At 60.9% G+C, this 55,620-nt stretch carries 56 protein-coding genes and 1 pseudogene (2 of these 57 cut by a window edge); 33 read left to right on the top strand and 24 right to left on the bottom strand.

All coding sequences use genetic code 11. The features are described 5' to 3' along the window. Positions 1–843, top strand: partial view of a class C beta-lactamase gene (ampC, locus tag DOCECA_RS06400; protein ID WP_434650627.1) — the 3' portion only. 303 nt of this gene lie to the left of the window's left edge; 843 of the gene's 1,146 nt are visible here — the last part of the coding sequence; its start codon lies off the left edge, out of view; its stop codon occupies positions 841–843. Between the two features lie 61 nt (positions 844–904). Here the strand turns inward: ampC and DOCECA_RS06395 are convergent, their stop codons facing one another. From DOCECA_RS06395 to DOCECA_RS06380, 4 genes are all read right to left on the bottom strand, one after another. Then, on the bottom strand, positions 905–1,462 hold the full coding sequence (locus DOCECA_RS06395) for a DUF4174 domain-containing protein (RefSeq protein ID WP_420764833.1): 558 nt from the start codon (positions 1,460–1,462) through the stop codon (positions 905–907). Between the two features lie 136 nt (positions 1,463–1,598). Then, positions 1,599–2,957, bottom strand: coding sequence for an erythromycin esterase family protein (locus DOCECA_RS06390; RefSeq protein ID WP_434610755.1), 1,359 nt, complete (start codon positions 2,955–2,957; stop codon positions 1,599–1,601). Positions 2,958–3,026: 69 nt separating this feature from the next. Further along, on the bottom strand, positions 3,027–3,812 hold the full coding sequence (locus DOCECA_RS06385) for a sulfite exporter TauE/SafE family protein (protein ID WP_434563435.1): 786 nt from the start codon (positions 3,810–3,812) through the stop codon (positions 3,027–3,029). A gap of 103 nt (positions 3,813–3,915) precedes the next feature. Further along, positions 3,916–4,665, bottom strand: coding sequence for a hypothetical protein (locus DOCECA_RS06380; protein WP_434650624.1), 750 nt, complete (start codon positions 4,663–4,665; stop codon positions 3,916–3,918). A 297-nt stretch (positions 4,666–4,962) separates the two neighbouring features. On the opposite strand from DOCECA_RS06380, the gene DOCECA_RS06375 reads away from it, so the two are divergent. Together DOCECA_RS06375 and DOCECA_RS06370 are read left to right on the top strand one after the other, a co-directional pair. Continuing rightward, positions 4,963–6,111, top strand: coding sequence for an aldose epimerase family protein (locus DOCECA_RS06375; protein ID WP_445571617.1), 1,149 nt, complete (start codon positions 4,963–4,965; stop codon positions 6,109–6,111). A gap of 172 nt (positions 6,112–6,283) precedes the next feature. Continuing rightward, on the top strand, positions 6,284–7,105 hold the full coding sequence (locus tag DOCECA_RS06370; RefSeq protein ID WP_445571616.1) for an aldo/keto reductase: 822 nt from the start codon (positions 6,284–6,286) through the stop codon (positions 7,103–7,105). Positions 7,106–7,252: 147 nt separating this feature from the next. On the opposite strand, the gene DOCECA_RS06365 is transcribed toward DOCECA_RS06370, so the two are convergent. Beyond that, on the bottom strand, positions 7,253–9,616 hold the full coding sequence (locus DOCECA_RS06365; protein ID WP_445571615.1) for a DNA polymerase II: 2,364 nt from the start codon (positions 9,614–9,616) through the stop codon (positions 7,253–7,255). Between the two features lie 322 nt (positions 9,617–9,938). Between DOCECA_RS06365 and DOCECA_RS06360 the strand changes: the two genes are divergently transcribed. The 5 genes from DOCECA_RS06360 (at position 9,939) to DOCECA_RS06340 (ending at position 13,891) form a co-directional block, all read left to right on the top strand. Beyond that, positions 9,939–10,379: a CBS domain-containing protein gene (locus DOCECA_RS06360; protein WP_030138503.1), complete on the top strand. Its 441-nt coding sequence runs from the start codon at positions 9,939–9,941 to the stop codon at positions 10,377–10,379. 69 nt (positions 10,380–10,448) lie between these two features. Then, positions 10,449–11,045, top strand: a complete 597-nt coding sequence (locus DOCECA_RS06355; RefSeq protein ID WP_434650619.1) for a paraquat-inducible protein A — start codon at positions 10,449–10,451, stop codon at positions 11,043–11,045. Then, positions 11,042–11,701 (top strand): paraquat-inducible protein A, encoded by a 660-nt coding sequence (locus DOCECA_RS06350; protein WP_445571614.1) that lies wholly within the window; start codon positions 11,042–11,044, stop codon positions 11,699–11,701. The genes DOCECA_RS06355 and DOCECA_RS06350 overlap by 4 nt, the downstream gene beginning before the upstream one ends. Beyond that, positions 11,682–13,337: a PqiB family protein gene (locus DOCECA_RS06345; RefSeq protein WP_445571613.1), complete on the top strand. Its 1,656-nt coding sequence runs from the start codon at positions 11,682–11,684 to the stop codon at positions 13,335–13,337. The genes DOCECA_RS06350 and DOCECA_RS06345 overlap by 20 nt, the downstream gene beginning before the upstream one ends. Before the next feature lie 17 nt (positions 13,338–13,354). After that, positions 13,355–13,891 carry a PqiC family protein gene (locus tag DOCECA_RS06340; protein ID WP_434563419.1) on the top strand — a complete coding sequence of 179 codons (537 nt, stop codon included), beginning with the start codon at positions 13,355–13,357 and terminating at the stop codon, positions 13,889–13,891. 1 nt (position 13,892) lies between these two features. Here the strand turns inward: DOCECA_RS06340 and DOCECA_RS06335 are convergent, their stop codons facing one another. Then, on the bottom strand, positions 13,893–14,522 hold the full coding sequence (locus DOCECA_RS06335; protein ID WP_420764570.1) for a glutathione S-transferase family protein: 630 nt from the start codon (positions 14,520–14,522) through the stop codon (positions 13,893–13,895). A gap of 193 nt (positions 14,523–14,715) precedes the next feature. Between DOCECA_RS06335 and DOCECA_RS06330 the strand changes: the two are divergent. Then, a pseudogene (locus DOCECA_RS06330) lies at positions 14,716–15,066 on the top strand (phage infection protein); the annotation flags it as partial. Positions 15,067–15,224: 158 nt separating this feature from the next. On the opposite strand, the gene DOCECA_RS06325 reads toward DOCECA_RS06330, so the two are convergent. From DOCECA_RS06325 to DOCECA_RS06315, 3 genes are all read right to left on the bottom strand, one after another. After that, positions 15,225–16,319, bottom strand: a complete 1,095-nt coding sequence (locus tag DOCECA_RS06325; protein WP_445571612.1) for a DUF1615 domain-containing protein — start codon at positions 16,317–16,319, stop codon at positions 15,225–15,227. A gap of 283 nt (positions 16,320–16,602) precedes the next feature. Beyond that, on the bottom strand, positions 16,603–17,577 hold the full coding sequence (hemB, locus tag DOCECA_RS06320; RefSeq protein ID WP_434563413.1) for a porphobilinogen synthase: 975 nt from the start codon (positions 17,575–17,577) through the stop codon (positions 16,603–16,605). Between the two features lie 131 nt (positions 17,578–17,708). After that, positions 17,709–18,407: a glutathione binding-like protein gene (locus tag DOCECA_RS06315; protein ID WP_445571611.1), complete on the bottom strand. Its 699-nt coding sequence runs from the start codon at positions 18,405–18,407 to the stop codon at positions 17,709–17,711. 294 nt (positions 18,408–18,701) lie between these two features. On the opposite strand from DOCECA_RS06315, the gene DOCECA_RS06310 reads away from it, so the two are divergent. Beyond that, positions 18,702–19,376 (top strand): histidine phosphatase family protein, encoded by a 675-nt coding sequence (locus tag DOCECA_RS06310; RefSeq protein ID WP_434563409.1) that lies wholly within the window; start codon positions 18,702–18,704, stop codon positions 19,374–19,376. Between the two features lie 154 nt (positions 19,377–19,530). Here DOCECA_RS06310 and mnmH read toward each other — a convergent pair whose 3' ends face one another. Both mnmH and selD read right to left on the bottom strand, forming a co-directional pair. Beyond that, a complete protein-coding gene (gene mnmH / locus DOCECA_RS06305; RefSeq protein WP_445571610.1) occupies positions 19,531–20,634 on the bottom strand; it encodes a tRNA 2-selenouridine(34) synthase MnmH in 1,104 nt (367 codons plus the stop codon). After that, positions 20,634–21,668, bottom strand: coding sequence for a selenide, water dikinase SelD (gene selD, locus DOCECA_RS06300; RefSeq protein WP_420764575.1), 1,035 nt, complete (start codon positions 21,666–21,668; stop codon positions 20,634–20,636). The genes mnmH and selD overlap by 1 nt, the downstream gene beginning before the upstream one ends. A 152-nt stretch (positions 21,669–21,820) precedes the next feature. On the opposite strand from selD, the gene DOCECA_RS06295 reads away from it, so the two are divergent. Beyond that, a complete protein-coding gene (locus DOCECA_RS06295; protein ID WP_420764576.1) occupies positions 21,821–22,099 on the top strand; it encodes a hypothetical protein in 279 nt (92 codons plus the stop codon). A gap of 5 nt (positions 22,100–22,104) precedes the next feature. Here DOCECA_RS06295 and DOCECA_RS06290 read toward each other — a convergent pair whose 3' ends face one another. Beyond that, complete coding sequence (locus tag DOCECA_RS06290) at positions 22,105–22,557, bottom strand: DMT family transporter (RefSeq protein WP_420764577.1); 453 nt, start codon at positions 22,555–22,557, stop codon at positions 22,105–22,107. 1 nt (position 22,558) lies between these two features. Then, positions 22,559–23,056, bottom strand: coding sequence for a DMT family transporter (locus DOCECA_RS06285; protein ID WP_420764578.1), 498 nt, complete (start codon positions 23,054–23,056; stop codon positions 22,559–22,561). A gap of 111 nt (positions 23,057–23,167) precedes the next feature. Here DOCECA_RS06285 and DOCECA_RS06280 point away from each other — a divergent pair, with 111 nt between their 5' ends. Together DOCECA_RS06280 and DOCECA_RS06275 are read left to right on the top strand one after the other, a co-directional pair. Beyond that, entirely contained in the window at positions 23,168–24,103 is a 936-nt protein-coding gene (locus DOCECA_RS06280; protein WP_420764579.1) for a LysR family transcriptional regulator, read from the top strand. A 74-nt stretch (positions 24,104–24,177) separates the two neighbouring features. Continuing rightward, positions 24,178–24,765: a hypothetical protein gene (locus DOCECA_RS06275; RefSeq protein ID WP_445571609.1), complete on the top strand. Its 588-nt coding sequence runs from the start codon at positions 24,178–24,180 to the stop codon at positions 24,763–24,765. Between the two features lie 711 nt (positions 24,766–25,476). Here the strand turns inward: DOCECA_RS06275 and DOCECA_RS06270 are convergent. The 4 genes from DOCECA_RS06270 to DOCECA_RS06255 form a co-directional block, all read right to left on the bottom strand. Further along, positions 25,477–26,193 (bottom strand): alpha/beta hydrolase, encoded by a 717-nt coding sequence (locus DOCECA_RS06270; protein ID WP_420764581.1) that lies wholly within the window; start codon positions 26,191–26,193, stop codon positions 25,477–25,479. 64 nt (positions 26,194–26,257) lie between these two features. Then, complete coding sequence (locus tag DOCECA_RS06265) at positions 26,258–27,370, bottom strand: succinylglutamate desuccinylase/aspartoacylase family protein (RefSeq protein ID WP_420764582.1); 1,113 nt, start codon at positions 27,368–27,370, stop codon at positions 26,258–26,260. Positions 27,371–27,474: 104 nt separating this feature from the next. Then, complete coding sequence (locus tag DOCECA_RS06260) at positions 27,475–28,254, bottom strand: ABC transporter substrate-binding protein (protein WP_420764583.1); 780 nt, start codon at positions 28,252–28,254, stop codon at positions 27,475–27,477. A 290-nt stretch (positions 28,255–28,544) separates the two neighbouring features. Continuing rightward, positions 28,545–28,979 carry a rhodanese-like domain-containing protein gene (locus DOCECA_RS06255; protein WP_420764584.1) on the bottom strand — a complete coding sequence of 145 codons (435 nt, stop codon included), beginning with the start codon at positions 28,977–28,979 and terminating at the stop codon, positions 28,545–28,547. Positions 28,980–29,079: 100 nt separating this feature from the next. Between DOCECA_RS06255 and ftrA the strand changes: the two genes are divergently transcribed. Continuing rightward, positions 29,080–30,039, top strand: a complete 960-nt coding sequence (gene ftrA, locus DOCECA_RS06250) for a transcriptional regulator FtrA (protein WP_434563395.1) — start codon at positions 29,080–29,082, stop codon at positions 30,037–30,039. A gap of 37 nt (positions 30,040–30,076) precedes the next feature. On the opposite strand, the gene cobF is transcribed toward ftrA, so the two are convergent. Both cobF and DOCECA_RS06240 read right to left on the bottom strand, forming a co-directional pair. Beyond that, entirely contained in the window at positions 30,077–30,832 is a 756-nt protein-coding gene (gene cobF, locus DOCECA_RS06245; protein WP_445571608.1) for a precorrin-6A synthase (deacetylating), read from the bottom strand. Beyond that, positions 30,829–31,395, bottom strand: coding sequence for a histidine phosphatase family protein (locus DOCECA_RS06240; RefSeq protein ID WP_445571607.1), 567 nt, complete (start codon positions 31,393–31,395; stop codon positions 30,829–30,831). Before DOCECA_RS06240 ends, cobF begins: the two co-directional genes overlap by 4 nt. Before the next feature lie 297 nt (positions 31,396–31,692). Between DOCECA_RS06240 and DOCECA_RS06235 the strand changes: the two genes are divergently transcribed. The 8 genes from DOCECA_RS06235 to DOCECA_RS06200 all read left to right on the top strand — a co-directional run bounded on the left by DOCECA_RS06235 (position 31,693) and on the right by DOCECA_RS06200 (position 37,741). Further along, positions 31,693–31,905 (top strand): hypothetical protein, encoded by a 213-nt coding sequence (locus tag DOCECA_RS06235; protein WP_434675045.1) that lies wholly within the window; start codon positions 31,693–31,695, stop codon positions 31,903–31,905. Beyond that, the gene (locus tag DOCECA_RS06230; protein ID WP_434610710.1) at positions 31,889–32,641 is read left to right on the top strand and encodes an N-formylglutamate amidohydrolase; all 753 of its coding nucleotides are present in this window, start codon (positions 31,889–31,891) and stop codon (positions 32,639–32,641) included. Before DOCECA_RS06235 ends, DOCECA_RS06230 begins: the two co-directional genes overlap by 17 nt. A 108-nt stretch (positions 32,642–32,749) precedes the next feature. Continuing rightward, on the top strand, positions 32,750–33,766 hold the full coding sequence (locus DOCECA_RS06225) for an arginine N-succinyltransferase (RefSeq protein ID WP_445571606.1): 1,017 nt from the start codon (positions 32,750–32,752) through the stop codon (positions 33,764–33,766). A 58-nt stretch (positions 33,767–33,824) separates the two neighbouring features. Further along, complete coding sequence (gene astA, locus DOCECA_RS06220; RefSeq protein WP_434563385.1) at positions 33,825–34,859, top strand: arginine N-succinyltransferase; 1,035 nt, start codon at positions 33,825–33,827, stop codon at positions 34,857–34,859. 196 nt (positions 34,860–35,055) lie between these two features. After that, entirely contained in the window at positions 35,056–35,829 is a 774-nt protein-coding gene (locus DOCECA_RS06215) for a hypothetical protein (protein WP_445571605.1), read from the top strand. Then, a complete protein-coding gene (locus tag DOCECA_RS06210) occupies positions 35,826–36,485 on the top strand; it encodes a transposase (protein ID WP_445571604.1) in 660 nt (219 codons plus the stop codon). The genes DOCECA_RS06215 and DOCECA_RS06210 overlap by 4 nt, the downstream gene beginning before the upstream one ends. 17 nt (positions 36,486–36,502) lie before the next feature. Further along, on the top strand, positions 36,503–36,688 hold the full coding sequence (locus DOCECA_RS06205; RefSeq protein WP_445571603.1) for a hypothetical protein: 186 nt from the start codon (positions 36,503–36,505) through the stop codon (positions 36,686–36,688). Between the two features lie 183 nt (positions 36,689–36,871). After that, positions 36,872–37,741: an isocitrate lyase/PEP mutase family protein gene (locus tag DOCECA_RS06200; RefSeq protein ID WP_420764595.1), complete on the top strand. Its 870-nt coding sequence runs from the start codon at positions 36,872–36,874 to the stop codon at positions 37,739–37,741. 139 nt (positions 37,742–37,880) lie between these two features. Here DOCECA_RS06200 and DOCECA_RS06195 read toward each other — a convergent pair whose 3' ends face one another. Further along, on the bottom strand, positions 37,881–39,110 hold the full coding sequence (locus DOCECA_RS06195; protein ID WP_420764596.1) for an acyl-CoA dehydrogenase: 1,230 nt from the start codon (positions 39,108–39,110) through the stop codon (positions 37,881–37,883). 177 nt (positions 39,111–39,287) lie between these two features. Here DOCECA_RS06195 and DOCECA_RS06190 point away from each other — a divergent pair, with 177 nt between their 5' ends. The 3 genes from DOCECA_RS06190 (at position 39,288) to DOCECA_RS06180 (ending at position 41,772) form a co-directional block, all read left to right on the top strand. Continuing rightward, positions 39,288–40,217 carry a LysR family transcriptional regulator gene (locus DOCECA_RS06190; RefSeq protein ID WP_420764597.1) on the top strand — a complete coding sequence of 310 codons (930 nt, stop codon included), beginning with the start codon at positions 39,288–39,290 and terminating at the stop codon, positions 40,215–40,217. A gap of 182 nt (positions 40,218–40,399) precedes the next feature. Next, positions 40,400–40,801, top strand: coding sequence for a MerR family transcriptional regulator (locus DOCECA_RS06185; RefSeq protein ID WP_420764598.1), 402 nt, complete (start codon positions 40,400–40,402; stop codon positions 40,799–40,801). Positions 40,802–40,872: 71 nt separating this feature from the next. Beyond that, complete coding sequence (locus tag DOCECA_RS06180) at positions 40,873–41,772, top strand: hydroxymethylglutaryl-CoA lyase (protein WP_434563379.1); 900 nt, start codon at positions 40,873–40,875, stop codon at positions 41,770–41,772. A gap of 590 nt (positions 41,773–42,362) precedes the next feature. Here the strand turns inward: DOCECA_RS06180 and DOCECA_RS06175 are convergent. Further along, positions 42,363–44,060, bottom strand: a complete 1,698-nt coding sequence (locus DOCECA_RS06175) for an AMP-binding protein (protein WP_445571602.1) — start codon at positions 44,058–44,060, stop codon at positions 42,363–42,365. A 187-nt stretch (positions 44,061–44,247) separates the two neighbouring features. Between DOCECA_RS06175 and DOCECA_RS06170 the strand changes: the two genes are divergently transcribed. From DOCECA_RS06170 to DOCECA_RS06155, 4 genes are read left to right on the top strand one after another with little or no spacing between them, the layout of a single operon-like run. Then, positions 44,248–45,411 (top strand): isovaleryl-CoA dehydrogenase, encoded by a 1,164-nt coding sequence (locus DOCECA_RS06170; RefSeq protein ID WP_434650592.1) that lies wholly within the window; start codon positions 44,248–44,250, stop codon positions 45,409–45,411. Between the two features lie 11 nt (positions 45,412–45,422). After that, complete coding sequence (locus DOCECA_RS06165; protein ID WP_434610695.1) at positions 45,423–47,030, top strand: carboxyl transferase domain-containing protein; 1,608 nt, start codon at positions 45,423–45,425, stop codon at positions 47,028–47,030. Positions 47,031–47,044: 14 nt separating this feature from the next. Beyond that, positions 47,045–47,863: a gamma-carboxygeranoyl-CoA hydratase gene (locus DOCECA_RS06160; RefSeq protein ID WP_434610692.1), complete on the top strand. Its 819-nt coding sequence runs from the start codon at positions 47,045–47,047 to the stop codon at positions 47,861–47,863. Beyond that, positions 47,860–49,809: an acetyl/propionyl/methylcrotonyl-CoA carboxylase subunit alpha gene (locus tag DOCECA_RS06155; protein WP_434650590.1), complete on the top strand. Its 1,950-nt coding sequence runs from the start codon at positions 47,860–47,862 to the stop codon at positions 49,807–49,809. Before DOCECA_RS06160 ends, DOCECA_RS06155 begins: the two co-directional genes overlap by 4 nt. A 30-nt stretch (positions 49,810–49,839) precedes the next feature. On the opposite strand, the gene DOCECA_RS06150 is transcribed toward DOCECA_RS06155, so the two are convergent. Next, the gene (locus tag DOCECA_RS06150) at positions 49,840–50,487 is read right to left on the bottom strand and encodes a LexA family protein (RefSeq protein ID WP_434563369.1); all 648 of its coding nucleotides are present in this window, start codon (positions 50,485–50,487) and stop codon (positions 49,840–49,842) included. Between the two features lie 128 nt (positions 50,488–50,615). Here DOCECA_RS06150 and DOCECA_RS06145 point away from each other — a divergent pair, with 128 nt between their 5' ends. Then, positions 50,616–50,957 (top strand): DUF6124 family protein, encoded by a 342-nt coding sequence (locus DOCECA_RS06145; RefSeq protein ID WP_434675050.1) that lies wholly within the window; start codon positions 50,616–50,618, stop codon positions 50,955–50,957. Between the two features lie 487 nt (positions 50,958–51,444). Then, on the top strand, positions 51,445–52,596 hold the full coding sequence (locus DOCECA_RS06140; RefSeq protein ID WP_445571601.1) for a M14 family metallopeptidase: 1,152 nt from the start codon (positions 51,445–51,447) through the stop codon (positions 52,594–52,596). A gap of 61 nt (positions 52,597–52,657) precedes the next feature. Here the strand turns inward: DOCECA_RS06140 and DOCECA_RS06135 are convergent, their stop codons facing one another. Both DOCECA_RS06135 and DOCECA_RS06130 read right to left on the bottom strand, forming a co-directional pair. Beyond that, positions 52,658–53,194 (bottom strand): cytochrome b, encoded by a 537-nt coding sequence (locus DOCECA_RS06135; protein WP_434650586.1) that lies wholly within the window; start codon positions 53,192–53,194, stop codon positions 52,658–52,660. Beyond that, complete coding sequence (locus DOCECA_RS06130; RefSeq protein WP_434650584.1) at positions 53,191–54,270, bottom strand: catalase family peroxidase; 1,080 nt, start codon at positions 54,268–54,270, stop codon at positions 53,191–53,193. The genes DOCECA_RS06135 and DOCECA_RS06130 overlap by 4 nt, the downstream gene beginning before the upstream one ends. Positions 54,271–54,436: 166 nt before the next feature. Between DOCECA_RS06130 and DOCECA_RS06125 the strand changes: the two genes are divergently transcribed. Both DOCECA_RS06125 and DOCECA_RS06120 read left to right on the top strand, forming a co-directional pair. Further along, positions 54,437–54,943, top strand: coding sequence for a sigma-70 family RNA polymerase sigma factor (locus DOCECA_RS06125; RefSeq protein WP_420764610.1), 507 nt, complete (start codon positions 54,437–54,439; stop codon positions 54,941–54,943). Then, on the top strand, positions 54,940–55,620 hold the 5' portion of the coding sequence (locus DOCECA_RS06120) for an anti-sigma factor family protein (RefSeq protein ID WP_420764611.1). It continues 72 nt past the right edge of the window; the window shows 681 of its 753 coding nt (coding positions 1–681); its start codon is at positions 54,940–54,942; the stop codon falls past the right edge of the window. Before DOCECA_RS06125 ends, DOCECA_RS06120 begins: the two co-directional genes overlap by 4 nt.

The following is a 55,620-nucleotide window of genomic DNA, read 5'->3' as shown; positions in this document are numbered from 1 at the left end:
CAATTGTCGGATCCCGCCGGTCGCTATGCCCCGCAGCTGAACGGAGCAGCGCTGGCAAACACCCGCCTGCTCGATCTCGCTACCTACACGGCGGGCGGGCTGCCTTTGCAGTTTCCCGACGATGCAGACCATGCCGACAGGATGTTCAGCTATTACAAGTCCTGGAAACCGCTCTACCCGACCGGCACCCAACGGCTCTACTCGAACCCGAGCATCGGCCTGTTTGGCCATCTGGCGGCCCGCGCCCTGGGTCGGTCATTCGATGACGTGATGGAACAAACGCTGATGCCGGGGCTGGGCCTCAAACACAGTTATGTACGGGTGCCGCAAGACCAATCGGGCCGATACGCCCAGGGCTATGCAAAGGATGGCAAGCCCGTGCGGGTCGGACCTGGCGCCTTGGATTCCGAGGCGTATGGGGTGAAGACCAGCTCAGCGGACCTCATTCGTTTCGTCGAGGCCAACCTGCGACCGCAAAAGCTGGACGAAGCCTTGAAGCAAGCCATCGCCACGACCCACATGGGTTTCTATCGGGTCGGCGGGATGACCCAGGGCTTGGGCTGGGAGTTCTACCCTGCCCCGTTCACCGTGGATGACCTGCTCGCCGGCAATACCCCGCAGATGGCCCTGACCCCACAGAAAGTCGAACCGCTCAACCCGCCCCGCCCGGCGCCGGACGGCAGCTGGATCAATAAGACAGGCTCTACCAACGGCTTTGGCGCATACGCGGCGCTCGTGTCTGGAAAGGATTTGGGGATCGTGATGTTGGCGAACAAGAACTACCCGATCGAAGAACGGATAAAGGCCGCGCACAAAATCCTGGCGGCATTGGAACGACAATGAAGTCTGCTTTTGTGGCGAGGGGGCTTGCTCCCTCGCCACGTAAATTCGGCGTTATAGAGGGTCAATCCTCCAGCGCCTTCGGCGCGGCCGCGGGCTTGGTGGGCTTGGCCGCCTTGCCCGGCTTGGCGCCTTTCGCGTCCTTGGCCGGCGCGGGTTCTGGCTCGGGTAGCGGGGTTGGCGCCACGGCTTCCTTTTCAGCCGCAGGCAATTTGTCGACAGCATCGAACAGCTCGCTCAATGTGATCGCGCCGGAATGCTCAAGCTTCTTTTCCCCATCCTTGCCCACCAGGATGATCTTGGGCAGCGCACCGGCTCCCAGCTTGAGAGAACGGATCAGTGCCATGGTGCTTTGCGGGTCCAAATCCTTGCCATCACGTTTCCCGATGGTGTTGAAAACGGTGTAGAGCATCATGTTTCGTTCGGAGAATCCCTGCTTGCCCTCTGGCTTTTCGAGCTCTGCTTTCAACGTGGACCATGCAGGGTCGACGGAGCTGGGCGCGATAATGATCAAGGGGCGGGTCTTGCCCACCTCCGCCACCAGGGGCGAGTCGCCATCAGCGGCGAACAAGGGGCCAGCAAAGGCCAGCAAGGTAGCGAAGGTCAACGACCGAATAAGCATGCGCCTCTCCTTTTGATATTTACGCTGTACTGATTGCACATGGCGGCGATTGTTCCGCGAGAGTCGCCCGTTACCGCAGCTGCCTGCCTTGAAGCTTAGGCCACCGGCCCCATAGCGCAACCGCGTCACGAGGCGCTCAAAGGCCGAATGGGAAGGTGTCTTCCTCGTGCTCAAGCGTGTGAGGTGTTGGCAATGGCGTGACCGCTTCGGTCTGCTCGAACCAGAGCCAGGCATCGAACTGCTCGGCCAATACGGCTTCGAAGTAATGGCTCTGGCGTTCGGTTTCAGGGCGGTAGATCACGCCGATAGCGCGTTCGAGCAGGGGCTCGGACAATGCGTCCAGCAGTGCCTCGTCAGGATTAGTCCGCCAGTCCGTGAGCGATGCGCGAACACCCGTATTCAGGAATTCCCGCTCCCAACTGCCGGCCAGCGCGGGCAGCACCTGCTTGATTTTCATCGGTGAGTCCCAATCGTCGGCCGCCGCCACGCTGCCACGATTGGTGCCCATGCCCAGCAGCACCGCGTCGCGGCCGTAAGCCATGCGGCATAACTGGCCGATATTGAATTCACCTTCCCAACCCATGCGAGTCGCGGCGGCATTGCCGATGTGGGAGTTGTGCGCCCAGACCACCGCTTTCGCATCGGGGCCACGATGTTCCATCAGGCTCTGCAGGGTGTCGAACATGTGCCGGTCCCGCAGGTTCCAGGACGATTTTCCGCCGCGATACATGGCCCGGTAGTACTGTTCGGCGGCGCGCACGACCCGGGCGTTCTGGATGGCGCTGAAGAAACTCTCGTCATCCTCGATCAGGGGATCGAGGCGCTCGGCGAGCAGCGTATTGAGCTGCTCGACCACCGCGTCCTCGCAGGTCGCCAGGTTGCCGCGTTCGGTGAAATGACCGTAAAGCGCCGGGTCGTCGTGCCAAGGCGTCAGGCAACCATAACGATGCCGGGCGCCGCGGGCCAGGTGGGGGTGTGCCTTATCGAGGTAGTTGAGCACTTCGTCGATCGAGTGCCGCAAGCTGTAGACGTCGAGGCCGCGAAACTCCACGCGCCGATCGCCCGGCTGCTCCAGGTTGTAATCGCGCAACCAGCGGACGAAGGACTGTACGTCGGTGTTGCGCCACATCCAGCTTGGAAACCGGGCGAAAGCCTGCTGTTTCCAGGCCGAGGGTCCGAGGTCACGCACGCAGCGGTCGATTTGCCCGGCGTCGGGCCAGTCGGCTTCGACGGCGACGATCCCGAAGCCGTGATGCTCGATCATGTGCCGGGTGATGGCCGCGCGGGTGCGGTAGAAGTCATGGGTGCCGTGGCTGGCTTCGCCGATCAGCAAGACCTTCGCGTCGGCAAAGCGATCGAACATCTCGCCAAACGCCGGGCTGTCCTCGGCGGGCAGCGGTTCGGCGTGATGACGCAGAATGTCGGCGATGTCGGAGCGAGGTTCGACGCGACGACGGCGCAGGCGTTGCAGCAGATCTCTGGCTGGGCTGTTCATGGATCGTGGCCTCATCAGTACCTGGTTTACAGGTATGACTATGCCTATCGGCCCATGACTCCGAGCAAATCAGAACGCCAGTTTGAAGCCGATCATCGCCAACATCACCGCCAGGCAAGGGCGCAGGAGTTCATCGGAAATACGTCCCGACAAATGGCTGCCCAGGTAAATGCCCGGCAGTGAACCGATCAGCAAGAAGCCGAGGATGTGCCAGTCCATGTTGCCCATGCTTGCGTGGCCCAGGCCGGCCACCAGGGTCAGCGGCACGGCGTGGGCGATCTCGGTCCCCACCAGGCGCCTGGTGACCAGGAACGGATAGAGGATGAACAGCGCGACAGTGCCCAGGGCGCCGGCGCCGATGGAGGTCAACGCGACCATCGTGCCCAGCACCAAGCCGGTAATCACAGTGAGTACGTTGAGCCGTGAGCCGCTGGGGTTGTAGTGGCCGCCGGCGCGATCGTGGGCGAATTGGAGCAGGCGTTTCTTGAACAGGATCGCCAGGGCAGTGGCGAACAACACAAAACCCAGTGCTTGCTTGATGACTGCGTTCATCGCGTCTGGCGAGCTGTTCAGGCTGCTGAGGAACCACAGGGTCAGCCCGACCGCCGGCACGCTGCCCAAGGTCAGCCAACCGGTGATGGACCAGTCGATATTGCGGTTCTTGGCGTGAACCAGCACGCCGCCGGATTTGGTAATGGCCGCGTACAGCAGGTCCGTACCCACCGCCGTCGCGGGGTTGATGCCGAACCACAGCAGAATGGGGGTCATCAGCGATCCGCCACCCACGCCGGTCATCCCGACGATGAAACCGACCACCAGGCCCGCTACGACTAAACCGAAATTACCGAAATCCATCAAACCCGTCTCAGCGCGACCGCGTGAAAAATCTGGCCGCGAGCATAGCGATTTTTCTTATAACCCCCTATATCGATGTGATCTATCTTTATTCCATATTTGATCACTGGACGGGCAGGAAATTCAGGAACAGCAGGCTCTGTGCATAGTTGAGCCCTATCCGCCGGTAGCGCTCGTCGAGCATCTGCGTCAGCAGGTCCAGGCGTGCAACGATTTTCCCGAACTCGACGGCAAAGCTCAGGTTGCTGCCCTCCTCCGAGATTTCGTTGGAAAACAGCATCGGCGAGCCGTCCTTGTTCTGCCGCTGGCCCAGCAACCAGGTTGCCTTTTCGATGTTGCGCGCAGCGTTGCTGACGAAGCGCGGATCGATGGTGTCGGTCATGTAGAACTCCAGGCGATTGCCGTGAGCCGTGACCAGCATGCTGCCAATGGCGTAGATGAACGCACCGACCCTATCACCAAGGAACTCGGGGCTCATGGCATAGCTCAGGGCCGCCAGGTCCTTTTTATTGCCCAAGGTCGGCAGGGGCTGCTGTTGCTCGATGGCTTGGCGCACTTGCTTGACGGCGACGCGGACGTCGAGAAAGCCCGACTTGCGCAATTCTTCCGGGTTGCGCAGGTAAAGTTTGTGCATCAGCAGGTAAAGGCTCTGCAAGTTGTCGTGCATCGAGAGCGTGGCCATCCGGTCCACGCTGGTCTGCAAGAATTCCTGGGGCTTGGCGTTGCTGAACTGCGTAACCATGTCCTGGCCTTGCAGGTGGGTGCAGCCGCCGCTGAGCAACAGCAACAGGCCCACCAACAGCAGGTTGCTGCGACGTGGCGACACCATCACGGAAAGTAAAACACCGGCCATCGAATCTCGTCTGGACATGGGGAAGCGGTGGGGCTCGCCGCTTCCTGGCCATGGATAGAGCGGAAAAAACCCTAAAAGTGCAGTGCCTTACCCGACAGTTGACGTCTGGTCACGATTCGCCTCGATCAATTAGTCTTACTTTTTAATTGATAAATCTCAATTTATAGCTATAAATCCCTTCTCCACCCGCAAATAGAAAGACTACTGAACAGAAAAACCTTCATCGCTGTCCGACCGATTAACGGACTCGACCCGCGTTAAAACAACAAAAAAACAACAGGAAGGAAGGTCACACTCATGCTTGAATCCAGACACCTGCTCTCGGCCCTCGGAGTTTCTCTGATGATTGCCACCTCTTCACAGGCCGCCGGCCTGACCAACGAACGCGTTGCTTTCGGTAAGACCGACGACGGCACGGCGGTTGAAAAATATGTGTTGCGCAACAGCAACGGCATGGAGGCTACCGTCATCACCTATGGCGGGATTCTCCAGTCGCTGATCGTGCCGGACAAAAACGGCATGACCGACGACATCGTGCTCGGCTTCGACGATGTCCAGGGCTACCAGAAGAATGGCAATGTATATTTCGGCGCGACCATCGGCCGCTTCGGCAATCGCCTGGCTGGCGGCGCGTTCGAGTTGGATGGCAAGCGCTACCAGGTGCCGCAGAACGACAAGGACAATTCGCTGCACGGCGGGCCGCAAGGGTTCGACAAGCGTGTCTGGAAAGCCGAGCCGAGCAACGACAAGGACTCGGTCGGCGTGACCCTGACCTACCTGTCGAAGGACGGCGAGATGGGGTTTCCCGGCAATCTGAAGACTGACGTCACCTACAGCCTCAACGACAAGAACGAACTGCGCATCGACTACAAGGCCACCACTGACAAACCGACCGTACTGAACCTGACCAACCACAGTTATTTCAACCTGGCGGGTGCAGGCAATGGCGACATCCTCAAGCAAGTCGCGACCTTGCACGCGTCCCGCTACACACCGGTGACCGCCAAGCTGATTCCCACCGGCGAGCTGGCGCCAGTGGCCGGCACGCCGATGGACTTTACCAAGCCAACCGCCATCGGCGCCCATATCAAAGCCGATCATCCGCAGTTGAAGTTCGCCGAGCCAAAACAGGGTGGGTTTGACTTCAACTGGGTGCTCGACGCCAAGGGTGACGTAAACAAACTCGCCGCCGACGTCCAGGATCCGAAGTCCGGGCGACGGCTGCAGCTCTTTACCACCGAACCCGGTGTGCAGTTCTACACCAGCAACTTCCTCGATGGCACGGTCAAGGGCAAGCAAGGCAAGGTCTATCCGCACTGGGGCGCGTTTACCCTGGAGACCCAGCACTTCCCCGACTCGCCGAACCAGCCGGACTTCCCGACCACGCGGCTGGATCCGGGCCAGACCTACACCCAGGCCATGGTGCTGAAGTTCTCGGCGGAATAACCCTCCTGCCAACCGAGCGTTCCCACGCTGCGCGTGGGGACGCCTCCCGTGGCGCTCTGCGTCATGCTTTTCGGCCCTAGAGCATCCCGCTGCATTGCGGCGCGAATCAAACCTGAACGCCTGGTCTATTCTGCTGCCACAGCTTAATCGACCCGCACGACAGGAGATGTGAATGAGAACTCTGGAGTTGGCCGGCGTGTCCGTGCCGGTAATCGGCCAGGGCACTTGGCGCCTGGGTGAAGAACCGTCCCATCACAAAAAAGAAGTGGCTGCCCTGCGCCTGGGCATTGAAATGGGCATGACCCTGATCGACACCGCCGAAATGTATGCCGAGGGCGGCGCCGAAAAAGTCGTTGGCGAAGCGATCACCGGGCTGCGTGACCAAGTATTCCTGGTGAGCAAGGTCTACCCCCACAACGCCAGCCGCAAAGGCATTCCGCTGGCCTGCGAGCGCAGCCTGCGGCGGCTCGACACCGATTACATCGACCTTTATCTGCTGCACTGGCGTGGCCAATACCCGCTGGAAGAAACCGTCGAAGCGTTTGAACGACTTCGCGAAGAAGGCAAGATCGGGCGCTGGGGCGTGTCGAATTTCGACGTCGACGACATGGAAGAACTGAACGCGCCCGACTGCGCCACCAACCAGGTGCTGTACAACCTGCAGGAGCGCGGCATCGAATACGACCTGCTGCCCTGGAGCCAGCAACGGCGCATGTCGATCATGGCCTACTGCCCGGTCGGCCAGGGTGGGCAGCTGCTCAGGGATCACACCATGCAACAAATCGCCGAACGCCACCGCGCGACACCGGCGCAGATTGCCCTGGCCTGGCTGTTGCGCCAGGACAATGTGATCGCCATTCCCAAGGCCGTGCAGCCTGAACATGTGCGCCTGAATGCCGAAGCGGCGAATCTGCAACTTGAGCCCCAGGATCTGGCGGCGCTGGACCTGGTGTTTCCCAAGCCCCAGGGCAAGCAGCGGTTGGCGATGGTTTAGCTTGGGGAATCGAAGGTTCTGTGGCGAGGGAGCTTGCTCCCGCTGGGGTGCGAAGCGGCCCTCGCTTTAGGCGGCTGCTGCGCAACCGAGCGCGAGCAAGCTCCCTCGCCACAAGAGCATTGCCCTCCAACCCATCACTGCGCGGCATCAGAACAACCCCATCTGCCCCCCGACCAAAGTCGAAAAATCATCCCCCACAAACGGCAGAATCGCGTCCGCCACCGGCTGGAGCTGCTTGGTCACGTAATGGTCGTAATCTATCGGCGCGCTGCGGGTTTCCATAGGCTCGGGGCCGGCGACGGTGATCACGTAGCTGATCCAGCCGCCGTTCTGATACTGCCGAGGCCGACCCTGGCGCTCGTTGAACTCGTCGGCGAGCCGCGCGGCCCGTACGTGGGGCGGCACGTTGCGTTCGTACTCATCCAGGGGGCGGCGCAGGCGCTTGCGGTAGACCAGACGCTCATCGAATGTACCGGCCAGCGTCTGGCGCACGTAATCGCGTACATAATCCTGATAAGGCTGGCGATGGAAGATCCGTCCGTACAGCTCCTGCTGGAACTGCCGGGCCAGGGGCGACCAATCGGTGCGCACGGTTTCCAGGCCCTTGTAGATGATTTCATCGCTGCCGTCGGCGCGGGTCACCAAGCCGGCGTAGCGCTTCTTGCTGCCCTCCTCCGCGCCGCGGATGGTCGGCATGAGGAAACGCTTGAAATGGGTTTCGAATTGCAGCTCCAGCGCGCTCTCCAGGCCGAACTCGTCACGCACGTGCTCGCGCCACCACCCGTTGACGTAAGCCACCAGTTCCCGGCCAATCGCCGCGGCTTCTTCCTGGCCATGGGGCCGGCGCAGCCAGACGAAGGTTGAATCAGTGTCCCCATAGATCACCACATGCCCCCGGGCTTCGATCAACTGCCGGGTGCGTTGCATGATCTGATGACCGCGCAGGGTGATGGACGACGCCAGGCGCGGGTCGAAGAAGCGACAGCCACTGGAGCCGAGCACTCCATAAAACGCGTTCATGATGATTTTCAGCGCCTGGGACAAGGGCGCGTTATGTTCGCGCTTGGCGGTCTCCCTGCCTTCAGCGACCCGCGCCACGATGGACGGCAGGCAGTGTCGGGTACGGGAGAACCGCGCCCCGCGAAAGCCTGGGACAGACTCGTGCTCGCCCGGATGGCGCAGCCCCTCGATCAGGCCCACCGGGTCTATCAGAAAGGTGCGGATGATCGACGGGTACAGGCTCTTGTAGTCGAGCACCAGCACCGATTCGTAGAGCCCCGGCTGGGAATCCATGACGAACCCGCCAGGGCTGGCCTCGGGCGGACGCTGGCCGAGGTTCGGCGCAACGAAGCCCTGGCGGTGCATCAGCGGCATGTAAAGGTGCGTGAACGCCGCCACCGAACCACCGCTGCGATCGGCCGGCAGGCCGGTGACGCTGGCGCGCTCCAGCAGGAACTCGAGCAGATCGGTCTTGGCGAAAATCCGCGTCACCAGCTCGCAGTCCTTGAGGTTGTAGCGGGCCAGGGCCGGCTTGTCCTCGGCGAACATGCGGTTGATCTCGTCCATGCGCTGGTACGGGTTGTCGATGGACTTGCCTTCGCCCAGCAGGGTCTGCGCGACGTTCTCCAGGCTGAACGACGGGAAACTCCAGGTCGCCGAACGCAAGGACTCGATCCCGTCGATGATCAACCGGCCCGCCGCCGAGGCGAAGAAATGATTGTTGCGCGCGCCATGCTCGTGCCACTGCATTTCCTCGCCGCCACGCCCCAGGCGCAGCGGCACGGCCAACCGACGAGCATGCTCATGCAACACGCGCAAATCGAACTGCACCAGGTTCCAGCCGATGATCGCGTCGGGGTCGAAGCGGGCAAACCACTCATTGAGCTTCTTGAGCAGCAGCGTTCGGGATTCGCAATATTCGAGTTGGAAATCAACGTCGCGATCATCGCCGTTCGGTGGACCGAGCATATAGACCTGTCGCTCGCCGCAGCCTTCCAGGGCGATGGAGTACAAATCGCCCTGGGCGGTGGTTTCGATGTCCAGGGACACCAGCCGCAGCGGTGGGCGGTACTCGGGAGCCGGTTTCATCTGGGCGTCAAGCAGCACGCCGTCGGCCGATGGCGTGCCACCGAACCACACCGGGGCGGTGATGAAGCGCTCCATCAGGTAGCGCTCCGGTGGCCGGATATCAGCTTCGAACACGTCCACGCCGGCGCGCCGCAGCGTGGTGTCCAGGCGCATCAGTTGTCCATGCTGTCGACAATACAGGCCCAGCACCGGGCGATGCTCGAAATCCAGCAGGTCCAGGGGACGCAGCTCGATGTCCTTCTCCCCTTGCAACAGCGCTTCGGCCTGGCCGCGCTGCACTTGCGGCACGAACGCCACCGAAGGCTGCACCGGCAGGCGCACGCGCCGGGGGCCGGCATCGGTCGCCAGCCAGAACTCGACTTCGGAGCCCGCCGGGGTATCGCGCCAATGCCGGGTCAGGACGAAGCCCTGCTGTAGATCCACCGCTGAAACCTCAAAACTTGCATGTGCGCTGATTCTACCTGTGGCGAGGGGATTTATCCCCGCTGGGGTGCGCAGCAGCCCCTCAAGCAACTTGCATCAGATGAATGTCGTGTCGACATTTTTGGGACTGCTGCGCAGCCCAGCGGGGCGGCGCGACGCTTCGCTAAATCCCCTCGCCACAACGGCGGATGACTTTAGATAGGAGTGAATTCACCCGCCATGACGCTTTTGGACGACTGACTGCCGCTTTATCGCTTGCCCTTCGCCGTTGGGTCTACGATTCTTTTACCACCCGCAAAAAAACGACACCCGAGGCCTCCCCATGAAAACCGTCGCGCAGTTGCTCCGGATAAAAGACGAGAAGAACCAGCAAGTGCACACCATTTCACCGGACGACATGGTTTTGCAGGCCCTGATGCGCATGGCCGAGAAAAACGTCGGTGCCTTGCTGGTGGTGAAGAACGATGAGGTGCTGGGCATCATCAGTGAGCGTGACTATGCGCGCAAAATGGTCTTGCACGGGCGCTCATCGGTGGGCACGAAAGTCAGCGACATCATGGTTTCGCCCGTGATCACCATCGATCCCCATCAGAACGTCGAGACGTGCCTGAGCATCATGACTGAAAAGCACTTGCGGCATTTGCCCGTCGTGGAGGACGGCAAGCTCGTCGGCCTGTTGTCCATTGGCGACCTGGTGAAAGAGGCCATTGCCGAACAAGCAGACCTGATCCGACAACTGGAGCAATACATTCGCGGCGAATGATCGGCTCGGGCGGGTTGCTCATTTGCGACTCACTTCTATATTGAAGGAGTTGCCCCGCCGAGCATCCCCATGGCCGTTACCGAACGACTGATCATCTGTGAACATTGCGATGCGGTGTACGAGCCGGTTGAGCTCGCCCCGCATCAAAAAGCTGCGTGCGTGCAATGTCACGCCGTGATCCAGCGCTACAACGGCTTGACCATCGAACAGCGCTTGGCCTTGACCATCACTGCGGCGGTGGTTTGGGTCTTCGCCAACGTTTATCCGGTGATGAGCATCCGCCTCCAGGGCTTGAGCAACAGCGCGACGCTGTGGGACTCCGTCGTTGCCCTGAGCCAGGGCCCTATTACCTTCATCGCCCTGGTCGCCGCCGTCGCGATCATCATCGCCCCGGCCTTCCAATTGGCGCTCCTGCTCTGGGTGCTGGGCTACGCCTATTCCAAGCGGCGGGCACCGGCTTTCAGCCTGTGCATGCGCAGCCTGGAAACCCTGCGGCCGTGGAGCATGCTGGAGGTGTGCCTGCTGGGTGCGTTGGTCGCGGTGATCAAGCTTGCCGGCCTGCTGGATGTACTGCCCGGCATCGGCCTGTTCGCCCTGGCGGCCTTGAGCCTCTTGATGATCCGTATTGCCGGCCGCGATGTCCGCGACCTTTGGGACACCCTGTGAACGGGCCATTGCCAGGCAACCCGCCCCGGGCCGGCGACCTGAACCTGTGCCTGTGCCACAGCTGCGGCCTGGCGTGCGACATGAGCAACGAGCCCGAGACGTGTCCGCGCTGCGATGCCGCCCTGCACCGGCGCAAACCCGATACCCTGACCCGCACCTGGGCCTACATGCTGGCGGCGCTGGTGTTCTATATCCCGGCGAACCTGCTGCCGGTCATGAACACCCAAATGCTCGGCGATGGCGCGGACAGCACGATCATCAGCGGCGTTCTCGAGTTCTGGAACAGTGGCGCCTGGGACATCGCCCTGATCATCTTCATCGCCAGCATCGCCGTACCGGGCATCAAGTTCGTCGTGCTGACGCTGCTGCTGATGACCGTGCAGCGGCGCAGCACCTGGGCCCAGGTCCAGCGAGCGAAGCTTTACCGGCTGGTGGAGGTCATCGGCTACTGGTCGATGCTCGATGTGCTGGTCGTAGCGTTGGTGGCGGCGCTGGTGAAATTCCAGGCCCTGAGCGACATCGAACCGCGACCGGGAATACTGTTCTTCGGTCTCGTGGTGCTGTTTACCATGCTGTCGGCCATGAGTTTCGATCCACGGCTGATCTGGGATACCCAACCATCCGAGGAGGTCATGGATGAAGTCGCAAGCCACTGATGGACAGCCCGCACCGGGCCGGGCCCATGTCACCAGCCGTCGCTGGACGGTGTCGCTGGTATGGATCGTGCCCATCATCGCCGTGCTGGTGGGGGTGTCCCTGGTGGTCCATAACTGGCTGCAGGAAGGCCCGACCATCACCATTACCTTCAAGACGGGCGAGGGCCTCACCGCGAACAAGACCCCGGTCAAATACCGCAACGTGGTCATCGGCCAGGTCACCGACGTGCAACTGAGCGCCGACCAGAAGAATGTGACCGCCACCGTCAAGCTCGCCAAGACCGCGGACACGTTCACCCATGAAGACTCGGTGTTCTGGGTGGTCCGGCCGCGTATCGGCGCCGGCGGTATCTCCGGGATCGATACCTTGCTGTCCGGGGATTTCATCGGTGCCGACGCCGGCCACTCCACCGTGCGCGCCAAGTCCTTCACCGGCCTGGAGGCCCCGCCCCCCATCACTTACGGAGAGCCGGGCAAGCGCTTTACCCTGCACTCCCAGGACCTCGGTTCGCTGGACATCGGCTCGCCGGTGTACCTGCGCAAGATCCCGGTGGGCCAAGTGGTGTCCTATGCCCTGGACGCCGAAGGCAAGGGGGTCAATATCGAAGTGTTCATCAATGCGCCTAACGATGCCTACGTCACCGAGAACACCCGCTTCTGGAACGTCAGCGGTGTCGATGTGAACGTCGGCGCCAACGGTTTCGCGGTCAAGACCGAATCCCTCTCCGCCCTGCTGGTCGGCGGCATCGCCTTCAGGGCCCCGGAGTACAGCCCCAACGACACGCCCGCGCCCGAAGACAAGAATTTCGAGCTGTTCGCCGACCAACAGAGCGCCCTCGCCCCGCCCAGTGGCAAGGCGCAATTCCTCGCTTTACGCTTCGACCAGGCCTTGCGCGGCTTGCGCGTTGGGGCCCCGGTGGAGTTTCTAGGCATCGAGATCGGCCGTGTCGTCGCCATGAACCTGGATTTCGACGAAAAGCAGCGCACGTTCCCTATCAATGTCGGCATCGTGATCTACCCCCAGCTGCTGGGAAAGGCCCACGAAAAACTGCTCAAATCGCTGGATTACGATCCGGAAGACGAAGCCGCCGCTGCCCGGCTGGTGGGCAGTTTCGTCGAACGGGGCCTGCGCGCCCAGGCTCGCAGCGGCAACCTGCTGACCGGGCAGTTGTATATCTCCCTGGATTTCTACCCCAAAGCGGAAAAGGTCGCCTTCGACCTCGCCGCCCGCCCCCTGCGGATCCCGACGATCCCGGGCAGCCTGCAGCAATTGCAGGAACAGCTGCAAACGGTGGTGGGGCGCATCAACAAGCTGCCGCTGGAGAGCATCGCCAGCAATCTGGACGGCAATCTGGTGGAGCTGCGCAAAGGACTCTCGCAATTCAACAACAAGACCCTGCCGGGCGTGCAAAGCACCTTGCAGGACGTGAGCAAGACCCTGCAATCGGCGAATTCTACGTTGGCGGAAGACTCGCCACAGCGTGAACAGCTGACCCAGACCCTGGATGACCTGGGCCGCATGTCCCGTTCGCTGCGCGAGCTGTCGGACTACCTGAGCCGACATCCTGAATCGCTGCTTCGCGGCCGTCCGAAGGACGCCCCGGCGCAAAACCTGACTTTTCCGGTGAAAGAATGATGACAGGAGCACGCTCGATGCCGCTGACGCTGAGATGTTCGTTGATTGCCCTGGCGCTGCTCCTCGGCGCCTGCCGCAGCGACCCTATCCACTATCACACCCTGAGCCCGGTCCAACCGGCGGGCCAGGTGCATGCGGGCGTGGATATCCAGATCGAGCAACTCAGCGTTCCACCGCAAGTGGATCGCACCCAGATGGTGATTCGCCAGGGCGACAGCGGGTTGGCCATCCTCGAAACCGAATGGTGGGGCTCAAGCCTGGCGGACGAACTACGCAGCAGCCTTGACGAGCAATTGAGCAACCCCGGTGCGCCAAAGCGGTTGCTGCGGGTCGACGTGCAGCGCTTCGACTCGATTCCCGGTCGGTATGCGCGCATGGACGTGCAATGGCGACTGCGCACGCTGGGCAGCGACGCCCACGCCCTCACCTGTCGCAGCAGCCTGCAAACGCCGGCCACGGGCAATATCGACGACTTGGTGAAGGGGCATCAAAACAACGTCCGGCAGTTGGTCGACCTCGTGGGGCAAGCGGCATCGCGCAACGCCTGCCCCTGATTCAATCGGGCCAATGCAGTGAAAGCACTGGAGCGACTCGCGGGTGGTGGTCGATGCGCGCCAGCAAGGCATGGAACTCAGGGCGGGCATTGAGCATCGCTTCCCGAGTTTCGACCCATTTCGTGATCACCGCCGCCAGGATATCCAGCGCGCCGGGCTCTGCGCCGCCGAGAAAGGGTGACGCTGCAAACTGGTCGGCAAACAGCGCCCAGTTGCGATACAGGCGCTGTTTCGTGCCCGACACCAGACGTTCCTGGGTGACTTCGTCCGCATCAGGCAGCCAGCGCTGGGGGAAATCGATAATGCCAATGGGCGTGTAGCAATTGGCGGCGATATAGACCAGGCCACGTATGACCTGGGCGCGTTGGGCCGGATCCTCCGGCAACAGTTTTGATTCTCGGAAAGACAACCCCAAGTGAATCAGGATCGCCGCCGCCTCGGTCAACACCGAGCCGTCCGGCAGTTGCAGGGTCGGGACCTGCTTCTGAGGATTCAACGCCTCGAGTTCTTTCGCGGCCTCGTTGTCCTCGGTCGAATAGGTATCGACGCGTCGATAAGGCACCCCGCATAGGTTCAAGGCGACCTCGACAGCTGCCGAGCCGGACTGGCTGTGACCGAATAACTGGTACATGCACCTGCCTCCTGCAAAAGGGATTATGCCGGTAGAGCTTCCTGGTTCGTGAGTGTTCCATCAATCTGACTGACACACCTGCAACGAGCTATCACCGCCGTCGATGTTCACCATCACGTCAATGAAGTTCTCATGCTCCCTGCCCGGCGCAACAATAGCCCCACACAAACAACACACCCCGGAGCACACCATCATGAAACGCCAAATCATCCTCAGCTTCGCTTTCTCGGTACTGGCCGCCAACGCATTCGCCGCCACTTCCCAACCCGTCGTTGCCGAAGGTGGCTCCGACCGCCTGATCGAAAGCCGCGTCGCCGAAGGTGGTTCCGACCGCCTGCTGGAACGCCGCGTCGCCGAAGGTGGCTCCGACCGCTTGCTGGAACGCCGCGTCGCCGAAGGTGGCTCCGATCGTCTGCTGGAACGCCGCGTCGCCGAAGGTGGCTCCGATCGTCTGCTGGAACGCCGCGTCGCCGAAGGTGGCTCCGATCGTCTGCTGGAACGTCGCGTCGCCGAAGGTGGCTCCGATCGTCTGGCTCAGAACCGTGCATGAGTGGTTTTCACGCAATGCCTGACCCGGTTCCAAACGACGTTCAATACGAGTCATGGCGAGGACAGCCCCTTGCCATGACGGTCCAACCCGCTTGCAAGTCATCCCCCTGAAAGCCCGGCCTCAACCGCCGGGCTTTTTCATGGCCAGAAGTTTTAGCGCCCCGAAGCCCGAGCCATGCAGCGCTGATAACGTTCGTCCACGCGCTTGGCAAACCATGCGGTGGTCAGTTTGCGTGTGATTTTCGGACTCTTGAGCACAATGCCCGGCAACAGTGCCCGAGGCAGCGGCTTGCCCTCGGCCTTCTCAGCCAGTTCGAACACACGCTTGTAGAGTTTGCTGTCTTCGAAGGCGAGGCTGTCGCCCAGCTCCAACTGATCGCGGATGGTCGGGTTGCGCATCCCCAGGGACTTGCCCAAGGTGCGCACCGCCAATTCCGTGCTGCCCGGCATGATCGAGCCATGCAAGATCAAATCGCCGTCCAGGGCCAAAGAAATACCCGAAGCGCGACTCACCGCATGTTGAAACGCCGCGTTGCGACTGGCATACCACCCGGCATTGAAATCGGCGAACCGGTACAGCGGCTCTGTGTAGCTCACCTGATAGCCCAACAAATGGGCGATGCCGAAATACATGCCGCCACGACGACTGAACACTTCCCGCCGAATGGAGCCATCCACCGTGTACGGATAATCCCGGGCATTGGCCTGGGCAAATGCGATGCTGACCTGCATCGGGCCACCCGTGTGCACGGGATTGAAGCCGTCGAACAACGTCTTGCCCAACGGCACCATGCTGATGAAGTCATCGAAAATCGCGCTGAGTTCTTTCTCGCTTCGCGCCGCGTCCAGACGGTCGCTGTAGCTTTTACCGTTCGGCGAACGCACCTGGAGCGCGCCGCTGACCAGGAACCCCGGAATGTGCACCTTGGCCGCGCGACGGTCGATCTCCTGCCGGGCGATCTTGCCCAGCCCGGGCACGGCCGGATCGGCCTGGAACGTGGATTCCTGTTCGGTCACCGCCAGCACCGAACAGATGTTCTGCGTCGTGGGCGGGATCTGCTGCGCCGAAAAGGCTACGTAGATATCCGTTGCCCAGCCTGCCCGATCAGCGGTCTTGGCCGGCAACAAACGAACGATCTGCGCCTTGACTTCGGCAGGCTGGCGTTCAGGCTCCTGGGCCTGGCGAGTGCCGCAACCGGCCAGGGCCAGCGAAGCGGCGAGGCTGATCGTCAATCGAGTGAAATGCATGGTGCTCCATCAGATCCATTGTTCGGGAACAACCATACGACCAAAAGCCGGTAGAAATCCAATAGAGAGCAAGCTTGCTCCTACAAGGCAACGCCGTTCACTCAAGGCCACCTGCAAACCCCTGGCGAGGGAGCTTGCTCCCGCTGGGCCGTGAAGCGGCCCCAAAACCCGCCCAATGCGCAGCAACAGAAACACCGAGTCCGACGGTTTACGACTGCTTCGCAGCCGAGCGGGAGCAAAGTCCCTCGACACAGGTCCATCATCTTTCTAGTACGGTGCTGGGTTAGATTCCGCTCAAGGCCAGGTCCAGGGCGAAGTAGGTGAAGATCAGGTCTGCCCCGGCCCGCTTGATCGCGCCCAGGCTTTCACGTACCACGCGGGCCTCGTCGATGGCACCGGCCTGGGCGGCAAACTTGATCATCGCGTATTCACCGCTGACCTGGTAAGCCGACAAGGGCAAGTTCGACGCCTGGCGAATGTCGCGGATGATATCGAGGTAGGCCCCTGCCGGCTTGACCATCAACGCATCGGCGCCCTCCTGCTCGTCCAGCAACGACTCGCGCAAGGCTTCGCGACGGTTCATCGGGTTCATCTGATAGCTCTTGCGGTCGCCCTTCAAGGCACTGCCGCCAGCCTCGCGAAACGGCCCGTAGAGCGCCGAGGCGAACTTGGTGGAGTAGGCCATGATGGCGGTCTGGCTGAAGCCCGCGTTGTCCAAAGCCTTGCGAATAGCCTGGACTTGCCCGTCCATGGCCGCCGACGGCGCAATGACATCGGCACCGGCGCGCGCCGCCGCCACGGCTTGCTTGCCCAGGTTGACCAAGGTGCGGTCGTTATCCACTTCATCGCCATGCAGCACGCCGCAATGGCCATGATCGGTGTATTCACAGAAACAAGTGTCGGACATCACCACCATTTCCGGCACGGCGTCCTTGCAGATCCCGGCCATGCGCGATACCAGGCCACGCTCGCTCCACGTGTCGCTGCCATCGTTGTCCAGGTGATGAGACACGCCAAAGGTCATCACCGACTTGATACCCGCGCGGGCATAGCGCTCGATTTCGCCGGCCAGTTTCGATTCGGGGATACGCCTCACACCCGGCATGCTCTTGATCGGCACAAAATCGTCGATCTCTTCCTCGACGAAGATTGGCAGCACCAGATCGTTCAATGTGAACTCGGTTTCCTGGAACAGGCTGCGCAAGCTCGCGTTGCGGCGCAGACGGCGTGGACGTGCTTCGGGGAACTGGCTGGACATGGGACTCCGGGGTCAGGTTTGAATCACGAGGCAAAGCTTATGCCCTGGCCAGCCAGGGCACAAACGGCGCTCGGAAAACAGAGTGTTACCGACCGGGCAATAATCCCTCAGTCAACGAGCCCTGGTGCCAATCATTCCGGGATCTTCAACCCGCGAGTCACCGCCGGCCGCGCCAGGAAACGCTCCAACACCCGAGTCACGTTGGGGAAGTTCTGGATGCCCACCAGGTCACCCGCCTCGTAGAATCCCAGCAGATTGCGCACCCACGGAAACGTCGCGATGTCGGCAATGGTGTAGCGCTCGCCCATGATCCAGTCCCGCCCCTGCAAACGGCCATCGAGCACCTTGAGCAGGCGCCTGCTCTCCTCGACATAACGGTCGCGCGGTCGCTTGTCCTCGTAGTCCTTGCCGGCGAACTTGTTGAAGAATCCCAGTTGCCCGAACATCGGCCCGATCCCGCCCATCTGGAACATCAGCCACTGGATCGTCTCGTAGCGCGCCGCCGATTCCTGTGCGAGCAATTGGCCGCTCTTGTCCGCCAGGTAGATCAGGATCGCCCCCGATTCGAACAACGCCAGCGGTTGGTCCCCGGGCCCGTGGGGATCGAGAATGGCTGGAATCTTGTTGTTGGGGTTCAGCGACAGAAACTCGGGCGACAATTGGTCATTACTGCCGAAATCGACTTTATGGGGCTCGTACGGCAGGCTAATCTCTTCGAGCATGATCGAGACTTTTACGCCGTTGGGGGTCGGCAGGGAGTAGAGCTGGATCCACTCCGGGTACTGGGCGGGCCATTTTTGGGTGATGGGAAAAGGGGTCAGGTTGGGCATGAAATGGGTTCCAGAGTCAGCCAGAAAGCTGAAGCATAAATCAGCTGATCCAGCTTTGGGCCGTCGCCCATTCTTAAATCCGCAACATCCTGTCGCTAACATTCGCTTCATCTCCTGACGGCATGCCGCTAAAAACAGCGCATCGGCCAGGATCGAACCAAAGGGCGAGAAGGGACTCAGAGAGAGGCCCCGAGAAATCGAAGCGGCTTTACGACAAGGAAAACACCCGGGCCCAGGGCCTCGCGGTGCCGGGGTTTGTCAGCCTGAATCGAGAGCATCGAAGACGTCTATCCCATGATGAACCCACAGAGATTCACCCGTTACCTCAAACGCCGTTCGTGGCTGGTGCTGCCGACGCTGCTTGTGGCCTGTGGACTGGTGCTGTCGCTGGAATCCAGCGTCAGCCGCGCGCAGCCAGCCGACGGTGTCCAGACCCTGGTGTTCTTGCGCCACGCCGAGAAACCCGCCGGAGGCCTCGGCCAGCTCAACTGCCAAGGCCTCAACCGCGCCATCGACCTGGCTACCCTGCTGCCGGAAAAATTCGGCAAAGCTGACTATGTATTCGCCGCCAACCCTACCCGAAACGTCGAAGAGGGTGAGTTGGACAATTCCTATAGTTACATCCGCCCATTGATGACCATCAGCCCCAGTGCCATCAAGCTGGGCTTGCCGGTCAATATCGAATACTCAGCCAACGACACCAGCGACCTGGCAAACGAACTGCTGGACGACAAATACCACAACTCCACCATCTACACCGCCTGGTCCCATGGTTACCTGCCGGAGCTGATCAATAAGGTCGCTGGTGAAGCGGTGGGCAAACGGCAAGAGATTACCGACGATTGGGCGTCGAGCGATTTCGATTCGCTGTATGTACTGACCCTGACCTGGCACAACGGCAAGGCCAGCCTCACCAGCCAGAATTACAAGCAAGGGCTGGATAACGGGCAGGAGACGTGCCCGACGTAAACGGCAGGCCACTTCTATTGACTGGACATCCGATGTGGGAGCGAGCCTGCTCGCGAAAGCGGTTTCTCAGTCACTGATGTGGTGCATTAAACGGCCTCTTCGCGAGCAGGCTCGCTCCCACAGGGGCACGGTGTGTTGAATGCCAGATGGCGCCCTACCCGCCCCGAGCCGCGCGCTCACGCAGGTATTGCAATACCGCCGCCTGCTCCCCGGCGAACTCGATGCGCCCGCCCTTCTTTTCTCGCTGGAATACGTACATCGGGTCGTAATATTCGCGCAGCAATCCTTCGATCCAGCCGCGATGCAAATCGACGGCTCCCGTACTGGCCTGCTCGGCCAGGGCCGCCTCCATGATGTCCATCAACCGGCGATGACGGTCGCCCCCCAGCCGCCTATGGATGTTGTCGAGGCTCGCCAATAGCCGTTCGGAAAACAGCGAGAAGCCTTCGTCGCCATGCACGTCGATGAATTCGGCGCAGAGGTTGATCACATAATCACTCAGGATGCGCTCGACCCGTCGCTCCAGGCTGTCTTCTAGCCAGACCATCGGCACCTGCTGCATACGCTGGTACAACGGCAGCGGCACGGCGCAGCTGCCCACCATGCGACTTTCGTCTTCCACCACGAATTGCTCGAGCCCGGCGGCGCGCTTCTTCAGCACATCCACCGCCAGCAGGTTTTCGAAATCGATGTTGGACGGCTGCCCGGTGGCGCGCTTGCCAAAGCTGGAACCGCGATGATTCGCGTAGCCTTCCAGGTCCAGTGCGTTGGGCAGTTGCGTCAGCACTTCGGTCTTGCCCGTGCCGGTCATGCCGCCCAACAAGACCAGGTCGCACTGGGCAGCCGCTTGATCGACGGTTTCGAGCAGAAAGGTACGCATGGCCTTGTAGCCACCGCCGACACGGGGGTAGTCGATGCCGGCTTCTTCCTTGAGCCACTGCTGGACAATCTGCGAGCGCAAGCCACCACGAAAGCAATAAAGCACTCCTTCGGGATGGAAACGGGCGAAGTCGGACCAGGCCTGGATGCGCTGGGCCTTGGTGTCACCGCTAACCAATTGATGCCCGAGGACGATGGCAGCTTGCTGGCCCTGTTGTTTATAGCAAGTGCCAACGCGTTGCCGTTCGATGTCGGTCATCAGGGGCAGGTTGACCACGCCGGGAAACGCGCCCTTGAGAAATTCGACGGGCGCTCGGGTGTCCATCATCGGACGGTCGTTGAGGAAGATATCGCGGTAATCGGTGATGTCGCGGGGCATCAGAACACCTCGACCGCATGGCTCTGTCGCTCGACCAATTCACCGATCGGCTCCAGCGAAAGGCCCAGCTCGACGGCAACCTGCAGGAATTCGCTTTCGCCTTCGGGCGTGACGGCAACCAGCAAGCCGCCGCTGGTCTGCGGGTCGCACAGCACGCGCTTGTGCAACTCCTGGACCCGACCGACCCTGCTGGCGTAGCTGTCATAGTTGCGCAGTGTGCCGCCCGGCACGCAGCCCAGGTCCAGGTAGTACTCGACGCCCGGCAAGCGCGGCACGGCGTCGTAGCGGATGCGTGCGGTGAGCTGGCTGCCATCGGCCATCTCCACCAAGTGTCCGAGCAAGCCGAAACCGGTGACATCGGTCATTGCGGCCACGCCGTCGAGCTTGCCGAAACGGCTGCCGGGCTTGTTGAGGGTGCACATCCAATCCCGGGCCAGGCCCACGTCGGCGGCGCGCAGCTTGCCTTTCTTTTCCGCGGTCGTGAGGATGCCGATCCCCAGGGGTTTGGTCAGGTACAAGCGGCAACCCGCGACGGCGGTGTCGTTGCGCTTCATGTGGCGCTTGTGCAGGAGCCCCGTCACCGCGAGGCCAAACATTGGCTCCGGCGCATCGATCGAATGGCCGCCCGCCAAGGGAATGCCCGCCTCGTCGCACACCGAGCGGCCACCACGAATGACCTCCCGGGCAATCTCCGGGGCCAGTACGTTGACGGGCCAGCCGAGGATTGCAATCGCCATCAGCGGATCGCCGCCCATGGCGTAGATATCACTGATGGCATTGGTCGCGGCGATGCGTCCGAAATCGAAAGGATCGTCGACGATCGGCATGAAGAAATCGGTGGTCGAGACCACCCCGCGCTCCTCGTCGATGGCATACACCGCTGCATCGTCCCGGGAGGCATTGCCGACCCAAAGCTTGGGGTCAAGGTTCTGCGCACCGCTGCCGGCCAGGATCACTTCCAGCACCTGGGGCGAAATCTTGCAGCCGCAACCGGCACCGTGGCTGTACTGGGTCAGGCGAATCGGCTCGCTCATGGGCATACCTCTCGTAAGTCAAGGTCGGCAATTCTACCAGCAACGTCCGCCGCCCACCGCCCGTCGCGATCAATCGCCGCGTATCCGACGGAATTTTTCCGGCGTCGCGGGACTCACTTGAACAATAGCCGAGCCTTCCAAGGAGATAGCCGATGGACCCAACCCCACCCGCGACGACTCATCTTGATTACGGTCTCGACACGCTGTTCGGCCGCGAGACCAAAAGCGTCGACTGCCAGTTCGACGTCAAGCGTCTGGACGACGGCGAGCCGCCGTGGTTTGCCTTGCATGTACGTCCGCCGCTGCCCGAAGATCTGGCAAAGGCCCAGATCGTGGTGTTCAGCGCCGAAGGCCGACGCATCAGCGGTATCGTCCGGCGTTCCGAGCGCCTGGCCGACGACAGCTTGCAGCTGGACGTCGAACCGGACTGAAGCGCTCAGGCGCGCGGTGTACTGCTGCGGTACATGAACACCAGCGCCAAAGCCAGGCAGGCCATGGCCAGCAAGCGGCTGCTGGACAGTTCGATCGCCGGATTGCCCAGCCAGCCGAAGTTATCGATCAGCATGCCCATGCCCAGTTGCCCGACAATGACCGCCACGGTGGCAACGGCCGTGCCAACTCGTGGCACCGCGCCGACCATCACTATCATGTACACCACGCCAAACAACGCACCGCTGAGCTGCCACTTGGGCACCTCCAACAGGCTCATGGCGTGGGCCGGCTCGAAAAACACGATCAACAGCCCCGTGACCACCGTGCCCACCACAAAGGTCAGCAGGCTGCTGCGCAGCACGCCAACCGTCTCGCCCAGGCGTCCGTTGATCGCGGCCTGAACGCTCAGTACCGCGCCGGCGGCAACGACCACCAGCAATAACACAATGATGCTCATATCAACCTCGGGCTATCAGGACAAGGGCCACCACAATCAACGCCAACGCCAGCCAACGCTCGCGATTGACCCGCTTGCGACTCGCGCCGAACCAACCGAAATGGTCGATCAGCACGCTTTTGCCCACTTGGCCGGAGAGGATCGCGATCATGGTCATCGCAATACCGATGTGAGGGGTGGCGAGGGTCAGGACCACCACATAGATGGGTCCCAGAAAGCCGCCGATCAATTGCCAGCGCGGCAGCGTGTCCAGTGATGGGCCTCGCTGGGGGCCGCTGAGCAACAGCAGCAGGAACAACAGCGCGGCGCCCACGCCAAAGATGCTCAATGTCGCCCATAGATGGCCGACCTGGATGCCCAACGGTCCCAGCAGACCGGCCTCCACCGACAATCCCATGCCCGCCAGGATGACCAGGGGCAACAATAGCCAGCGCAAAAATGGCCGGGGTGGCGCCGCCGCCGCTATCGGCGCGGCCGCGTCTTGTGATGTCGGTTGCATCGAATGTACCTGTCTTGGAAAGAAACGACGGGCATTATCAACTGGCGCTCCTATGCGATAAATGTGAGCATTCCAACAACACTTTTGCGCAGTACGCACAGCGGATTTCCCATGCAAGGTCTCGATGAACTGGGTTTCAAGGCACTCCGACTGTTTGTCGCGGTGCTCGATCACGGCAGCTTTTCGGAAGTGGCGCGGCGTGAGGGGTTGGCGCCCTCTTCGATTTCCCGCCAGATCCAATTGATGGAGCAAGCGCTGAACCAGCAACTGCTCTATCGCCACACGCGCGCCGTTTCGCCCACCGAAGCCGGCCGCCTGCTCGGTCACCACGCACGGCTGTTGCTGGTGCAACTGGAGGAAGCCGAACAAGCCTTGCAGGAGCAGTACAGCGAGCCGGCCGGGCTGATACGGATCAACGCTCCCGTGGTGTTCGGCCAGCGACACCTGACGCCGTGGCTGGGCCAGTTGTGCGAGCGCTACCCCAAGCTGCAGCTGGACATCCAGCAGACCGACAATTATGTGGACCCGCTGCAGCAAGGTGCCGACCTGCTCTTTCGCATCGGGCCGCTGCACGATTCCAGCATGCAGGCGCGGATCGTCGCGCCGCACCGCTTCCAGATTGCCGCAAGCCCCGACTACCTCGCCCGTCATGGCACGCCACGCAAGCCCCAGGACCTGGCTGCCCATGAGTGCCTGGCCTATAAAGGCGTGGCGGGCCAGCAGCGCTGGTTCTTCCGACGTCCCGGTCAAACCTGGACGCCATACAGTGTCAGGGGCCCGATCACCGGCAACCACGCCGACACCCTGACCCAGGCCGCCGTGCAAGGGCTGGGCCTGGTGATGTTCCCGTCGTGGCTCATCGGCGAAGCCGTGCGCAGCGGAACGCTGGTGCCGGTGCTGAGCGACTACGAAGCGTCCAACAGCCTCGAACCCCAGCAAATCGCTATCCTCTGGCCCGGCAGCCGACGCCTGTCGGTGAAGGTGCGTACGGTGATCGACTTTTTCCTTGAATGTTTCGGCGAGGTGCCCTACTGGGATCGTCCTTGACGGTCGGGCGCTGGAGTCAAGGCCAGGCCCATGGGATGATCCAGCTTTAGATCGAGCCTGCGTGGAGCGTTTTAATGTCATTGCTGAGTAAACGAGCCGCCGCCGTGCTGCTGACGGCGGTCGCCAGCCTGGCCGCATGGCCTGCCATGGCGGCCCAGCCCAAGACCGTGGCCCAGGCGCCGGTCCAGAAGATTTCGATGCTGGGCGGCAAGTTCAGCTTCACCCTGCCCAAGGGCTACACGGCAATGCCGTTATCCGCGGGCGAAGTGGCCCAGGGGACAGCCGGGGCGACCGGTATGATGTACAGCAATGCCACGAGCAAGACAGTGGTGATCACGGCTGAAAACACCTTGGTCGGCGGGGCGAATGTAAAGGACAACGACGCGGCCTTCCTGGACAGCACCTTTGCCGATTTTGCCGTCCAGAAAACCAAGGCTCTGCCGGATGCCAAAATTCTTGGCGAACAAAGCCTGGTCCAGAAAACCACCGGTCTGGGCCTGCGTCAGCTCGACACCAAGGCCACGCAGGGTGGCGGGCCGACGTTGGACACCACGCTGATCGGCGCCTCCGGCACCCGTATGGCCGTGGTGCAGATCATTTCCAGGGCCAGCGACCAGGCCGGCCATGAGGCCCTGGTCAAGCAGATCGCCAGCGGGAAGTGAGAACACTGGCGCAGCATGCCTGACCCGTGGGAGCGAGCCTGCTCGCGATGACGGCGGTACATTCAGCATCCCCATCAACTGAAACACCGCCATCGCGAGCAGGCTCGCTCCCACACTGGATTTGTGGAGGACTCAAAACCCAAGCGCAGCCCCCCCCCTGTGGGAGCGAGCTTGCTCGCGATGACGGCGGTACATTCAGCATCCCATCAACTGAGACACCGCCATCGCGAGCAGGCTCGCTCCCACACTGGATTTGTGGAGGACTCAAAACCCAAGCGCAGCCCCCCCCCTGTGGGAGCGAGCTTGCTCGCGATGACGGCGGTACATTCAGCATCCCATCAACTGAGACACCGCCATCGCGAGCAGGCTCGCTCCCACACTGGATTTGTGGATGACTCAAAACCCAAGCGCAGCACACCCCCTGTGGGAGCGAGCTTGCTCGCGATGACGGCGGTACATTCAGCATCCCCATCAACTGAAACACCGCCATCGCGAGCAAGCTCGCTCCCACATTGGATTTGTGGATGACTCAAAACCCAAGCGCAGCACACCCCCCTGTGGGAGCGAGCCTGCTCGCGATGACGGCGGTACATTCAGCATCCCCATCAACTGAAACACCGCCATCGCGAGCAGGCTCGCTCCCACACTGGATTTGTGGATGACTCAAAACCCAAGCGCAGCACAATCTCCTTTTGAGGGCTGATGTGCCTATCAGGGATTGAGTCGCTCAAGCCAGGCCCGCAGATCCTTCACTTCCTGCGCATTGATCTCATGGCCAAGGCCCGGATAGGCATGGAATTCCGGCTCCAGGGCCAGGGTCTTTAGGAAGGTGTCGGCGTCGGTGCCGTCATGGAAGGGAATGATCGGATCCGCGGTGCCGTGGCCGATGAACACGGCTAGCGCCCTTCGTGCCTCGTCGGGCGTCAGTTCGGCCCGCAGCACCGGCAGGATTCGCCCACCCATCGCAGCGATGCCCCCGACGGCTTCCGGGTGTCGCAAGGCGATTTCGTAGCTCATCATCGCGCCCTGGCTGAAGCCCACCAGGTAGACGTTGCCCGCATCGGTCGGGTACTTGGCCCGCGCCTTTTCGATGAATTCCATAAGCATCTGGCCACTGGCCTTCAAGTCTGAAGTGTCACCGTCATACGCGCCCTCGCCCTTTTTGGCGAACCATTGGTAGTGGCCCGGTTCCATGGACTTGGGCGCGCGCACCGAGAGGTAGTTGTAGTGCCTGGGCAGTTCATCGGCGAGCCTGAGCAGATCCTTTTCGTTGCTGCCCGAACCGTGCAGGAAAATCACGAGCGGCCGGTTTCGGGCCTGCTCGTCGGCGCGGGCCAGGTAATTGAGGGGCAAATCCGTTTGCAGCGACGGTTGGGCCTGCACGCCGGCCGATACCAGCAGCAGAAACAGGGCGAACGCTTTGAGCATCAGTCTTCCTCCATCATTGGATAGCCGCACGACAACGACCGTGCGGTGAGGTAGACAGCACTTATCAGTCGTTGATCAATTTCCCCGCCCGAATAGGCTCGCGCCCGGCGACTTTCGCCTGCCAGATACCTGGCTGGGTGTAGCGCCCACGATCCAGGGCGAACAGTACGCCGCTGGTGCCCGCTGGCACAACGCTGACCCGGTCATTCAACGGATCGACCACCTCGAACAGCGGATCGCCGCGCTCCACCCACTCCCCGGCCTCCCGCAAGAAACTCACCACGCCATGGTGCGGCGCGAACAGGTATTGCGTGCCTTCGAACGGCAAGCCCTCGCAGCATTCTTGCGGCGCGGCCGGCCAGTCACCGGCGATGAGGCCCTGTTCCGCGAGAAATCCCAGGATGGCTTCGCAATTGGCCTGGGCCTGCTCCACCCGGGTGTCGCCCATGCTGCCCAGTTCGAGCGTCGTCGCCAGGTTGGCCGGCGGAATCGCCGCTTGCGGAAAAATCCTAGCCAGGCGCAACCAGGGTGTCGAACAGGACTCATCGAACGAACTGCCGCCCGAATCTTCACACAGCAACGCCACCCCGGCCTTCAACCGCGCGGCCAATGAGCGCCACTGCGGCCATTGCTGGGGCAAGGCATACAAGTGGATCGCGGCCTCGAAATCACAGTGCAGATCCAGAGTGACATCGGCGTCGCAGGCGTGGCGAAGCAATAGCCGGTGCAGGGCTTCAAGCTGGGAAGGTGGCGGCGGCAGATCTTCCAGCACCTCGACCATTGTCTGGCGAATCAGGGTGATGTTGGCGGCCGGGTCATCCCCGAGACGGTCACCGATGCGTTGCGCCACCGGGGCGCTGAGTTCGACGAAGGAACGGTTGAAATTCTTGCCGCTGCCCAGCTCGAAACGCCCCATATGGGCGCTTTGCAGATGCTGATCCAGGCCGATGGGATTGGCCACCGGCACGAGCTCGATCACGCCTTTGAGCAGACCACGGGCTTCAAGATCGTTCAGTCGCTGTTTCAGCTCCCATGCCGTGCGCATGCCCGGCAACTCGTCGGCATGCAGGCTCGCCTGGATGTACGCCTTGCGCGGCCCGTGGCCGTAACGAAACACGCTGAGCGAACGCTCCGTGCCCAGGTGACTCCATGGCAGGATATGGTCGATGCGTTGCATAGGCACTCCAGATATCAGTTTCTCGACAGGCTCAGGGTAAAACAATCGCCCATGAAAAAGGTGGCCGGCCGGGTCAGCGGCGGGCCACCTGTGGGCTTCAGCTATTAATGCCCGTAGACGTCAAAGGCGAAGTATTTGTCCTGCACTTTCTTGTAGGTGCCATTGGCGCGGATTTCAGCGATGGCAGCGTTGAATTTCTCGGCAAGCTCTTTGTCACCCTTGCGCACCGCAATGCCGGCGCCGCCGCCGAAGTACTTGGCGTCTTCATAGGTAGGCCCGACGAAGGCAAAACCTTTGCCGGCGTCGGTTTTCAGGAAACCTTCGTCGAGGTTGACCGAGTCAGCCAGCATCGCGTCGAGGCGACCGGCAACCATGTCCAGGTTGGCCTCCTGCTGAGAGGTGTAGCGCACCAGGTTGATCCCCGCCGGCACCAGCACTTCGGTCGCGAAGCGGTCATGGGTACTGGCGCGCAGTACACCGACTTTCTTGCCCTTGAGCTCGGTCAGCGGGTCCTTGACGTCGGTGCCTTGCTTCATCACGAAACGCGCCGGGGTGTGGTAGTACTTGATGGTGAAGTCGACGTTTTTCTTGCGGTCGTCCGTGATCGTCATGGACGACAGGACCGCGTCGATTTTCTTGACCTTCAGCGCCGGGATCAGGCCGTCGAACTCCTGCTCGACCCAGACACACTTGACCTTCATCTGCTCGCACAGCGCGTCGCCGATATCCACATCGAAGCCGGCCAGCTTGCCGTCAGGGGTTTTCATCGAAAAGGGTGGATACCCGGCCTCGATCCCGAGACGGATCGGCTTGGCGTCTTCGGCCACGGCTGAGAAGGATAATACGGACAGTGCCAGGGCACCGAACATGACAAGCTTCTTCATTTTTGCTCCTGAGTGCGCAGGTTTTTTTGATCGTTATTGGCAGATTCGGAAACAGCGTTCGGTCTGGGAAACCGAAGTGGGCGGGAGTCTAGAGGGGCACTCGGGAGGGGAATTACGTAGAGGCGACAAATAGTTATAGAAATACCCAGGCTTGGCTGAGGATCATGAATTTACGAAAAGCCTGACAGAGGCAAACGCTGGTGGCGAGGTTCTGCACCGCTCAGGACTGCTACGCAGCCCAGCGGGAGCAAGCTGCCTCGCCACAACGTGAACAAGCCGCCGGAAAAATTTCAGCAATCGCAGCTGACGATCTTCTCCGCCACGCGCTCTACGGAACCGGTCAGGCGAAAGCCCTCGTCGAGCCAGCCCATGACGCCGCCAATCATTTCCTTGACCGGATACCCGAGGGTCGCCAGGCGGACCGCAGCCTTGTTGGCGCCGTTGCAGTGTGGCCCGGCGCAATAGACCACGAACAGAGTCGTCTCGGGATAGGCCGCCAGTGCGTGCGCCGTGAGCGTGCGGGTTGGAAGATTGATCGCCCCCGGCACATGCCCGCGCTCGTAGGCCAGCGGACCGCGTACATCCACCAGTACAAAATCGACATCGCCCGTTTCCTGGCTGGCATGGACATCGGAACAGTCGGTTTCGAACATCAGGCGCCGGCTGAAGTGTTGCAAGGCCAGGTCGGATGAGGCGGCAGGCACTTCGCTAACGGGGCTGGTCATGATTTTTACTCCTGGAACAAAAGGGCTCGAAGAGACTTTATCGACCTGGCGCTTACCGCTACAGTGGCGGATACGACACTCTGTGGGAATTTTCCGCCAAATGCATCCTACACCCGGCCTCGTCGCGATCCTTGCCTACGACGGCCTGTGCACGTTCGAGTTCGGCGTCGCCGTCGAGATATTCGGACTGGCACGGCCCGAGTTCGATTTCCCGTGGTATGAGCACCGCATCGTCGCCGTCGACGAAGGCCCGATGCGCGCCATGGGCGGCTTCCAGGTGCTGGCCGATGGCGGCATGGAACTGCTCGACAGCGCTCGTACGATTGTCGTGCCGGGCTGGCGCATTCGCAGCGGTCCGCCCTCCGATGCCCTGCTCCAGGCCCTGCGGCGAGCCCATGAACGCGGCGCCCGTTTGTTGTCGATCTGTTCAGGAGCGTTCGTGCTTGCCGCCACGGGATTGCTCGACGGCCTGGGCGCCACGACTCATTGGCGCTACACCGACGAGCTCGCCGAGCGCTACCCCGCCATCGATGTGGATCCCGACGTGCTTTATGTCGATTCAGGCCAAGTGATCACGTCGGCTGGCAGCGCGGCAGGCATCGATGCGTGCCTGCACCTGGTTGCGCGGGATTTCGGAGCCCAGGTCGCCAACACCGTGGCACGCCGGCTGGTCATGCCGACGCAACGCACCGGCGGCCAGGCGCAATTCATTCCGTCGCCGGTCAGTCGCACACCGCGCAGCGACTTGTCCGGCGTCATGCAATGGGCCCGGGAACGTCTCCACGAGCCGCTGGGTGTGCGCGAGCTGGCAAGCCACGCCGCCATGAGCGAACGAACCTTCCTGCGCCGCTTCACCCAGGCCTCTGGCCTTTCACCCAAGGCCTGGCTGCAACATGAACGCCTGGCTCGGGCGCGGGAACTGCTGGAGAGCACGAGCGACAACACCGACATCATTGCCCAACTCTGCGGCTACCGCTCGGTGGAAAGTTTCCGCGTGGCATTTCGTAGCGTGGTGGGGGTTGCGCCGTCGGTCTACCGAGAGCGGTTTGGGCGGGGATGAACCCAGCATGAGCTTCGCCCAGGTTTGCTCGCGACGCTCAGCGTCTGCGCAACAAGTACGTGTCCATGATCCAGCCATTGGCCTGCCGCGCCGCCTGGCGAGTGCGTTCGATGTCATCGGCCACGTCCCCCAGCCGGCCGGCGACCAGGATTTCGTCCGCCGTCCCTACATAGGCGCCCCAGTAGATGTGCAGGTCCGGATCGCGTACCTGACGATACGCGTCCTGCGCATCGAGCATCACCACCACGCTCTCCGCGTCGCCGACCTGCCCCGCCGCCAACCGCCGGCCAGTGGTGATCTCCAGCGAACCGCCAATGGTATTCAATGACACTTTATGTCGCGCCGCGAGGGCCTGGACGCTGGTGATGCCAGGGATCACTTCGAACTCGAAAGCGCAGCGTCCTGAATCAAGGATCGCCTGGAGGATACGCAAGGTGCTGTCGTACAACGACGGGTCGCCCCACACCAGGAAACCGCCGCATTGTCCGTCTGATAACTGCTCTTCGATCAGCCCTTCGAAAATGGCCTGCTTCGCCCGATTCAGCTCCGTGACAGTGCCCGCGTAGTCCGAATCGCCGCGCTCACGCTCAGGACTGCTGGCTTCGACGAAACGGTAGGAATGGTCGGCGATATAGCGTCGACAGATCTCGCGGCGCAAGTCCAGCAACCCGTCCTTGGCAGGCCCCTTGTCCATCAGGAAAAACACATCCACTTGGTTCAAGGCCTTCACCGCCTGCATCGTCAACTGGTCCGGATCACCTGCACCGATGCCGATCACCAAGAGTTTTTTCATGGTCGTGACTCCAAGGCTCGCAAGCGCCAAACCCCGTTGAATCGCAGGTCAACGACGCCAAGGGGTTCGATATCGATCCGGTTGAACATGGCCGGTTGGCAGCCCAGCACGTTCATCATGGCGGCGCGGATCACGAACGGATGGGTAACGGCCAACCAACGACCCGGGGTCTTTTCCAGGGACGCCAGCCAGTCACCGACGCGCCGACACAATTGACTGACGGATTCACCGCCGTGGGGCGCGGCGTCCGGATCATCGCGCCACGCCTGGAGGTGCTGCGGTTCGGTCGCGAGCAACTCGTCGATCGACGCCCCCCGCCACCGTCCGAAATCACAATCGGCCAATGCCGGGGTCACCACGGGTGAGTCACCCAACAAGGCCGCCGTCTGGCGCGTCCTCAGTTCCGGCCCGCAGAGCAGATGCCGGGCATGGTGGTATTGGCGACCGATCTCGGGGCGCTTCGCCAGCCAACCGGCATCCAGCGGTTCGTCCAGGCCCAAGCGAGCGCTTTTCTGAGCGGCGGTGCGGGCGTGGCACATCAAGGTCAGGCGGGTCGCTTGCACGGGGAATTCTCGGGCGGTTGGAGGGGATCAGTGACAGGGCAATGGCGCACTTTGTTGTACAGCACCTTATATGAACTCCAATAACGTTGGACAAAAAGGCGTTATGTCCGACACCGGCAGAAGCATTACCTGACATACAAAGGCACCTCAACCAAAGCCTTGCCCTACAAGGCTTACACATAAGTTCAGACTTTTTAAACGGAACGTAAAAACCTCTGGACACGTAGCACCCGCTACCCAAATACTATTTTCGAAATGATGAAAAAAACCCAACACCCATCCAGGCAAGGAGCACGGATGCCTCTCTCCAGAGACCAGACCAGCGATCCATGCCTGGTTTTGCCGCCATCGGAAAGCCAGGCCATAGATGCCCTGCGCAGTCGGGCATTGTTCGAAGCGGCGTCCAGCCCGCTGGTTGAAGCCTGTCCAGCCTTGAAGGCCCGGGAGCCGGCCTTGACCCAGGCGTCGCCATCTGCCGAGCCTTGTGAGCACTATGCGCGAACCCATTGAATGCGCCGAATCAGGTCTGTACACCAAGCCTGCTTTCAGATTGCTGCGGGAAGAGTCGGACCATCCGCTGCTGCTGGTCTGTGAACACGCCAGCCGATTCATCCCAGGCGCGCTCAATGACCTGGGTCTGGATGAGACGGCGGCCCAGGAACATATCGCCTGGGACATCGGTGCCCTGGCCTTGGCCGAGCGGCTGTCCGAAACCCTTGGCGCGACCCTGCTGTCGGCCAACTACTCGCGACTGTTGATCGACCTGAACCGCCCATTGCACGTCCCCGACAGCATCCCGGCGCAAAGCGAGATCTACCAGATCCCCGGCAACCACTCGCTGGACGACGCCACGCGCGAATACCGCCAGCAGTGCCTGTTCCACCCTTTTCATGACCAACTGCGAACCCTGATCGACCGCCGCCTGGCTGACAACCGGGTCGTGCGGGTAGTGGGCATCCATAGTTTCACCCCGGTGTTCTACGGCCAGCCGCGCGCACTCGAGGCCGGCGTCCTGTTTGGCGAAGCCAGGGAATATGCCCAGCACATCGTCGAAGGGCTGGCCCGGCACTCGCTGCGGGTCGCCGGCAACCAGCCCTACAAGGTCAGCCCCTTGAGCGACATGACGGTTCCGGTACATGGCGACGGCCGCGGCCTGGATTCGGTGCTGATCGAAGTGCGCAACGACCAACTGCGCAGCCTCGAGTCGTTAAGGACCTGGAGCGCATACCTCGCTCCCCTGCTATAAACACGACGGTGTAGAGTTTTCAGCTGCAAAGCAACAACGCGTGGACAACGACAGTGATCGTCAAGCCCGGTGCCTATCAGCGGGTTCTTTGGAACAGGAGTGCAATCCATGCTGGCTTTACGTCCAGTTCAATTGACCGATTTGCCGCAACTGCAACAGCTGGCCCGCGATAGCCTGGTAGGCGTCACTTCGCTTCCCGACGACGTCGATCACCTGCGGGAAAAAATTCTCGCCTCGTGCGCCTCCTTCGAGGCCGAAGTGCACGCCCCGGGCGGGGAGAATTATTTTTTTGTTTTGCAGGAGCTGGAATCAGGTCGCCTCGTGGGCTGTTCGGAAATTGTCGCCACCACGGGTTGCGGCGAACCATTCTACAGCCTGCGCAACCGGCCGTTTTCCAGCGAATCCCGCGAGCTGAACATCCAGCACGGCGTACCCGCGCTGTCGCTCTGCCAGGACCTCAACGGTCAGACGCTGCTGCGCGGTTTCCACATCGACGCTGCACGGGTACGCACGCCGGAGTCGGAGTTGCTTTCCCGGGCGCGGCTGATGTTCATCGGCGCCCACCCGCGGCGCTTTGCCGACTCGGTGATCACTGAGATCGTCGGTTTCAGCAGCGAGGATGGCCAGTCGCCCTTCTGGGACGCCGTCGGACAGCATTTTTTCGACCTGCCCTACACCGAGGCCGAACGTCTGTGCGGCTTGCGCAGCCGAACCTTCCTCGCAGAGCTGATGCCTCAATACCCGATCTATGTCCCGATGTTGCCCCCGGCGGCCCAGGCCTGCATTGGCCGGGTCCACCCGGACGGCCAGGAAGCCTTCGACATCCTCGAGCGCGAGGGTTTCGAAACCAACAACTACGTGGATATCTTCGACGGTGGCCCCACGCTGCACGCCCGGGTCGCGAACATCCGCTCGATCACCCAGAGTCACTTGGCTATCGCGCGCCAGAGCCGACACATCGATGCCACGGGTCGCTACCTGGTCAGCAACGATCGCCTGGGCCATTACCGAGCCATTGTCGCCGACCTGGAAGTCAACGGCGAAAGCCCTGTCCCATTGCAGCCCGATATGTTGCATGCGTTGGGCATTGCAGAGGGTGACCGGATCCGGGTGGTCCGCCTATGAGACGCCTTCGAGCCCGTCTATGGCAGCATCGCGCCCGGCATGATCAAGGAGCGACACCATGATTGTCCGCCCGGTCGCCCTGACCGACCTGCCTGCGTTGATGGACCTGGCGCGCTGCGCCGGCCCGGGGTTTACCAGCCTGCCGGCCAATGAAGAACGCCTGGCGCACCGAGTGCGCTGGGCCCAACGGACCTTCGCCGGGCAGGTGGAACGTGCCGATGCCGACTACCTGTTCGTGCTGGAGGACGACGACCGGCACGTGGTGGGTATCAGCGCGCTGACCGGTGCGGTGGGGGTGCGCGAGCCCTGGTACAACTACCGCGTGGGTGTGACCGTCAGCTCGGCGCCTGAATTGGGCATCCAGCGACAGATCCCGACGCTGTTCCTCAACAACGAAATGACCGGTCAATCGGAAATCTGCTCGCTGTTCCTTCATCCCCATCAGCGCCGTGGCCATAACGGGCGTTTGCTGTCCCTGGCGCGCCTGCTGTTCGTGGCCGAGTTTTCCCAGCTGTTTGGCGAAAAGCTGATTGCAGAATTGCGCGGTCGCGCGGACGACCAGGGCTGCTCGCCTTTCTGGGATAGCCTGGGACGACACTTCTTCAACAAGGACTTCAGCTACGCCGACCAGTTGGCTGGCATGGGCAACAAGGCCTTCATCGCCGAGCTGATGCCACGCCAACCGTTGTACACCTGCCTACTCACCGAGCAGGCCCAGGCAGCGATAGGCAAAGCGCATCCGGACACCGAACCCGCCTTGAAAATCCTCGGTGCCGAAGGCTTCGCCCACAAGGGATACGTGGACATCTTTGACGGCGGGCCGGTCATCGAGGCACCTGTCTCGAAGATCCGCAGCGTACGCGACAGCCAGCCACTGACCTTGACGATCGGCACGCCGGACGGGCAGGCGCCGGTGTGGCTGATCCACAACCGGCGCCTGGAAAGCTGCCGCGTCACCAGCGCCCGGGCCCACCTGCATGGTCAAAGCCTGCTCGTTGACCGCGCCACAGCCCAACGTCTGCAAGTGCAACCGGGCGACACGGTACGCGCCGTGACGTTGCTCAGGCCGCGGGAACAGGCCGAGGCGGCATAAATCCGCCGCCCTGTCCCGGCACTTTCCATTTACTCCTCGCGCAACGTGAGGATGTAACACTAAACAATAACAACCCTCTTTAACCAGAAAGCAACTCGATATTTCCCCGGCAATACTTGTCGACAATTAGCAAGTTGCCTCCCACCCTGTCCAACTCCATACTTTCCAACACCGACCCACTGCAACGAAAACGATCATGATCAAAAATCTAATTACCGAGATAGTTTCGCCAACGGACATTGCGGAAACAATTAAATCATTGGACATGACCTCAGAAACAAGACAACTGGTTTCTCAACTTACCGCCGCACCCGACTTTGCCAGGGAGCAATTCCGGCGGGCAACAATCATGAACGCCACCAACCCGCATACGGGAACCGTGATACTGCACCAGACGAATATAGGCAATATAAGTGTTAAATCACCTACATTCGACTCAACTTCATCGCCACTGTACTCAGTGCCCGGCCACAGCATTCTGTTCGCGCTTGACCGACCCTTCCAGGTCCAGCGATACACTTTGATGGAACAGCGTATCGAAAAGGCCGATAGAGTAGTTATTGACGAAAGAAACCCGCTGATCATCGACGGCCGTCATACATTATTCGACTACATCCAAACCGATCCCAAGCCAGCCAGACTTACAGGGCGAATCAATCTGCCAAACAGAGCGGCCGATATCAGCGTATTCGATCGTGTCACATTGAAAAAGATAGCGTGGTTGCCCCACGATGAAAGTGCCTCTCGTTATCTGGTCAGCCTGGAGCTGCTCGACACAATCCAAGACCTCGATGGCGTCAAGGTCGCGGAGGAGTTGGTCTACCACTATCATCCCGCTGTGGTTTGGAAAGCCTTCCAGATACTCTACCGAGCGGACCGGCCCAAGGCGCTGGCATACGCTCCATTGCTGAAAAAACACAAAAGTGCGCGCCTGGACAGCTTGCTTCGTCCACTGGAGAAGGCCGCATGAAACTCGACACTTTCCTGGAGCGCATAAACACTTACGATCTGCAGCGTGACAAAGCCGATGTCATTGAAGACATGCGCCAGCTGGCGACGAATCGTTCTTTATTGAGTCACCATCTGCATGACGTAATACAGAAAGATGGTTTCGCCATCCGCAACAATATCTACAATGCCTATGCCTTTGTACTGCACAGCAACGATGAGTTTACCCTGCGCCTGGGATTCTGGGCACCCGTGGAAACACATGACGAGAGCAAGACTTTCATCTACAACCTGAACCATAATCATGACTTCGACATGTATGCGGTGGGCTATAGCGGAGATGGTTATACAACGGTTGTCCGCGAAATACTTGATGAACTTCCCTTACAAATGGGCAAGGTGCCCAGATTAGGTAAGGAACGAAGCGTAAAACTGGCGCCAGGCGAAGTTTTATACATGCCTGCATTTCGAGAGATCCACAAACAGATCGCGCCTCGGTCAATGTCTGCATCGTTGAGTCTGCTCATTCATCCTGAACTCTCGATCAGACCGGACGAAGCCTGGTGTTTCGATGAAAACTATAAGCCGTTTTACCCCGGCGTAGCTGCGCAAGAGACAGCGTTATTCAAAGACACGCTGTCGTTGCTCAACCCCGGGCAGTCATTGGCTGCCCTATAACCAAAAGAGGAAAAAACATGGATAAGCTGATGAACAACTGGGACCAAGCGCCTTTGCTGCGAGCCGGTACGGATGCGGTGGATACCGCTGTCCAATTGACGAACGAGAACGAAGTCTTCTGCACTATTCCCTTCTCGACCCGCTTCAACGTTGGAAACATTCACGAGATCAAGAAGATGTGGGGGGAAACGACCCTGTCCTGACATCGTTTAAGCTGTAGGCACTCGCCAGGCTACAGGCCTTCCGGTCTGTGGCCTTTTTTGGTGCACTGCAAAGCATGGCCCATGCACATTCGTCATCATCTTTGTGCCTGCCGCATGATAGCCTTTGGTTTTTCGGCGTTGACACTTTTGCTCAAGCCCTTCCATTCCATTGGTGGAACTTATATGTCCAGGCTTTCCCATCAAGATTTGCGTCGCAACTTCCGCCAATTGCTGGCTTCCGACACGTGCTACCACACTGCGTCCGTGTTCGACCCGATGTCAGCGCGCATAGCCGCAGACCTGGGATTCGAAGTGGGGATCCTCGGCGGCTCGGTCGCTTCATTGCAAGTGTTGGCCGCGCCGGATTTTGCCTTGATAACCCTCAGTGAATTTGCCGAACAGGCTACCCGCATCGGTCGCGTGGCCCAGCTGCCGGTGATCGCCGACGCTGACCACGGCTACGGCAACGCGCTGAACGTGATGCGCACGATCATCGAGCTCGAACGCGCCGGCATTGCCGCGCTGACGATCGAAGACACCCTGCTGCCTGCCCAGTTCGGCCGCAAGTCCACGGACCTCATCAGCGTGGCCGAAGGCGTCGGCAAGATCCGCGCCGCCCTGGAGGCCCGCGTCGATTCGGAGATGGCCATCATCGCCCGGACCAACGCGGGAATACTGCCTGTTCAGGAAATCATCAGCCGCACCCAACAATACGAACGTGCCGGCGCCGATGGGATCTGCATGGTCGGGGTACAGGACTTCGAGCATCTGGAAAAGATCAGCGAGAACCTGAACGTGCCGCTGATGCTGGTCACTTACGGCAACCCGCTGCTGCGTGACGACAAACGCCTGGCCGAGCTGGGTGTACGGATCACCATTGATGGCCACGGCGCCTATTTCGCCGCGATCAAGGCCACTTATGACAGCCTGCGGGAACAGCGCCAGATCTTTACCCAGGCCTCGGACCTGAGCGCCACCGAACTGACCCACACCTACACCCAGCCCGAGGAGTACATCCGTTGGGCCGAGGAATACATGAGCGTCAAGGAATAAGCTCATTCACCGTCCAGGAGACGGCCGTCGCGAGCAAGCTCGCTTCCAAGGTGCTTGCGGTGAACGCCAATGCTGCGTTCATCCAACAAACTCAGTGGGAGCGAGCCTGTTCGCGATTACGTGTCAGTGTGAAGAAGCTTCAATGCCCGCTGCGCAACATCTCCTTGGGCACATACTTGCCGATCTCGAACTTGCCGATGGCGGCGCGGTGGACTTCATCCGGGCCGTCGGCCAGGCGCAACGTTCGCTGCATGGCATACATGTAGGCCAGCGGAAAGTCGTTGGAGACCCCAGCCCCGCCATGAATCTGGATCGCCCGGTCGATGACCTTCAGCGCCACGTTCGGCGCAACGACCTTGATCTGGGCGATTTCGCTCTTGGCCACTTTGTTGCCGACCGTGTCCATCATATAGGCCGCCTTCAACGTCAGCAGGCGAGCCATGTCGATCTCCATCCGCGAATCGGCGATCTTGTCGATGTTGCCACCCAGGCGCGCCAGTGGCTTGCCGAAGGCGGTGCGACTGATGGCCCGCTGACACATCAATTCCAATGCGCGCTCCGCCATGCCGATGGAGCGCATGCAGTGATGAATCCGGCCCGGGCCGAGGCGGCCCTGGGCAATTTCGAAACCGCGGCCCTCGCCTAGCAGGACGTTTTCGTATGGTACCCGCACGTTGTCGAACAGCACTTCGGCGTGGCCATGGGGCGCGTCGTCGTAACCGAACACCGGTAGTGGCCGGACGATCTTGACCCCGGGCGTGTCCACCGGCACCAGGATCATCGAATGCTGGGCGTGACGAGGTGCATCGGGATTGCTCAGGCCCATGAAGATCAGGATCTTGCAGCGCGGGTCGCAGGCGCCAGAGGTCCACCACTTTTTACCGTTGATGACCCACTGGTCTCCATCGCGCTCGGCACGGGCGGCCATGTTGGTGGCATCCGACGAAGCGACGTCCGGTTCAGTCATGGCGAAGGCCGAGCGAATCTCTCCCCGCAGCAACGGTTCCAGCCAGCGCTGCTTTTGTTCTTCATTGGCGTAACGCACCAGCACTTCCATGTTGCCGGTGTCCGGCGCCGAGCAGTTGAACGGCTCCGGCCCCAGCAGCGAGCGCCCCATGATCTCCGCCAGCGGCGCATATTCAAGGTTGGTCAAGCCTGCGCCCAGTTCGGATTCCGGCAGGAACAGATTCCACAGCCCTTCGGCCCGGGCCTTGGCCTTCAGCTCCTCCATGATCGCGGTGGGTTGCCAACGGTCACCTTCGGCCACTTGTCGTTCGAATACCGCTTCGGCCGGGTAGACATGCGCATCCATGAACGCCGTAACGCGTTCACGCAGCTCCTGAACCTTGGGGGAATAGGCAAAATCCATGGGCAGCACCTTCTTGGCAGAGGTTGTTTTTAGGTCATGGAATCGATGCTAGTTGAGCTACGAAAATTTACCTAACCTATTCTCGGCGTGTATTAACATTCATCACCGATATATGGTTCACTGATTTGCATTGCCACCCGGCACCTCATACAAGCCCAAGAATAAGAGTGCAGCGCCATGAATCTGAGCAAGGTCGACCTCAACCTTTTCATTGTCTTCGATGCGATCTACACCGAAGCCAACCTGACCCGTGCCGGGCAGATCGTCGGCATCACTCAGCCGGCCGTGTCCAATGCCCTGGCGCGTTTGCGCGAGACCTTCAATGATCCGCTGTTCGTGCGCACCGCCCAGGGCATGGTGCCTACACCGATGGCCCAGAATATTATCGGGCCGGTGCGCAACGCCCTGTCGCTGCTGCGGGTATCGGTACAGGAAAGTCGGATCTTCAACCCACTGCAAGCCGTCAAGACCTACCGCATCAGCATGACCGACCTCACCGAGGGCGTGATCCTGCCGCCACTGTTCCAGCGCCTGCGTCGCCTGGCGCCGACCGTGGCTATCGAGAGTTTCCTGTCCAAGCGCCGGGAAACCACCAAGGAGCTGGCCGCCGGACGCCTGGACTTCGCGGTGGACGCCCCGCTCAACACCGACCCACAAGTACGCCACGTCAAGCTGATGGAGGACCGTTACGTCTGCGCCATGCGCAAGGGCCATCCGCTGGCGAACAAGGAAAAACTCAGCCTCGACGATTACCTGGCCCAGACCCACGTGCATATTTCCAGTCGCCGCAACGGCCTGGGTTACGTGGACCTGGCCCTCGGCAAAATGGGCATACAGCGCAAGATTGCCCTGCGTTCGCAGCATTATCTGATGGCGTCCCAGGTGCTCCAGCAGACCGATATGGTCATGACTGTTCCGGAGCGCTTCACACGCCGCCATGACCTGCATGCGGTCCACGTGCCCGTCAACGATGTGCCGCCAGTGGAAACCCATCTCTACTGGCACGAAAGCACCGACCAGGACCCGGCCAATCGTTGGATGCGCGAGCAGATCATCGAACTGTGCCAACAGGTGACGGCCCATGAGAAGAAGCTCGATAAGGTTTAGCCTGTCCAATGTGGGAGCGAGCCTGCTCGCGATAGCGTCGGATCAGTCACTATTCATATTGGCTGGACTACCGCTTTCGCGAGCAGGCTCGCTCCCACAGGTTTCGTCGACAGCTCATTGCTTGACGTGAACGTCAACCTGGAATTAGCTTAGCGCCAACTCCTATCATTTCGAGCGCTTCCATGAGCAGCCTGACCTACAGCATCTCCGATCTCGCCCGCGAGTTGGATATCACCACTCGAGCCATCCGCTTCTATGAAGAACAGGGTCTTTTGCGTCCGGAGCGCCGAGGCCAGGAACGTGTTTACTCGCCACGGGACAAAGTCAGCCTGAAACTGATCCTGCGGGGCAAACGCATTGGGTTTTCCCTCGCTGAATGCCGTGAGCTGATCGAGCTGTACGACCCCACCAGCGGCAATCAGAAACAGTTGCACAGCATGCTGGCGAAAATTGCCGAGCGTCGTGAGCAACTCGAACAGCAGCTGTTGGACATCGAACAGATGAAACTGGAACTCGACACCGCCGAGGAACGTTGCATCCAGGCGCTGGAACAGACGCTCAAGGGCGAGGAAACCGTCCAGTAACACAACAGTTATCCAGTGGGAGCGAGCAAGCTCGCTTCCACACCGAGCCCATTCACCACAGGTCAATCCCCATGTCCCTGCCCTCTTTTGTACGCCTGATCGAAGTCGGCCCCCGCGACGGGCTGCAGAATGAATCGCAACCCATCAGCGTCACCGACAAGGTGCGCCTGGTGGATGCCTTGAGCGCCGCGGGCCTCGGTTACATCGAGGTTGGCAGTTTTGTCTCGCCCAAATGGGTGCCGCAAATGGCCGGCTCGGCCGAGGTGTTCGCGCAGATTCAGCGCAAGCCCGGTGTGACCTACGGCGCGTTGGCGCCGAACCTGCGGGGGTTCGAGGACGCGCTGGCGGCAGGCGTCAAGGAGGTTGCGGTGTTCGCGGCGGCATCCGAAGCATTTTCCCAACGCAACATCAATTGCTCCATCAAGGAAAGCCTGGAACGTTTCGCCCCGATCATGGAGGCAGCACAGCGCAACGGTGTCAACGTACGCGGGTACGTGTCGTGTGTGCTGGGCTGTCCTTATGAAGGCGCGGTCGAACCCGAGCAAGTGGCCTGGGTCGCCCGGGAGCTGTACGACATGGGCTGCTACGAGGTTTCCCTCGGCGACACCATCGGGACGGGCACCGCCGGCGCCACACGCAGGATGTTTGAAGTGGTTTCGGGTGACGTTCCCCGGGAAAAACTCGCGGGACACTTCCATGACACCTATGGCCAGGCAATGGCCAACGTCTACGCCAGCCTTCTGGAAGGTATCGCCGTGTTCGACAGTTCCATTTCCGGCTTGGGCGGCTGTCCCTATGCCAAGGGCGCCAGCGGTAACGTCGCCACCGAGGACGTGCTTTACCTGCTCAAGGGGCTGGGTATCGAAACCGGTATCGACCTGGACGCACTGATTGCCGCGGGCCAGCAGATTTGTGACGTGCTGGGCCGCCCCACCGGTTCGCGTGTTGCAAAGGCGCGGCTGGCGCAGTGAGGTGTTACCGCCCTCGTCTGTAACGGGGGTGAAACGAGTAACACGGAAACAATTTGTCTGGGATTGGCCGTCCTGATTTTTTCGAGAAAATCACAAGTCATTGTTCTATATAGATTTTTAAAAGTTGGCACGCCACCTGCTATATCTCCTGCACAACAAGAATAAAAAAAAGCGACAAACCCAATAAAAACAAGACGAAACGACTCTGGCATAACAAAAACAACACGGCAGAGACGCAGCTAACAGATTTTTTTGGAGAAGATGTGCTTTTCAGGGTGCTTTCAGGAGCAACCCGCAACCGGGCAGAGAACAATAAAACTACCTTCAGGTAGCGCCCGAATCGGTTGGATCGCCAGGCGAAAAAGCAGATCAGCGCTCAAAAAAATACGTTTGCTCTTGATCCCGGATGGGGATCGCCAAAAACAGCGGTAAAGGGTCACGGCTGCCAAAAACAACAACAGGCCGCCCCTCAATAATAAAAGAAGAGCACGCGACGACAAAATTAAAGGGGAGCTTCGGCTCCCCTTTGTGCTGTCTGGCGTTTGGGTTTTCCTGCGGGAGCGAGCAAGCTCGCCCCACAGGGAAGTTACTCAGCCATTGCTATCGCTCAGTTCTTCGATGCTGATTTCCCGCATGCGAAATTTCTGGATCTTGCCCGTGACCGTCATGGGGAATTCTTCGACGAACTTGAAATGCCGCGGCGTCTTGAAGTGAGCAATTCGCTCCTTGCACCACGCTTGCAGCTCTTGCTCGGAGGCGCTGTGCCCGGGGTGGAACTTGATCCAGGCTACGATCTCTTCGCCATAACGCGAGCAAGGTATGCCAATCACTTGTACGTCGGCCACTGCGGGATGAGTGAAAAAGAATTCTTCCAACTCCCGAGGATAAACATTCTCTCCACCACGGATGATCATGTCCTTGTTGCGCCCGACGATACGCACGTAACCCTGCCCATCCATGATCGCCAGGTCGCCGGTGTGCATCCAGCCTTGCGAGTCGATGGCTTCGGCACTGCCCTTGGGATTATTCCAATAGCCGAGCATCACGCTGTAGCCTCGCGTACACAACTCACCGATGGTGCCGCGAGGGACGATTTCCCCCGCCTGGTCGATGATTTTGCTTTCCAGTTGCGGCTGAGTGCGGCCGACGGTAGTGACGCGTAATTCCAATTCATCTGTAGGACCAGTCTGCAACGACACCGGACTGGTTTCCGTCATGCCGTAGGCAATTTGCACCTCAGCCATGTGCATCTCGTTGATGACTCGCCGCATCACCTCGATGGGGCACGTAGCGCCGGCCATGATCCCGGTACGCAGGCTGGACAGGTCGAAATCCCCCCGTTGCGGCTGGTCCAGCATGGCAATGAACATGGTGGGCACACCATACAACGCGGTGGCTTTTTCCTCGGCCACGGTGCGCAGGGTCAGCAACGGATCGAACGCGTCGTTGGGGTAGATCATGGTGCTGGCGTGCGTCACGCAACCCAGGTTGCCCATGACCATGCCAAAACAGTGATACAGCGGCACTGGGATCACCAAGCGATCGCCAGCGCTCAGGCCGAGGCTTTCACCCACCATGTAGCCGTTGTTGAGAATATTGCGATGACTAAGGGTCGCCCCCTTGGGAAACCCGGTGGTCCCGGAGGTGTACTGGATATTCACGGGCTGATCGAAACGCAGGCTGGCCTGGCGCTCGGCCAGTTGCCCTGGCGACACCGAGGCACCCAGGGCCGTCAACTGCGACCAAGGCAGGAAGCCTGAGGGTGGCTGCGGATCGAGGCTGATCACACCGCGCAGATCCGCAAGGCGCTCGCTGTGCAAATGCCCGATAGGTTGCTCTGCCAGTTCCGGCGCCAATGCTTGCAACATGGCATGGTAATCCGAGGTCTTGAATGACCCCGCGCACACCAGCCACTGGCAGCCGGACTGCTTGAGTACGTACTCCAGTTCGGAGGCACGATACGCCGGGTTGATATTGACGAGAATCACGCCGATCTTCGCACTGGCGAACTGACTCACGCACCACTGCGCACAGTTGGGCGCCCATATGCCCAGGCGATCGCCTGTCTTCAACCCCAACGCCAAAAAAGCCCGTGCGTGTAAGTCGACCACTTCGGCCAGTTCGTGCCACTTGTACCGCAGCGACTGGTGACGAACCACCAGTGCTTCGCCATCAGGGCATCGAGCCACGGTCTGGTCGAATGCTTGGCCAATGGTCTGCTCCAACAAGGACTTGGCTTGGCTCCCTCGGGTGTAGCTCGATTGCGCTTGCGAACCGGGTTGATCCATGACGACCCCTCTTGTCTTTATTCGGTGGGTGTATCGGCAATTTCCGTAGGAAAGCGGCCTTACTCTCGCCCAAGTTGACGTTAACGTAAAGAGCGATTGACAGCCATCCGTCACAAGCTTACGTTAACGTAAAGGTGAGAGCAGTCCTGCTACTTTCCGCACCCGACAAAAAAACAAAAGGTGTCCCATGAGCTACCCATCCCTGAATTTTGCCCTTGGCGAAACCATCGATATGTTGCGCGACCAGGTCCAGTCCTTCGTCAAGGCCGAGCTGGCGCCTAGGGCAGCCCAGATCGACATCGACAATCTGTTCCCTGCCGACATGTGGCGCAAATTCGGCGACATGGGCCTGCTGGGCATCACTGTGCCGGAAGAATACGGCGGTGCCGGCCTGGGCTATCTGGCCCACGTGGTCGCCATGGAGGAAATCAGCCGCGGCTCGGCCTCGGTCGCCCTTTCCTACGGCGCCCACTCCAACCTGTGCGTCAATCAAATCAACCGCAACGGCACCCATGAGCAAAAGAGCAAGTACCTGCCCAAGCTCATCAGTGGCGAACATGTCGGCGCCCTCGCCATGAGCGAACCGAATGCCGGCTCCGACGTGGTTTCCATGAAACTGCGCGCCGAAAAACGTGGCGACCGCTTTGTGCTCAACGGCAGCAAGACCTGGATCACCAACGGGCCCGATGCCAACACCTACGTCATTTACGCCAAGACTGACCTGGAAAAAGGCCCTCATGGCATCACTGCGCTCATCGTCGAACGCGATTGGAAAGGCTTCAGCCGCAGCAACAAATTCGACAAACTCGGCATGCGCGGCTCCAACACATGCGAGTTGTTTTTCGATGACGTCGAAGTGCCCGAGGAAAATATCCTCGGCGTGCTCAATGGTGGCGTGAAAGTTTTGATGAGCGGCCTCGACTATGAGCGCGTGGTCTTGTCCGGTGGCCCGACCGGCATCATGCAGGCGTGCATGGACCTGATCGTTCCGTACATCCACGACCGCAAGCAGTTCGGCCAGAGCATCGGCGAATTTCAGTTGATCCAAGGCAAGGTCGCCGACATGTACACCCAGCTCAACGCCAGCCGCGCCTATCTGTACGCAGTGGCCCAGGCGTGCGAGCGCGGCGAAACCACCCGCAAGGACGCCGCCGGGGTGATCCTCTACAGCGCCGAGCGCGCCACGCAGATGGCCCTCGATGCCATCCAGATATTGGGCGGCAACGGCTACATCAATGAATTCCCGGCTGGTCGTCTTCTGCGTGACGCCAAGCTGTACGAAATCGGCGCGGGCACCAGTGAGATTCGTCGGATGTTGATTGGCCGCGAACTGTTCAACGAAACCCGCTAACGGAGCTGACCATGGCCACGCTGCACACCCAGCTCCACACCCGCTCGCCCGAGTTCATCGCCAACCGCGACGCGATGCTTGGACAGGTCGAGGCTTTGCGCACCTTGCTCACACACATCCAGCAAGGCGGCGGGCCCAAGGCCCAGGAGCGGCACACGTCCCGGGGCAAATTGCTCCCGCGTGAACGCATCAATCGCTTGCTGGATCCAGGCTCGCCCTTTTTGGAAATCAGCCCGCTGGCGGCTTACGAAGTCTACGGGGAAGACGTGCCGGCGGCCGGCGTGATCGCCGGCATCGGTCGCGTGGAAGGCGTCGAGTGCATGATTGTCGCTAACGACGCGACGGTCAAAGGCGGTTCGTATTATCCGCTGACGGTGAAAAAACACCTGCGGGCCCAGACCATCGCCCAACAGAACCGCCTGCCCTGCATTTACCTGGTGGATTCCGGCGGCGCGAACCTGCCACGCCAGGATGAAGTGTTCCCCGACCGCGAGCATTTCGGCCGCATTTTCTTCAACCAGGCCAACATGAGTGCCCAGGGCATCCCGCAGATTGCCGTGGTCATGGGCTCCTGCACCGCCGGCGGCGCCTATGTGCCGGCGATGGCGGACGAGGCGATCATGGTCCGCCAGCAGGCGACGATCTTCCTCGCCGGCCCGCCCCTGGTAAAAGCCGCTACCGGCGAAGTGGTCAGCGCCGAAGACCTGGGTGGTGCCGATGTGCACTGCAAGATTTCCGGGGTGGCCGACCATTACGCCGACAGCGACGAGCACGCCCTCGCATTGGCACGTCGCAGCGTGGCCAACCTCAATTGGCGCAAGCTTGGCGATGTGCAGCAACGCGCACCCATCGCCCCGCTGTATTCGAGTGACGAGCTTTATGGTGTGGTCTCGGCCGATGCCAAGCAGCCGTTCGATGTGCGGGAGGTCATTGCGCGGCTTGTCGATGGTTCGGTGTTCGACGAATTCAAGGCGCTGTTCGGAACGACCCTGGTGTGCGGCTTCGCGCATTTGCACGGTTATCCAATCGCCATCCTCGCCAATAACGGCATCCTGTTCGCCGAGGCCGCGCAGAAAGGCGCGCATTTCATCGAACTGGCCTGCCAGCGCGGGATTCCCCTGTTGTTCCTGCAAAACATCACGGGCTTTATGGTCGGCCAGAAATACGAAGCCGGCGGCATCGCCAAGCACGGCGCGAAACTGGTGACCGCCGTGGCCTGCGCCCGGGTACCGAAGTTCACCGTAATCATCGGTGGCAGTTTCGGCGCGGGGAACTATGGCATGTGCGGCCGCGCCTATGACCCGCGGTTCCTGTGGATGTGGCCCAATGCCCGGATCGGCGTGATGGGTGCCGAGCAAGCCGCCGGCGTGCTCGTGCAAGTCAAGCGCGAACAGGCCGAACGCAGCGGCCAGCCCTTCAGCGCCAGCCAGGAAGCCGAGATCAAGCAACCGATTCTCGATCAATACGAAGAACAGGGGCACCCCTATTATTCCAGCGCGCGGCTGTGGGACGACGGCGTCATCGACCCGGCGCAGACCCGCGATGTGCTGGGGCTGGCCCTGTCCGCGTCGCTGAACGCGCCCATCGAACCGAGCCGCTTCGGCGTGTTCAGGATGTAACCGGGAAAACGCCCATGACTCAGTACAGCACGCTCGAATTGCAAACCGACCCGCGCGGCTTCGCCATCCTGTGGCTCAGCCGCGAATCAAAAAACAACGCGTTCAACGCCGAGATGATCCGAGAGCTGATTCTCGCTCTGGACCAGGTCGGCAGCGACCCGAACCTGCGCTTCCTGTTGCTCCGTGGCCGGGGCAAACACTTCAGCGCCGGCGCCGACCTGGCCTGGATGCAACAGTCCGCCGAACTCGATTACCACACCAACCTGGACGACGCCCGGGAACTGGCGGAGCTGATGTACAACCTCGCCAAGTTGAAGATTCCAACGTTGGCGGTGGTTCAGGGAGCCGCGTTTGGCGGCGCGCTGGGGCTGATCAGCGCCTGCGACATGGCCATCGGCGCCGACGAAGCGCAATTTTGTCTGTCAGAGGTGCGCATCGGCCTGGCACCGGCAGTGATCAGTCCATTCGTGGTGCAAGCCATCGGCGAACGGGCGGCGCGGCGTTACGCCCTGACCGCCGAACGCTTCGGCGGACAACGTGCGAAAGAGATCGGCTTGCTGTCGGAAAGTTACCCCGCCGAGACGTTGGACGATCAGCTCGGGCAATGGATCAACAACCTGTTGCTCAACAGTCCAGCGGCCATGCGCGCCAGCAAGGAACTGCTGCGTGAAGTCGGCAACGGTGCGCTCACGCCGGCGCTGCGCCGCTACACCGAAAACGCCATCGCCCGGATACGTGTCAGCCCTGAAGGTCAGGAGGGCTTGCGAGCTTTCCTGCAAAAACGCCCGCCCAGTTGGCAAGCCGAGTCGAACAACAAGGAGCCGCGTCAATGAGCGCCCCTATCCTCAATACGCTACTGGTCGCCAATCGAGGTGAAATCGCCTGCCGGGTCATGCGCACAGCCAAGGCCATGGGCCTGGCTACCGTCGCGGTGCACAGCGCCACCGACCGTGACGCGCGCCATTGCCGTGAAGCCGATATCCGCGTCGACCTGGGCGGTAGCAAGGCCGCCGACAGCTACCTGCAAATCGACAAACTGATCGCCGCAGCCCTTGCCAGCGGCGCCCAGGCCATCCATCCCGGCTACGGTTTTCTTTCTGAGAATGCCGGCTTCGCCAGGGCCATTGAAAAAGCCGGGCTGATCTTCCTGGGCCCACCCGCCTCGGCCATCGACGCCATGGGCAGCAAGTCCGCCGCCAAGGCCTTGATGGAAACCGCCGGCGTGCCGCTGGTGCCTGGCTATCACGGTGAAGCCCAGGATCTGGAAACCTTCCGCGCCGCCGCCGAGCGAATCGGCTACCCGGTTCTGCTCAAAGCAACGGCGGGTGGCGGCGGTAAGGGCATGAAGGTCGTGGAAGACGTCAGCCAACTGGCCGAAGCACTGGCATCGGCGCAGCGCGAGGCGCAATCATCGTTCGGCGACGCGCGCATGCTGGTGGAAAAATACCTGCTCAAGCCGCGCCACGTGGAAATTCAGGTATTCGCCGACCAACACGGTCACTGCCTGTACCTCAACGAGCGCGATTGCTCGATCCAGCGCCGGCACCAAAAAGTTGTCGAAGAGGCTCCCGCTCCGGGTCTGAGCCCGGAGCTGCGCCGGGCAATGGGCGAGGCCGCGGTGCGCGCCGCCCAGGCCATCGGTTATGTCGGCGCGGGCACGGTGGAGTTCCTGCTGGATTCGCGGGGCGAGTTCTTCTTCATGGAGATGAACACCCGGCTGCAGGTCGAGCATCCGGTCACCGAAGCGATTACCGGCCTCGATCTGGTGGCCTGGCAGATCCGCGTGGCCCAAGGCGAACCGCTGCCGATTACCCAGGAACAAGTTCCGTTGCGGGGCCATGCCATCGAAGTACGGCTTTATGCCGAAGACCCCGCCAATGATTTCCTCCCCGCCACCGGACGCCTGGCGTTATACCGTGAATCCGCGGGGGGCGAAGGTCGACGGGTCGACAGCGGCGTAGAAGAAGGTGACGAGATTTCTTCGTTCTACGACCCGATGCTCGGCAAGCTGATCGCCTGGGGCGAAAACCGTGAGCAGGCCCGTCTACGGTTGCTCGCGATGCTGGATGAGTTCGCCATCGGTGGCCTGAGAACCAACATCGGTTTTCTGCGGCGCATCGTCGGCCACCCGGCCTTTGCAGCGGCGCAACTCGATACCGGATTTATCCCACGCTACCAAGCGCAACTACTGCCCGAACCTGGCGAATTGGACGACGAGTTCTGGTACGCGGCGGCCCTTGCCTTTGCCTTGGGCATGACGCCTCGCGTCCGCGTGGATGACCTCAATTCCCCCTGGGCCGAGAGCACTGGGTTGCGCCTGGGGCTGCCAGGGGAAACCACCCTGCATCTGGTCTGTGGTGGCCAGGATCGGGCGATAACGGTGGACGTTACCGCCCGCAGCGCCGAGCTCAAGGGGGAGCACCTGGTCATCGAGCGTAACGGCCTGCGTCGCAGCCATCGGGCTGTTCGCCAGGGCGACAGCCTTTATCTGCAATGGGCGGGCGATTTGCATCGCGTCGATGTCTACGACCCGTTAGCCGCCGCCGAGGCCAGCCACGGCCATCAGGGCGGCTTGGTCGCACCTATGAATGGCAGCATCGTGCGGGTGCTGGTGAGTGTCGGGCAACCAGTGGAAGCCGGCGCGCAGTTGGTGGTGCTGGAAGCCATGAAGATGGAGCACAGCATCCGTGCACCCAAGGCGGGCGTGATCAAGGCGTTGTATTGCCAGGAAGGTGAGATGGTCAGCGAGGGCAGCGCGCTGGTGGCATTGGAAGAATAGGTATCGGCCCGTTTGCCGGGCCGATCCAGTTCAGAACCTGATGGTTGCCTGTACGACCACGCCGATGATGCGGCAATGCTCTGTGTATAGATTTTTCGGGTAAGTGGGATTGAGCGGGACCAGGTAACGCTGGCCGCTCTCTTCGATCAGTTTGCGGAAGGTCGCATCGCTGCTGCCGGGCAGTTTCGCCACCACCAGTTTGCCGGGCACGGCCTCGATCGCCGGATCAACCAGGATCGACATGCCCTCAGGGATGCTCAGCCCGCTTGGCGCAGTCATCGCGTCGCCTACCACCACCAACCAGAAAGCGTCTCCCTGGGCATGGTAATCCGTCAGCTCGTAGCGCGGCTGCCCGTACCCGACCAGATCACCCTCGTGAACCGCGCCGATGTCGTGCCAGTCATTGACCGGGTAGCGGAAGTACGGGTTGTACTTCTGCGCCAGCGCCATGCCCTCGTCAGTGGAGGTGTCCGGTTCGCGGATCACCATTGCCACTTCCAGGAACTCGAGTCCGAGCTCCTGAAGCACCCGGTTCATGTCTTCAAGACTGGGCTGCCGGCGCTTGGTCAGCCAATGGCCGACACCACCCTGGGACATCCCCAAACGCTCTGCGAGCACCACTTGCGTGATGTGCAGCTCCTTCATCTTGGCCTTGACCAACTCTATCCATTTATCCATGAACGGCACGATACGTGGATGACCACGCCCATCAAAACACAAATTGTAGTATTTAAATCGTCGTCACAATTACGAAGCGTACTAAGCTGGATTCAGGATTTCACACCAACACGGAGAAACTCGACACCATGGACAAGCCCAACAAAGACGAGCCCGCAACCCTTTCAGAAAGCCCATTTCCCTCGCTTCAGGATTGCCCTGCGGCGAAGCGCGCCTTGGACTATTACTTGAAACCAGGTATTGCGCACGCCCAAGCAGAACATCGCTTCTTCGACGTGAACCGCAACATCAGCGGTGAGGAAGCCCTGGTTCACGCCTGCGAACTGCTGCGCTGCGCGGCCGCTACCGCCCAGGAGTCTGCCACTCGACTCAGCGGCCCGAGCCGCGACCTGGCATTTTCGGTGGTGCATATGATCGACTTGGTCAAGGTCATGATCGACCGGTCGCTGGACGGTTACCCTACTCGCTAGGCGTAACGCTGGAAAAGGCGGCTGCAGAACCACATGGGAAATAATTTCCAATGGGCGCAATAAAAACATTTGACTTGCAAATGATAATGATTATTATTGCATCAGCTGGTCGCGAGATCAGTCGATAGGCCAGAAGACCTTAGGTCGGACTTCTGGATTATCTCCTCATCAGGCTAATCACGGTTTTTGACCCGGCTTTTTGCCGGGTCTTTTTTTTGCCGATTTTCGGCTTATGGCTTCAGGCTAATGAAGTCTTTGGGTGTCGCTAATTCGGTGCTGGGGATGATAGCAAATGCACATTCGTTTACAAAAGCCCCTGCGTTGCACCGGTTCGAATGATCGACAGGCAGCACTTGAGAATCGATCAGGGACTCTCTAATCTGCAAATGCGTCCAGGGAGGACGCCCCCTTCCCCAACAACAATTCGTCCCGGCTTTCTCCTTCTTTGCGTGTAAAGTAACGGCCATGAAAATCCTGGGCAGGAATCGTGACCGTGGCTAAATCGTCCTTTGATATCAACGCCAATTTCGACAGCGGCAACATCGAAGTGGTGGACATCGGCAACCCGTTGCAATCATTGCTGAAAATCAGACCTGATACCCGTAGCGGCCATTTCCAGTGGTTTCACTTCAAGGCCAGCGGGTTGCACGTCGGCCAGGAATATTCCTTCCGCCTGCTCAATGCCAGCCAATCCTCCTACAACAAAGCGTGGACCGGTTATCAAGCCGTTGCTTCCAATGACCACGTCAACTGGTTCCGTATTCCTACGCAATTTGAAGGCGATGCGCTGCGCTTCCACCTGGAGGCCGAGCAACCTCACGCCTGGTTCGCCTATTTCGAACCTTACAGCCGCGGCCGCCACGATTGGCTGATCGAACAAGCGCAGCACAAGGCTGGCACCGAACTGCTGGCGACCGGCAAGAGCGTCGAGGGTCGCGATATTCAATTGCTGCGCAAGGGCAGCGGTGCCGAAGGACGGCGCAAAATCTGGATCATTGCGCAGCAACATCCCGGTGAGCACATGGCCGAGTGGTTCATGGAAGGCATCATCGAACGCCTCCAGCACCATGACGATGCCCAACTGAACCCGCTGCTTGCCAAGGCCGACCTGTACCTGGTGCCCAACATGAACCCCGATGGCGCGTTTCATGGCCATCTGCGCACCAACGCGATGGGCCAGGACTTGAATCGGGCTTGGCAGAACGCCAGCCCGGAAATCAGCCCCGAGGTATTTTTCGTACAACAGCAAATGGAAAAGTATGGCGTTGATCTGTTTCTGGACGCCCATGGCGACGAAGAAATCCCTCACGTCTTCACCGCTGGCTGCGAAGGTAACCCCGGCTACACACCGCGCATCGCCGGGCTCGAAGAACGTTTCCGCAGCCATCTCAAACGCCAGACCAAGGATTTCCAAACCGCCCACGGTTACACCCGCGACGAACCCGGCCAGGCCAACATGACGCTGGCTTGCAACGCGGTCGGCCAGAAATACGACTGCCTGTCGCTGACCCTGGAGATGCCTTTCAAGGACCACGACGACCATCCGAACCCGCACACCGGCTGGTCCGGCAAACGCTCCATGCAACTGGGCAAGGACGTGCTAAGCACCCTCGAGTCCATGGTCGACGAGCTGCGCTGAGGTCCCTTTAGCGCCGTTCCCCTGTGGCGAGGGAGCAAGCCCCTCGCCACGAGCCTCCCGGTCAGTCCCGGCCGCGCAACATGCTGTGCAACACCTCGTCCCGGCGCACCCACCCGTGAAACAACGCCGCCGCCAGATGCACCAGCACCGTCAGGAATAACAAATAGGCCAGGTAACCATGAGCCTTGCGCAGCCATGCGAAGGTCTGGGCATCCGCGGGTAGGATGGAAGGCAACCGAAGCGACTCGCTGAGCATCACCGGGTCCCCCGCCGCCGATATCATCCCCCAGCCCAACAGTGGCAACGCCAGCATCAAGGCATACAACAAGACATGCGAAGCCTTGGCCGACAAGGCCTGCCAGCTCGGCAGGTCGGCCGGCAACGGCGGTATCTGCGTGGTGAAGCGCACCACCAGGCGGACAATCACCAACAATAAAATAGCGATGCCCAGGGGTTTGTGCAGTTGAAGCAGCCACTCATGGCGCTCGGACACGGAGGCGACCATGCCCGCGCCGATAAACAACATGGCGATGACCATCAAGGCCATCATCCAGTGCAGCAGCCGAGCCAGCGGCGCGAAATGTCGGGGGGCGTTCATGGACGAGACTCCTGGGTGGCGGGCAACTGGCTGACTTCGCTGGTACGGCGCAGGTACGAACTGGCATAAGCCGCCGAACGAGCGGCCAACAGCGGATCATCAGAACCTTCGATCCCACTGGGCAGGATCAGCGGGTCATAGTTGATATCGCGGCAATCTCCGTTGTCCTGCGCCTGGGCGCGCTCCAGCACCAGGGTGCCGGCGTTGAGCACCTTGCGATCGGCGGGCCAGGCCTTGCTGGCGTCGTTGACCGGATCGCCCGGGTTGGCCAAGGTGATGTTCAACTGCCAGCGCAGTGGTCCGCCAGCCAGGCGTTTGGTCAGGTCCTGTTCCAGGAAGTCGGCGCCTTGGGGTGGGCTCGCATCCACCGCGTCCTTGCTTATCGGCACCACCCCCCAACGCACGGCCTGGCGTTGTCCGGCAGGGCCCACCAGGTAGAACGCATTGATGCCGTTGTAGGTTTCAGTGGCATAGCTGGCCGATGGCTTGGCCGTCTTGATCCATTGCAAGAACGGCACTGCCTCGGGATGCGCTGCAAAAAACGCCGGCACGGCGCCAGGGTTTGGTTTGCCCGTGGCCGGGTCCGGCGACTGGGCCTGTTGCAGTTCAAAGAAAGCCTGCGGTGTACCCACCGGGAACACCGGCATACTGTTCATACCGGTGCGCCATTGCTGGCCGTCGGCCTGGGTAAAACGCAGCGCCAGGCTTCGGATCGGCACACTGCCATCCGGTGCGTAGGGGTTGCCGCTGGGCAGCGCAAAACGACCGACCACGGGCGTGCGTGGCTCATTGAATACCTGGGCGCTGGAGTAGGCGCGGGCTTCGCCACTGCTTTCAAAATAACCGGCAACGCAGACACCCTTGGAGTGATTGCGCCGGAAACCCGCATGGACCCCGTTGTTCGTTTCCAGCACATTGACCAAGGCCTTGGGCGTCAGGCGTTGTGGGTCGAGTGTGCCATTGACGTAGGCAAACGCCCCGGCCAGCGCAGCAACGACCACGGCAATGGCCGTCAGGCGCAATGTCAGGCTGGCGGCGCTCAACGGCGCCCGACGTTCAGAAGAAGGGTCAACCATTTGGAGACTCCAAGGCACAAGGCCGTTAGTGGAAAGGACCCGTCAGACGAAAGCCCAACGTGTTTATTCCCACGCTTCATATTTATTTTTCGTTCACTGGAATAATCTTGTGCCTGGATCGTCTTTCCTTCCAACGCAGTGATTGCCCACGAAGCCACGCATCCTCATGAACGAACTCGACGACCAGTTGCGCCTGCTCATTCCACGGCTGAGACGTTTTGCCGTGTCGCTGACACGCAACCCCAGCAACGCCGACGACCTGGTCCAGGCGTGCCTGGAAAGGGCCCTGTCGAAATGGAACGACAAGCGCCCGGACGGTGATTTGCGGGCCTGGCTGTTCTCCATCCTTTACCGGCAGTTCCTCGATGCCCATCGTCGTTCCCGACGGTACGCACGCATGCTGGAATTCTTCACCGGGCGCGACGATGCACACCCGTCCGCCGAGCGCAGCGTCATCGCCCAATCGTCGCTCCAGGCTTTTGACCAGTTGCCCACCGAACAGCGCGCGTTATTGTTGTGGGTGTCAGTAGAAGGCTTGAGCTACCAGCAAGTCGCCGACATCCTGGGCGTGCCGACCGGCACCGTGATGTCGCGCCTGTCACGGGCCCGCCAGGCCTTGCGCCAACTCAGCGACGGCGAAATCGCCCGCCCTGCCCTGCGAATACTCAAATGATCACCCTGCCCCCCAGCGACAAAGACCTGCACGCCTACGTCGATCATCAACTGAGCGAAGCCGACCGACGACAGGTTGAAACCTACCTGGCCAGCCACCCCGCCGTTGCCAAACGCGTACGGGCCTGGCAACAGGACGCGCAGCATCTGCGCGCAACCCTGAGCGCAACCTTGCAACTCCCACCCAATCCCAGCCTCGACCCGACTGTCATCCGTCAACGCATGAAACACCGTACGCGCCGCCTTCTCGCCAGCGCAGCGGTCTTGACGCTGGCCGTCGGTATCGGTGGGGTGGGCGGCTGGCAGGCCCGACAGATAACCCTGCTCAGCGCAGCAGCGCCCATGGCTGACGCATTGCAGGCGTACCGGTTGATTGCCCAGCAGGGCGTGCTCCCGGCCGATTACCAGACTGGCGACGAGCACAGCATGCAAGGCTGGCTCGACCGTTACTTCAGCCAAGCCGACCGCTTACCGGATCTCTCGGCGGCGGGCTTCACGCCGGTCAGCGGGCGATTGCTCAGCACTGACCAAGGCGCGGCGGCGATGGTGGTTTACCAGGATTCGAGCGGCCTGAAGATCAGCTTCTATATCCGCCCACCAGGTCCGAAAAATTTCCTGCTGCCCCGTGGCAGCCGGCGCGATGGGGAACTGCAGGCCGAGTATTGGTCCGGGCCTGGG

The organism is Pseudomonas sp. E102, assembly GCF_052660185.1.
This window is presented reverse-complemented; position numbering and strand designations above follow the sequence as displayed.

Coding starts and splice junctions, on each gene's coding strand:
- DOCECA_RS06395 (WP_420764833.1), bottom strand. CDS start 1,462: ATGCTTATTCGGTCGTTGACCTTCGCTACCTTGCTGGCCTTTGCTGGC.
- DOCECA_RS06390 (WP_434610755.1), bottom strand. CDS start 2,957: ATGAACAGCCCAGCCAGAGATCTGCTGCAACGCCTGCGCCGTCGTCGC.
- DOCECA_RS06385 (WP_434563435.1), bottom strand. CDS start 3,812: ATGGATTTCGGTAATTTCGGTTTAGTCGTAGCGGGCCTGGTGGTCGGT.
- DOCECA_RS06380 (WP_434650624.1), bottom strand. CDS start 4,665: ATGGCCGGTGTTTTACTTTCCGTGATGGTGTCGCCACGTCGCAGCAAC.
- DOCECA_RS06375 (WP_445571617.1), top strand. CDS start 4,963: ATGCTTGAATCCAGACACCTGCTCTCGGCCCTCGGAGTTTCTCTGATG.
- DOCECA_RS06370 (WP_445571616.1), top strand. CDS start 6,284: ATGAGAACTCTGGAGTTGGCCGGCGTGTCCGTGCCGGTAATCGGCCAG.
- DOCECA_RS06360 (WP_030138503.1), top strand. CDS start 9,939: ATGAAAACCGTCGCGCAGTTGCTCCGGATAAAAGACGAGAAGAACCAG.
- DOCECA_RS06355 (WP_434650619.1), top strand. CDS start 10,449: ATGGCCGTTACCGAACGACTGATCATCTGTGAACATTGCGATGCGGTG.
- DOCECA_RS06345 (WP_445571613.1), top strand. CDS start 11,682: ATGAAGTCGCAAGCCACTGATGGACAGCCCGCACCGGGCCGGGCCCAT.
- DOCECA_RS06340 (WP_434563419.1), top strand. CDS start 13,355: ATGCCGCTGACGCTGAGATGTTCGTTGATTGCCCTGGCGCTGCTCCTC.
- DOCECA_RS06335 (WP_420764570.1), bottom strand. CDS start 14,522: ATGTACCAGTTATTCGGTCACAGCCAGTCCGGCTCGGCAGCTGTCGAG.
- DOCECA_RS06325 (WP_445571612.1), bottom strand. CDS start 16,319: ATGCATTTCACTCGATTGACGATCAGCCTCGCCGCTTCGCTGGCCCTG.
- hemB (WP_434563413.1), bottom strand. CDS start 17,577: ATGTCCAGCCAGTTCCCCGAAGCACGTCCACGCCGTCTGCGCCGCAAC.
- DOCECA_RS06315 (WP_445571611.1), bottom strand. CDS start 18,407: ATGCCCAACCTGACCCCTTTTCCCATCACCCAAAAATGGCCCGCCCAG.
- DOCECA_RS06310 (WP_434563409.1), top strand. CDS start 18,702: ATGATGAACCCACAGAGATTCACCCGTTACCTCAAACGCCGTTCGTGG.
- mnmH (WP_445571610.1), bottom strand. CDS start 20,634: ATGCCCCGCGACATCACCGATTACCGCGATATCTTCCTCAACGACCGT.
- selD (WP_420764575.1), bottom strand. CDS start 21,668: ATGAGCGAGCCGATTCGCCTGACCCAGTACAGCCACGGTGCCGGTTGC.
- DOCECA_RS06295 (WP_420764576.1), top strand. CDS start 21,821: ATGGACCCAACCCCACCCGCGACGACTCATCTTGATTACGGTCTCGAC.
- DOCECA_RS06290 (WP_420764577.1), bottom strand. CDS start 22,557: ATGAGCATCATTGTGTTATTGCTGGTGGTCGTTGCCGCCGGCGCGGTA.
- DOCECA_RS06285 (WP_420764578.1), bottom strand. CDS start 23,056: ATGCAACCGACATCACAAGACGCGGCCGCGCCGATAGCGGCGGCGGCG.
- DOCECA_RS06280 (WP_420764579.1), top strand. CDS start 23,168: ATGCAAGGTCTCGATGAACTGGGTTTCAAGGCACTCCGACTGTTTGTC.
- DOCECA_RS06275 (WP_445571609.1), top strand. CDS start 24,178: ATGTCATTGCTGAGTAAACGAGCCGCCGCCGTGCTGCTGACGGCGGTC.
- DOCECA_RS06270 (WP_420764581.1), bottom strand. CDS start 26,193: ATGCTCAAAGCGTTCGCCCTGTTTCTGCTGCTGGTATCGGCCGGCGTG.
- DOCECA_RS06265 (WP_420764582.1), bottom strand. CDS start 27,370: ATGCAACGCATCGACCATATCCTGCCATGGAGTCACCTGGGCACGGAG.
- DOCECA_RS06260 (WP_420764583.1), bottom strand. CDS start 28,254: ATGAAGAAGCTTGTCATGTTCGGTGCCCTGGCACTGTCCGTATTATCC.
- DOCECA_RS06255 (WP_420764584.1), bottom strand. CDS start 28,979: ATGACCAGCCCCGTTAGCGAAGTGCCTGCCGCCTCATCCGACCTGGCC.
- ftrA (WP_434563395.1), top strand. CDS start 29,080: ATGCATCCTACACCCGGCCTCGTCGCGATCCTTGCCTACGACGGCCTG.
- cobF (WP_445571608.1), bottom strand. CDS start 30,832: ATGAAAAAACTCTTGGTGATCGGCATCGGTGCAGGTGATCCGGACCAG.
- DOCECA_RS06235 (WP_434675045.1), top strand. CDS start 31,693: ATGCCTCTCTCCAGAGACCAGACCAGCGATCCATGCCTGGTTTTGCCG.
- DOCECA_RS06230 (WP_434610710.1), top strand. CDS start 31,889: ATGCGCGAACCCATTGAATGCGCCGAATCAGGTCTGTACACCAAGCCT.
- DOCECA_RS06225 (WP_445571606.1), top strand. CDS start 32,750: ATGCTGGCTTTACGTCCAGTTCAATTGACCGATTTGCCGCAACTGCAA.
- astA (WP_434563385.1), top strand. CDS start 33,825: ATGATTGTCCGCCCGGTCGCCCTGACCGACCTGCCTGCGTTGATGGAC.
- DOCECA_RS06215 (WP_445571605.1), top strand. CDS start 35,056: ATGATCAAAAATCTAATTACCGAGATAGTTTCGCCAACGGACATTGCG.
- DOCECA_RS06210 (WP_445571604.1), top strand. CDS start 35,826: ATGAAACTCGACACTTTCCTGGAGCGCATAAACACTTACGATCTGCAG.
- DOCECA_RS06205 (WP_445571603.1), top strand. CDS start 36,503: ATGGATAAGCTGATGAACAACTGGGACCAAGCGCCTTTGCTGCGAGCC.
- DOCECA_RS06200 (WP_420764595.1), top strand. CDS start 36,872: ATGTCCAGGCTTTCCCATCAAGATTTGCGTCGCAACTTCCGCCAATTG.
- DOCECA_RS06195 (WP_420764596.1), bottom strand. CDS start 39,110: ATGGATTTTGCCTATTCCCCCAAGGTTCAGGAGCTGCGTGAACGCGTT.
- DOCECA_RS06190 (WP_420764597.1), top strand. CDS start 39,288: ATGAATCTGAGCAAGGTCGACCTCAACCTTTTCATTGTCTTCGATGCG.
- DOCECA_RS06185 (WP_420764598.1), top strand. CDS start 40,400: ATGAGCAGCCTGACCTACAGCATCTCCGATCTCGCCCGCGAGTTGGAT.
- DOCECA_RS06180 (WP_434563379.1), top strand. CDS start 40,873: ATGTCCCTGCCCTCTTTTGTACGCCTGATCGAAGTCGGCCCCCGCGAC.
- DOCECA_RS06175 (WP_445571602.1), bottom strand. CDS start 44,060: ATGGATCAACCCGGTTCGCAAGCGCAATCGAGCTACACCCGAGGGAGC.
- DOCECA_RS06170 (WP_434650592.1), top strand. CDS start 44,248: ATGAGCTACCCATCCCTGAATTTTGCCCTTGGCGAAACCATCGATATG.
- DOCECA_RS06165 (WP_434610695.1), top strand. CDS start 45,423: ATGGCCACGCTGCACACCCAGCTCCACACCCGCTCGCCCGAGTTCATC.
- DOCECA_RS06160 (WP_434610692.1), top strand. CDS start 47,045: ATGACTCAGTACAGCACGCTCGAATTGCAAACCGACCCGCGCGGCTTC.
- DOCECA_RS06155 (WP_434650590.1), top strand. CDS start 47,860: ATGAGCGCCCCTATCCTCAATACGCTACTGGTCGCCAATCGAGGTGAA.
- DOCECA_RS06150 (WP_434563369.1), bottom strand. CDS start 50,487: ATGGATAAATGGATAGAGTTGGTCAAGGCCAAGATGAAGGAGCTGCAC.
- DOCECA_RS06145 (WP_434675050.1), top strand. CDS start 50,616: ATGGACAAGCCCAACAAAGACGAGCCCGCAACCCTTTCAGAAAGCCCA.
- DOCECA_RS06135 (WP_434650586.1), bottom strand. CDS start 53,194: ATGAACGCCCCCCGACATTTCGCGCCGCTGGCTCGGCTGCTGCACTGG.
- DOCECA_RS06130 (WP_434650584.1), bottom strand. CDS start 54,270: ATGGTTGACCCTTCTTCTGAACGTCGGGCGCCGTTGAGCGCCGCCAGC.
- DOCECA_RS06125 (WP_420764610.1), top strand. CDS start 54,437: ATGAACGAACTCGACGACCAGTTGCGCCTGCTCATTCCACGGCTGAGA.